Annotated in this window: 51 protein-coding genes and 2 pseudogenes (1 of these 53 running past the window's edge); 52 read left to right on the top strand and 1 reads right to left on the bottom strand. The window is 48.1% G+C overall.

The features are described from left to right. The 32 genes and pseudogenes from dapG to guaB all read left to right on the top strand — a co-directional run. Nucleotides 1-550: the end of an aspartate kinase gene (dapG, locus tag ALO_RS18850; protein WP_004573547.1), read on the top strand. The gene continues 674 nt to the left of window position 1, outside the view; only the last 550 of its 1,224 coding nucleotides appear in the window; its start codon lies off the left edge, out of view; the stop codon is at nucleotides 548-550. Nucleotides 551-585: 35 nt separating this feature from the next. Further along, complete coding sequence (dapA, locus tag ALO_RS18845; protein WP_004573546.1) at nucleotides 586-1,470, top strand: 4-hydroxy-tetrahydrodipicolinate synthase; 885 nt, start codon at nucleotides 586-588, stop codon at nucleotides 1,468-1,470. Between the two features lie 253 nt (nucleotides 1,471-1,723). Further along, a complete protein-coding gene (locus ALO_RS18840) occupies nucleotides 1,724-3,394 on the top strand; it encodes a ribonuclease J (protein ID WP_004573545.1) in 1,671 nt (556 codons plus the stop codon). Nucleotides 3,395-3,521: 127 nt separating this feature from the next. Continuing rightward, the gene (locus tag ALO_RS18835; protein ID WP_004573544.1) at nucleotides 3,522-4,289 is read left to right on the top strand and encodes a ClpP family protease; all 768 of its coding nucleotides are present in this window, start codon (nucleotides 3,522-3,524) and stop codon (nucleotides 4,287-4,289) included. After that, on the top strand, nucleotides 4,286-4,525 hold the full coding sequence (locus ALO_RS18830) for a YlzJ-like family protein (protein WP_004573543.1): 240 nt from the start codon (nucleotides 4,286-4,288) through the stop codon (nucleotides 4,523-4,525). The genes ALO_RS18835 and ALO_RS18830 overlap by 4 nt, the downstream gene beginning before the upstream one ends. A 164-nt stretch (nucleotides 4,526-4,689) precedes the next feature. After that, nucleotides 4,690-6,771 carry an FtsK/SpoIIIE family DNA translocase gene (locus ALO_RS23635; protein ID WP_004573542.1) on the top strand — a complete coding sequence of 694 codons (2,082 nt, stop codon included), beginning with the start codon at nucleotides 4,690-4,692 and terminating at the stop codon, nucleotides 6,769-6,771. Between the two features lie 41 nt (nucleotides 6,772-6,812). After that, nucleotides 6,813-7,886, top strand: coding sequence for a tRNA 2-selenouridine(34) synthase MnmH (mnmH, locus tag ALO_RS18820; protein ID WP_040293918.1), 1,074 nt, complete (start codon nucleotides 6,813-6,815; stop codon nucleotides 7,884-7,886). Beyond that, the gene (locus ALO_RS18815) at nucleotides 7,870-8,643 is read left to right on the top strand and encodes a helix-turn-helix domain-containing protein (protein ID WP_004573540.1); all 774 of its coding nucleotides are present in this window, start codon (nucleotides 7,870-7,872) and stop codon (nucleotides 8,641-8,643) included. The genes mnmH and ALO_RS18815 overlap by 17 nt, the downstream gene beginning before the upstream one ends. Before the next feature lie 517 nt (nucleotides 8,644-9,160). Further along, entirely contained in the window at nucleotides 9,161-11,047 is a 1,887-nt protein-coding gene (locus ALO_RS18805; RefSeq protein ID WP_004573538.1) for a YgiQ family radical SAM protein, read from the top strand. Nucleotides 11,048-11,065: 18 nt separating this feature from the next. Beyond that, a complete protein-coding gene (gene rimO / locus ALO_RS18800) occupies nucleotides 11,066-12,391 on the top strand; it encodes a 30S ribosomal protein S12 methylthiotransferase RimO (protein WP_004573537.1) in 1,326 nt (441 codons plus the stop codon). Between the two features lie 146 nt (nucleotides 12,392-12,537). Next, entirely contained in the window at nucleotides 12,538-13,773 is a 1,236-nt protein-coding gene (locus ALO_RS18795; protein ID WP_004573536.1) for a competence/damage-inducible protein A, read from the top strand. Between the two features lie 18 nt (nucleotides 13,774-13,791). Further along, nucleotides 13,792-15,370, top strand: a pseudogene (locus tag ALO_RS18790) (DEAD/DEAH box helicase). Nucleotides 15,371-15,440: 70 nt separating this feature from the next. Beyond that, the gene (gene recA / locus ALO_RS18785) at nucleotides 15,441-16,487 is read left to right on the top strand and encodes a recombinase RecA (protein WP_004573534.1); all 1,047 of its coding nucleotides are present in this window, start codon (nucleotides 15,441-15,443) and stop codon (nucleotides 16,485-16,487) included. Further along, the gene (locus ALO_RS18780; RefSeq protein ID WP_004573533.1) at nucleotides 16,480-16,914 is read left to right on the top strand and encodes a regulatory protein RecX; all 435 of its coding nucleotides are present in this window, start codon (nucleotides 16,480-16,482) and stop codon (nucleotides 16,912-16,914) included. The genes recA and ALO_RS18780 overlap by 8 nt, the downstream gene beginning before the upstream one ends. A 191-nt stretch (nucleotides 16,915-17,105) precedes the next feature. Further along, complete coding sequence (rny, locus tag ALO_RS18775) at nucleotides 17,106-18,644, top strand: ribonuclease Y (protein ID WP_461781521.1); 1,539 nt, start codon at nucleotides 17,106-17,108, stop codon at nucleotides 18,642-18,644. A gap of 139 nt (nucleotides 18,645-18,783) precedes the next feature. Continuing rightward, nucleotides 18,784-19,305 carry a hypothetical protein gene (locus ALO_RS18770; protein WP_004573531.1) on the top strand — a complete coding sequence of 174 codons (522 nt, stop codon included), beginning with the start codon at nucleotides 18,784-18,786 and terminating at the stop codon, nucleotides 19,303-19,305. 150 nt (nucleotides 19,306-19,455) lie between these two features. Then, the gene (locus ALO_RS18765; protein WP_004573530.1) at nucleotides 19,456-19,716 is read left to right on the top strand and encodes a stage V sporulation protein S; all 261 of its coding nucleotides are present in this window, start codon (nucleotides 19,456-19,458) and stop codon (nucleotides 19,714-19,716) included. A gap of 122 nt (nucleotides 19,717-19,838) precedes the next feature. Next, nucleotides 19,839-21,326 (top strand): leucyl aminopeptidase, encoded by a 1,488-nt coding sequence (locus ALO_RS18760; protein ID WP_004573529.1) that lies wholly within the window; start codon nucleotides 19,839-19,841, stop codon nucleotides 21,324-21,326. Continuing rightward, nucleotides 21,316-22,143 carry a PHP domain-containing protein gene (locus ALO_RS18755; protein ID WP_004573528.1) on the top strand — a complete coding sequence of 276 codons (828 nt, stop codon included), beginning with the start codon at nucleotides 21,316-21,318 and terminating at the stop codon, nucleotides 22,141-22,143. Before ALO_RS18760 ends, ALO_RS18755 begins: the two co-directional genes overlap by 11 nt. Nucleotides 22,144-22,293: 150 nt before the next feature. Then, on the top strand, nucleotides 22,294-23,118 hold the full coding sequence (locus tag ALO_RS18750) for an Asp23/Gls24 family envelope stress response protein (RefSeq protein WP_004573527.1): 825 nt from the start codon (nucleotides 22,294-22,296) through the stop codon (nucleotides 23,116-23,118). A 22-nt stretch (nucleotides 23,119-23,140) separates the two neighbouring features. Beyond that, nucleotides 23,141-23,488 (top strand): DUF3870 domain-containing protein, encoded by a 348-nt coding sequence (locus ALO_RS18745; protein ID WP_004573526.1) that lies wholly within the window; start codon nucleotides 23,141-23,143, stop codon nucleotides 23,486-23,488. Nucleotides 23,489-23,620: 132 nt separating this feature from the next. Next, nucleotides 23,621-24,955 carry a tRNA (N6-isopentenyl adenosine(37)-C2)-methylthiotransferase MiaB gene (gene miaB, locus ALO_RS18740; protein ID WP_004573525.1) on the top strand — a complete coding sequence of 445 codons (1,335 nt, stop codon included), beginning with the start codon at nucleotides 23,621-23,623 and terminating at the stop codon, nucleotides 24,953-24,955. A 72-nt stretch (nucleotides 24,956-25,027) separates the two neighbouring features. Further along, nucleotides 25,028-27,634, top strand: a complete 2,607-nt coding sequence (gene mutS, locus ALO_RS18735) for a DNA mismatch repair protein MutS (protein ID WP_004573524.1) — start codon at nucleotides 25,028-25,030, stop codon at nucleotides 27,632-27,634. Continuing rightward, entirely contained in the window at nucleotides 27,631-29,412 is a 1,782-nt protein-coding gene (gene mutL / locus ALO_RS18730) for a DNA mismatch repair endonuclease MutL (protein ID WP_004573523.1), read from the top strand. The genes mutS and mutL overlap by 4 nt, the downstream gene beginning before the upstream one ends. A gap of 19 nt (nucleotides 29,413-29,431) precedes the next feature. Next, nucleotides 29,432-30,235 (top strand): class I SAM-dependent methyltransferase, encoded by an 804-nt coding sequence (locus ALO_RS18725; RefSeq protein WP_004573522.1) that lies wholly within the window; start codon nucleotides 29,432-29,434, stop codon nucleotides 30,233-30,235. A gap of 2 nt (nucleotides 30,236-30,237) precedes the next feature. Beyond that, nucleotides 30,238-31,173: a tRNA (adenosine(37)-N6)-dimethylallyltransferase MiaA gene (gene miaA / locus ALO_RS18720; RefSeq protein WP_040293930.1), complete on the top strand. Its 936-nt coding sequence runs from the start codon at nucleotides 30,238-30,240 to the stop codon at nucleotides 31,171-31,173. 37 nt (nucleotides 31,174-31,210) lie between these two features. Next, a complete protein-coding gene (gene hfq / locus ALO_RS18715) occupies nucleotides 31,211-31,465 on the top strand; it encodes an RNA chaperone Hfq (protein ID WP_004573520.1) in 255 nt (84 codons plus the stop codon). 164 nt (nucleotides 31,466-31,629) lie between these two features. Further along, nucleotides 31,630-32,557: pseudogene (locus tag ALO_RS23985) on the top strand (AAA family ATPase). After that, a complete protein-coding gene (locus tag ALO_RS18705) occupies nucleotides 32,554-33,171 on the top strand; it encodes a P-loop NTPase family protein (RefSeq protein WP_004099264.1) in 618 nt (205 codons plus the stop codon). The pseudogene ALO_RS23985 and the gene ALO_RS18705 overlap by 4 nt, the downstream one beginning before the upstream one ends. A 95-nt stretch (nucleotides 33,172-33,266) precedes the next feature. Next, a complete protein-coding gene (gene hflX, locus ALO_RS18700) occupies nucleotides 33,267-35,126 on the top strand; it encodes a GTPase HflX (protein ID WP_004099263.1) in 1,860 nt (619 codons plus the stop codon). Continuing rightward, nucleotides 35,092-36,339: a methionine gamma-lyase family protein gene (locus ALO_RS18695; protein ID WP_004099260.1), complete on the top strand. Its 1,248-nt coding sequence runs from the start codon at nucleotides 35,092-35,094 to the stop codon at nucleotides 36,337-36,339. Before hflX ends, ALO_RS18695 begins: the two co-directional genes overlap by 35 nt. 94 nt (nucleotides 36,340-36,433) lie before the next feature. Beyond that, nucleotides 36,434-37,888, top strand: coding sequence for an IMP dehydrogenase (gene guaB / locus ALO_RS18690; protein WP_004099258.1), 1,455 nt, complete (start codon nucleotides 36,434-36,436; stop codon nucleotides 37,886-37,888). A gap of 61 nt (nucleotides 37,889-37,949) precedes the next feature. On the opposite strand, the gene ALO_RS18685 is transcribed toward guaB, so the two are convergent. After that, the gene (locus ALO_RS18685; RefSeq protein WP_004099256.1) at nucleotides 37,950-38,870 is read right to left on the bottom strand and encodes a polysaccharide deacetylase family protein; all 921 of its coding nucleotides are present in this window, start codon (nucleotides 38,868-38,870) and stop codon (nucleotides 37,950-37,952) included. A gap of 148 nt (nucleotides 38,871-39,018) precedes the next feature. Between ALO_RS18685 and ALO_RS18680 the strand changes: the two genes are divergently transcribed. From ALO_RS18680 to ALO_RS18590, 20 genes are all read left to right on the top strand, one after another. After that, entirely contained in the window at nucleotides 39,019-41,007 is a 1,989-nt protein-coding gene (locus tag ALO_RS18680; RefSeq protein ID WP_004099255.1) for a transglycosylase domain-containing protein, read from the top strand. Nucleotides 41,008-41,063: 56 nt separating this feature from the next. Then, nucleotides 41,064-41,792, top strand: coding sequence for a WecB/TagA/CpsF family glycosyltransferase (locus ALO_RS18675; protein ID WP_004099254.1), 729 nt, complete (start codon nucleotides 41,064-41,066; stop codon nucleotides 41,790-41,792). 136 nt (nucleotides 41,793-41,928) lie between these two features. Then, nucleotides 41,929-42,567, top strand: a complete 639-nt coding sequence (locus ALO_RS18670) for a phosphatidylserine decarboxylase family protein (protein WP_004099253.1) — start codon at nucleotides 41,929-41,931, stop codon at nucleotides 42,565-42,567. Then, nucleotides 42,564-43,235 carry a CDP-diacylglycerol--serine O-phosphatidyltransferase gene (pssA, locus tag ALO_RS18665; protein ID WP_004099252.1) on the top strand — a complete coding sequence of 224 codons (672 nt, stop codon included), beginning with the start codon at nucleotides 42,564-42,566 and terminating at the stop codon, nucleotides 43,233-43,235. Before ALO_RS18670 ends, pssA begins: the two co-directional genes overlap by 4 nt. Nucleotides 43,236-43,458: 223 nt before the next feature. After that, nucleotides 43,459-44,739 carry a glycosyltransferase family 2 protein gene (locus tag ALO_RS18660; RefSeq protein WP_004099251.1) on the top strand — a complete coding sequence of 427 codons (1,281 nt, stop codon included), beginning with the start codon at nucleotides 43,459-43,461 and terminating at the stop codon, nucleotides 44,737-44,739. 187 nt (nucleotides 44,740-44,926) lie between these two features. Then, a complete protein-coding gene (gene surE, locus ALO_RS18655) occupies nucleotides 44,927-45,694 on the top strand; it encodes a 5'/3'-nucleotidase SurE (protein ID WP_004099250.1) in 768 nt (255 codons plus the stop codon). 86 nt (nucleotides 45,695-45,780) lie between these two features. Beyond that, nucleotides 45,781-46,200, top strand: coding sequence for a TIGR04086 family membrane protein (locus ALO_RS18650; RefSeq protein WP_004099249.1), 420 nt, complete (start codon nucleotides 45,781-45,783; stop codon nucleotides 46,198-46,200). A 188-nt stretch (nucleotides 46,201-46,388) separates the two neighbouring features. After that, on the top strand, nucleotides 46,389-47,183 hold the full coding sequence (mtnP, locus tag ALO_RS18645; protein ID WP_004099248.1) for an S-methyl-5'-thioadenosine phosphorylase: 795 nt from the start codon (nucleotides 46,389-46,391) through the stop codon (nucleotides 47,181-47,183). Nucleotides 47,184-47,221: 38 nt separating this feature from the next. Further along, nucleotides 47,222-48,256 (top strand): S-methyl-5-thioribose-1-phosphate isomerase, encoded by a 1,035-nt coding sequence (mtnA, locus tag ALO_RS18640; protein WP_004099247.1) that lies wholly within the window; start codon nucleotides 47,222-47,224, stop codon nucleotides 48,254-48,256. A 14-nt stretch (nucleotides 48,257-48,270) separates the two neighbouring features. Next, the gene (locus ALO_RS18635) at nucleotides 48,271-49,509 is read left to right on the top strand and encodes an adenosylhomocysteinase (protein ID WP_004099246.1); all 1,239 of its coding nucleotides are present in this window, start codon (nucleotides 48,271-48,273) and stop codon (nucleotides 49,507-49,509) included. Between the two features lie 28 nt (nucleotides 49,510-49,537). Further along, nucleotides 49,538-50,824 carry an amidohydrolase gene (locus ALO_RS18630; RefSeq protein ID WP_004099245.1) on the top strand — a complete coding sequence of 429 codons (1,287 nt, stop codon included), beginning with the start codon at nucleotides 49,538-49,540 and terminating at the stop codon, nucleotides 50,822-50,824. Nucleotides 50,825-50,849: 25 nt separating this feature from the next. After that, entirely contained in the window at nucleotides 50,850-51,683 is an 834-nt protein-coding gene (locus tag ALO_RS18625) for a sulfide/dihydroorotate dehydrogenase-like FAD/NAD-binding protein (RefSeq protein WP_004099244.1), read from the top strand. After that, nucleotides 51,671-53,071, top strand: coding sequence for an NADPH-dependent glutamate synthase (gltA, locus tag ALO_RS18620; RefSeq protein ID WP_004099243.1), 1,401 nt, complete (start codon nucleotides 51,671-51,673; stop codon nucleotides 53,069-53,071). The genes ALO_RS18625 and gltA overlap by 13 nt, the downstream gene beginning before the upstream one ends. A 34-nt stretch (nucleotides 53,072-53,105) precedes the next feature. Then, the gene (locus ALO_RS18615; RefSeq protein WP_004099242.1) at nucleotides 53,106-53,453 is read left to right on the top strand and encodes an ASCH domain-containing protein; all 348 of its coding nucleotides are present in this window, start codon (nucleotides 53,106-53,108) and stop codon (nucleotides 53,451-53,453) included. Between the two features lie 42 nt (nucleotides 53,454-53,495). Beyond that, the gene (pduL, locus tag ALO_RS18610; RefSeq protein WP_004099240.1) at nucleotides 53,496-54,071 is read left to right on the top strand and encodes a phosphate propanoyltransferase; all 576 of its coding nucleotides are present in this window, start codon (nucleotides 53,496-53,498) and stop codon (nucleotides 54,069-54,071) included. A 184-nt stretch (nucleotides 54,072-54,255) separates the two neighbouring features. Next, nucleotides 54,256-55,038 (top strand): IclR family transcriptional regulator, encoded by a 783-nt coding sequence (locus ALO_RS18605; RefSeq protein ID WP_004099239.1) that lies wholly within the window; start codon nucleotides 54,256-54,258, stop codon nucleotides 55,036-55,038. A gap of 18 nt (nucleotides 55,039-55,056) precedes the next feature. Then, on the top strand, nucleotides 55,057-55,260 hold the full coding sequence (locus tag ALO_RS21580) for a 4Fe-4S dicluster domain-containing protein (RefSeq protein WP_004099237.1): 204 nt from the start codon (nucleotides 55,057-55,059) through the stop codon (nucleotides 55,258-55,260). Nucleotides 55,261-55,275: 15 nt separating this feature from the next. Further along, entirely contained in the window at nucleotides 55,276-56,340 is a 1,065-nt protein-coding gene (locus tag ALO_RS18600; protein ID WP_004099234.1) for a 3-methyl-2-oxobutanoate dehydrogenase subunit VorB, read from the top strand. A 2-nt stretch (nucleotides 56,341-56,342) separates the two neighbouring features. Next, nucleotides 56,343-57,095, top strand: coding sequence for a thiamine pyrophosphate-dependent enzyme (locus ALO_RS18595; RefSeq protein ID WP_004099231.1), 753 nt, complete (start codon nucleotides 56,343-56,345; stop codon nucleotides 57,093-57,095). Beyond that, complete coding sequence (locus ALO_RS18590) at nucleotides 57,095-57,628, top strand: 2-oxoacid:acceptor oxidoreductase family protein (protein ID WP_004099229.1); 534 nt, start codon at nucleotides 57,095-57,097, stop codon at nucleotides 57,626-57,628. Before ALO_RS18595 ends, ALO_RS18590 begins: the two co-directional genes overlap by 1 nt. Nucleotides 57,629-57,671 lie beyond the last annotated feature (43 nt).

The following is a 57,671-nucleotide window of genomic DNA, read 5'->3' as shown; positions in this document are numbered from 1 at the left end:
GCAAAAAAATATACCGCTGATTGTTAAGTCTACTTTCTCCGATATGCCTGGCACCCTTATTACTAATCTCAGTAAAGAAGATACCGATGGCATATACGTGGCAGACCGGGTTGCTACCGGTGTTACCTATATGAATCATATCGCCCAGATTCGGGTGAGTTTAGGGGATAATGTTGCTTGCGACGCCGCTTTCAAGGTTTTCAAAGCCATGTCGGATCATAAAATCAGCGTAGATCTGATCAACGTTCTGCCCGATTGGGTTATGTTCACGATTCCTCAGGACCTGGCGGAAACGGCCACGAAAATCCTGGAGAAAAACGGCTTTCAGGTTGAAGCCGTCTTGAACTGCGCCAAGGTTTCTGTTGTGGGGGGCGGCATGCGGGAGGTTCCCGGCGTGATGGCCAGTTTTGTTGAAGCTCTGGCGCAACACCGCATCCCTATCATGCAAACCGTTGACTCCAATGCCTCGATCTCGGTGTTGGTCAAACAGAGTGATTTAGCTCAAGCGGTCACTGCTCTACATGAACAATTTGGGTTGGCATCTGTTTAGTCGCTTAGTGTACTTTTATGCGAGGTGAAGAAAAAATGAAAAATTTTGGAAGACTTCTCACGGCTATGGTCACTCCCTTTCATGAGGATTTTTCCGTGAATCATCAGGCAGCGGCCCGCCTGGCGCGGCATCTGGTGGCTAATGGCTCGGACGGTTTAGTAGTTGGCGGCAGCACCGGTGAGGCAGCTACTCTCACCGCGACAGAAAAATTAGAATTATTTTCCACAGTGCTGGATGCGGTAGGTGATAAAGCAACAGTAATTGCCGGCACCGGTTCTAATGATACCCAAACTTCGATTCTATTGACCCGGGAAGCGGAAAAACTGGGTGTCCACGGCGCCATGCTAGTAGGACCTTATTATAATAAGCCGCCTCAGGAAGGCATGTATCGTCATTTTCGTGCTATCGCAGAAGCGACGCAGCTGCCGGTTATTTTGTATAATGTACCGGGACGTACTGCCTCCAACATTATGCCGGAGACGATTGCCCGGCTGGCTGCCGTGGAAAATATCGTGGCCGTGAAAGAATCCAGCGGCAACTTGGATCAAATATCGGAGGTTGTCCGGATTACGCCCAAAGATTTTTTCGTGTATAGCGGCGATGACAGCCTGACGCTGCCGATTCTCTCCATTGGCGGTACGGGGATTATCAGTGTGGCGGCTCATGTTGTAGGTGTGCGGATGCAGGAGATGATTCAGGCATTTTTCAGTGGCAAACATGACCTGGCCAAGACAATTCATCTTGAATTGCTGCCATTCTTCAAAGTCATTTTTATTACCACCAACCCAATTCCAATCAAAACCTGCATGCAATTAACCGGCCATGAGGTAGGCCCTCTGAGACTGCCCTTGGTTGCAGCCACCTCTCAGGAAATAGAACAATTTAAAAATGCAATGAATAAGTTGGGAATCCATGCGTAATACTATGTGAGTAAGGGATAATTCTGTCCCGGTCTGATTGGACCGGGACTTTCTTCTGCCTGGGGTTTTTGATTGGGACAAAGGTTCCATTATTTCCAACCTTATGGTTATCTACTTGTTGCCTCAATCGAAATAGGATATAATTTTAGTGAATCAATATGAACGGTCGGATTTAGCTAATGTTGGTATTCATGGGCGGAAATATCATTATTGCTGGTGAAAGATTGTTCGGAATCTGGAGGTGTATCTTTTTTTGGCAAAAACTCCCCCTAAAATTCAAATCATTCCTTTAGGTGGACTGGGTGAAATCGGCAAGAATATGACGGTAATACGCTACGGTGACGATATTATCGTGATAGACTGTGGTTTAATGTTTCCGGAGGACGATATGCCGGGTATTGATTTAGTCATACCGGATATCACCTATTTATTGGAAAACCGTGATTTTGTCAGGGCCATCATTCTTACTCATGGGCACGAGGACCATATCGGGGCCCTTCCCTATGTATTGAAGCAATTAAATGTTCCGGTGTATGGGACACGTTTGACATTGGGAATCCTGGGCGGCAAACTGAAGGAGAATAATGTTGCTAAAGCCGACCTGATTCCGGTTCAACCCGGCGACAGGGTTCAACTGGGTGTTTTCCAGGTCGGATTTATTCGTGTGAATCATAGTATTCCTGATTCCGTGGCCATATCGGTAAAAACTCCCGTCGGAACGATTGTGCATACCGGCGACTTTAAATTTGACCAGACGCCTGTGGACGGAAAGGAAAAAGTGACTGATTTTCACAGACTGGCCGATCTTGGCGATCAAGGGGTTTTAGCTCTTTTGGCCGATAGCACAAACTCTGACCGGACAGGCTTTACCATCAGTGAACGAACGGTTGGAATGCATTTTGATGAAGTTTTTCATCACGCCAGAGACCGTATTATTATTGCTTCTTTCTCATCGAATGTGCACCGCATCCAGCAGGCGATAGATACGGCGCGAAAGTATAAGCGCAAGGTTGCCATTATCGGGCACAGCATGCAAAGCATTGTGAATATTGCATTGGAGTTAGGGTATTTAACGATTGAAGACGGTCTTTTAATCGATATTGACGCAATCGGCAAGTATCCTTCTGCCGCAGTAGTCATACTGACGACTGGCAGCCAAGGTGAGCCTATGGCTTCACTGACCCGGATGGCTATGTCTGATCACAAGAAGGTGGAGATTGTCCCCGGGGATACGGTTATCATTTCCGCCACTCCGATCCCCGGCAATGAGAAGATGGTATCCCGGACGATTGATTTTTTATTTCGGCAGGGCGCCGAAGTGGTGTATGACCGGGAATCCGGCATCCATGTTTCCGGGCATGCCAGCCAGGAAGAACTTAAGCTGATGCACAACCTGATTCGTCCCAAGTTCTTTATTCCGCTGCACGGCGAGTACCGCCACTTAAAAAAGCATGCTAAGCTGGCCCAGGATTTAGGAACGCCCAAAGAAAACATTTTTGTGGCAGAAAACGGACATGTTATCGAACTTAGCCGGGATAAAGGCGCTATTACCTCCAAAGTGACAGCTGGCCGTGTGCTGGTTGACGGTTTAGGAGTGGGCGATGTAGGCAATATCGTGTTGCGGGACCGGAAGCAACTTTCCCAGGACGGAATATTAGTCGTAGTACTAACGATCGATAAAAAGCGAGGATGTCTGGTAGCCGGGCCGGATATTGTATCCCGGGGCTTTGTCTATGTGAGGGAATCGGAACAGCTGATGGAAGAGGCCAAGGAAAAAGTAAATCAGGCACTGGAAAAATGCGAATTGAACAGCGGAACCGAATGGGCCATGATTAAAACTAGTGTCCGGGATATGTTAGGTAAATATCTTTACGAAAAGACCCGCCGTCGGCCTATGATTTTACCGATTATTATGGAAGTATAGCGCTTTTGCGCACAATCTAAAAAACTGGGGAATTTCCCCGGTTTTTTTTGTTAATAATAGAAATTAGAACGACTTGATCATCAGGCCAACGAGAATCAGATGCCATACTTTATTTAGGAGGGTATTCATGCCAGACATCATTAAACCTGTTTTACCTGATACCACGGAAAACCCGGATACGCCCCGCCACATTTCTCCGGAACCAAAACGCCGGCACAGAAAGTCTGAGACTGTGGACAACATCCGGGAAATGGGAAGTACTGAGATTCCAACGGTAAAAAGCAATGTTCATGTTATGACCATCATCGGACAGGTAGAAGGCCATATGGTACTTCCACCACAGAATAAAACGACGAAATACGAACATCTCATGCCGCAATTGGTTGCCATTGAGCAAAATCAGGAAATTGAGGGCTTATTAATGCTTCTGAACACTGTGGGCGGAGATGTGGAAGCAGGATTAGCCATTGCCGAAATGGTATCCAGTATGTCCAAGCCTTCCGTTTCTATTGTGCTGGGAGGAGGGCATAGTATCGGCGTGCCCATCGCGGTTTCAGCCACTCGTTCCTTTATTGTGGAAAGTGCCAGTATGACGATTCATCCAATCCGTTTAACCGGTCTGGTGATTGGAGCCCAAAGTTCATTCGATTATTTGGAGAAAATGCAGGAAAGGGTCAATAAATTTGTCATTAGTCATTCTCATGTGACCGAGGATAAATGGAGAGAACTCTTGTTTAAGACCGGAGAGCTGTCGCGGGATATCGGCACTTCAGTCGTCGGCAGAGACGCTGTAAAAATAGGCCTGGTGGATGAGGTAGGCGGAGTATCCCAAGCATTAAATAAACTCTATGAATTAATTAAGCTGCAAAAAGAAGCCTCGGTGTTAAAACAATGAGTGTATTGTGGACCGTAATGCCTATAGAAACGGTGGTTGCCTCTGCTGCTGACCCGGAGATTCCGGTTTTGGAAGAACTGGAGTATCAGGGCATCCGGCTGCAGGTCAGCAAAGTTTCCGCCGCTGAATATCAAGTCGTCCGAATCCTGACCACCAATCCCGAAGACTATCTGCGCTCTGACTTGCAGCCTGGCAGTATTTTGACATATAGGCCGTCTTTAGAGGTGCTCTCGTAATGAGAGTACTTTTAAATTCCGAACATCCCGGCTAATTGCGTAATAATGAAGGATTTCGCGGCAATATGTAGAACCATTTCTAAGAGGTGGTACATTTGCCAAAGTTCTTCTCAGAACTGTCAGATGAGATAAGATATGAGTTAATAGGGATAGCTCTGACGACAGTGGGTCTGTTGTCTTTGATAAGTTTATTTAGCCCTGATAACGGAACACTGGGAACCTATATTTCAAAAATGTTACAATATTCTCTGGGGATGGGAGCCCCGGTCTTCCCCGTCATGATCATTATTGTCGGTACCCGTTATATTTGGATGCGCTGTGGTATAAGCTATTCAGCGAGGTTTTGGGGTCTTTTCATGCTGTATTTGTGTCTTTTGGCCTTTATCCACATTGTCTGCATCCCTGTCGGCCAGGAGATACTGCCGGAAAGTTTAATTCCCGGCGGAGGTCTGATTGGCGGATTATTTTTGTTTGTGCTGCGCAAACTGGTCGGCAATCATGGTGCTTGGGTATTTTTGCTTTCTTTCTCGGTGTGCGGTATGCTATTAGCCACTATGTGGTCTCTGCGTGAAGGCATTGACACTGCCCGGGAAAAAACAGTGGATCATTGGTTTCTTGCCCGTAAGCAGACAGCCGCATCAGAACAATCTACGAGCGTGACCGATTGGGACAGGGAATCCTTTTTTGATCAAAATCGCCAGATAAGCAGGCAGCATCCGGAGGCACCCCTCTTGCTGCCTGCGGTAACTTCTGATCAGAGTCCTATTTTAACAACAGCGAAAGATACAGAGGAATTTCGTGCGATTGCATCGAATTTGGAGCAAGTTCATGTTTACACGATTCCACCGTTGAGTATTCTCACGAAAAATCAAAAACCCCGCTCCTTAAAAATGCAGAAGGAATTGGTGGATAACGCCAAATTGCTGGAGGAAACTCTGGCTAATTTCGGCGTAGGGGCCAGGATTATCAATACTTGTCAAGGGCCTACCATCACCCGCTATGAACTTGAACCAGCGCCAGGAGTTAAAGTGAGCAAAATTGTCAATTTGGCTGACGATATCGCCCTGAAACTGGCAGCATCCGGAGTTCGCATTGAAGCGCCCATTCCCGGCAAGGCAGCGGTGGGAATTGAAGTACCCAATAAAGAAGTATCCAGTGTCCCGTTGCGGGAGGTGTTGGAAAGCAGTGAGTTTCAACAGTCTGCTTCGCCTCTTACCGTAGCGCTGGGCAAAGATATTGCGGGAAAATCAATTGTGGCAGATCTCTCGAAGATGCCGCATTTATTGGTAGCCGGCTCTACCGGTTCCGGCAAAAGCGTATGCATTAATACGATCATCACCAGTTTGCTATTTAAGGCTCGACCCAATCAGGTAAAATTTATCCTAATTGATCCCAAAATGGTGGAGTTATCTAATTATAATGGTATTCCTCATCTCATGAGTGCGGTTGTCACCGATCCGCAAAAGGCTGCTACCACTCTGCGCTGGGCTGTGCAGGAGATGGAGCGCCGCTATAGTTTGTTCGCCGAAACCGGCGTGAGGGATATCCAGCGGTATAATGAAATGCATCAAGCTGAAGCCATTCCTTGGGTGGTCATTATCATCGACGAATTGGCCGATCTAATGATGGTGGCGCCTGTGGATGTTGAGGATGCGATTTGCCGTTTGGCGCAAAAGGCGAGAGCGGCAGGCCTGCACTTGGTGCTGGCGACCCAAAGACCTTCTGTTGATGTCATTACCGGGACGATAAAAGCCAATATTCCGTCCCGAATTGCTTTCGCCGTATCGTCCCAGGTCGACTCTCGCACGATATTGGACATGGGCGGAGCGGAAAAATTAGTGGGAAAAGGGGACATGTTGTTTAGCCCCATTGGCTCTAATAAGCCCATACGCATCCAGGGGGCATTTATATCCGATCAGGAAGTGGAAGCTTTAATCCATTATGTAAAAATGCAAGGAGAACCAAAATATCTGGAAGAAATTGCTTCTTTTTCACCGGAGGAAGAAAAAAAGCAGGAGTCAGCACCCCAGGATGAGATGCTGGAAGAAGCCGTTCGTGTGGTTATGGAAACAGGTCAGGCTTCAGTTTCCATGTTGCAGCGCAAGTTCAGGATCGGCTATACGCGGGCAGCACGTCTCATTGACGCCATGGAAGAAATGAAAATTGTCGGCCCCAATATTGGGAGTAAACCTCGCGAAATTTTGATGACCAGCGATCAGGTTTACGGCCGTTATTTTAAGAGCTAACAATAGATCAAGATATACTGCAATGATGTTGGTGAACAAAAGTGCCTAAAGTTATTTCACTGGAAGAGTGTGAAAAAATGTTTTCCCCGGATGTCCTCCCGCTATTTATCGACGTGCGCTCGCCATCGGAGTATCGGCACGGTGCCATCGTCGGCGCCGTTAACATCCCGCTGTTCTCCGATGAAGAGAGGGCACGGGTGGGGACCCTTTACAAAACAGTTGGCTCAGATGAAGCGAAGGATGTAGGGTTGGCTATCGCTTCCGGCAAATTATCGGATATCGTCAACCGGGTAAAAGAATTAAATTGCCGGGAACGTCCGATCGTGGTATATTGCTGGCGAGGCGGCATGCGCTCCAAATCCCTGGTAATGATTCTTGATTTGATGGGAATCCAGGCGTACCAACTGTCAGGAGGATATAAAGCATACCGCAATCAGATACTGAATAAACTGCAGAAATTTCCTCTCAAGCCTCGGATCGCTGTTTTGTGCGGCTCTACCGGGGTGGGAAAAACAACCTTATTGGCCAAACTTGCCGCAAGGGGCCAGGCCATGATTGATCTGGAGCAACTGGCAAATCACCGGGGATCGGCTTTTGGCCATTTGGGTCTGGGAAAGCCGGCTACAGCGCAAAATTTTGATGCTCATCTTTTAGGTCAGCTTCAAAGCATGAATACAGAGCCTTATATTGTGGTGGAGTGTGAGAGCAAGCGAATTGGAAATGTGTACTTGCCGGATTTTTTCCATCAGGCCATGCAGCAAGGAATCAGGATATTGGTCACGGCTAGTATCAAAACCCGGACACGTCGTCTGATGGATGAGTATATGGAAACTGGCCCGGACTTGACGGATGCGGTTTTTGCCAGCCTGGAAAGCTTGCGGAAACGGCTTGGTAATCATCTGACGAACACCCTGCGGGATAATTTCCTGCAAGGGCAGATTGCCGATATGGTTGAGCAATTGCTGCTTCACTATTATGATCCACTGTATGGATATGAAACGGCGGGTCTCACTGATTTTGACTATTGTGTTTGCGCTGAGAATTTGGATGAAGCTGCTGATCAGATTATTGCCTATATTAAACAAGGAGGTAACGCTAATGCCATCTTTGGGTGAAATGCTACGCGCCGAACGGGAAAAAAAGGGACTAACATTGAAGGATATTGAAAATGCCACGAACATTCGAGCATTATATTTAGAGGCCATTGAGCAAGGAAATTATTCTGTTTCTCCCGGTGAAGTCTTTTTGAAAGGATTTATACGCAATTATGCTAATTTCTTGGGCTTAAACGGGGCTGAATTCGTCGAACTGTATCGGCAAAGCCGCCAAACGCCGCCTGATCCTGAGCTGCAAGCCACCGGCACCGGCAGTGAAATGGTTACACCTGTTTCTGAGTCTTCTTCTGAGGATGCTATAAAAAAATGGCTGTTTATCGCTGCTTTTATCGTAATTGTTGGCGGAGGGACTACCTGGTGGCTCATGGGCGATTCAACCGGCGGCGAACAGCTGCCGGGACAGCCTGAGCCGCCGGTTCCGCCGCAAGTTCAAACTGCGCCTGTTGCGCCGGTACAGCCTTCCCAAGCAGCGACGCCGACAACGCCTCCGGCAGCGGTTCAACCTAAGCCGGCAGCTAAGCCGATTGTGGTTGTCGCCACGTTCAGCACCCGTTCTTGGACACGGGTAACCGCAGACGGAAAGCTGGTTTTTGAGGGAACGCCGCAACGGGGAGAGATTCTGACCTGGGAAGCACAAAAGGCCATGGAACTGCGCTTTGGTAATGCGGCTGCCGTGGAACTGACCTATAATGGACAATTTTTAGGTGTCCAAGGAAGAAATGGGCAGGTGGTGGTCAAAAACTTCACCGCCCGCTAAGGGACCGTTGAAAAAGGCTCATCTGCGTCGTTGCTCCTGCGGGCGGACTCGTTCGGAAAGCGTCTCTTTTCAGGTTCATAAGCAACAGATAGTTTTGTTGTGATTACGCCGAAAAGCGACCTGCTTTCCTCCTGATCTCACGATGCTCCGCATCTTTCTAGTATCGACGTACCCTGCCAAACGTACAGTCTCACGCCCGTCCTCGTCGCGCTATCAGAATTTGTGACTTTTCGGGAGAGAGGTAGTAGCGGATGTTTTCTCAAAAGCCGAAAAGTCACCTAAATTCTTCAGTATGACAACGCAGGCGTTGCTCTTACCTAGCATCTGAGCCTTTTTGAACGCTCCCAGATTCGAGGCTACAGATGAGGTTGTAACGGGTTTCTTGGGAGAGGGTATAGAAGCCATCGGTTGACACATACTTTGAGTGACAAGAAAGAGCCTGCTTTGCAGAGCCTTTTTCTGCCTAAATAATGCGAAAAAAGCCGGATTGGCTTTTTTCTTTTGGAGAGACAGTGGCATGGAAAACAGGTTTATACCCATCAGCCCGGAGGATATGAAACAGCGGGGATGGGATCAGCTGGATTTTTTGTTTATCAGCGGCGACGCCTATGTGGATCACCCCAGTTTTGGTCCGGCCATCATCTGCCGCTTACTAGAGAAACATGGCTATCGGGTGGGCATCATTGCCCAGCCGGATTGGCGCTCGACCCGCGAATTTTCCCGGCTGGGGAAACCGCGGCTGGGAGTGCTGATTTCCGCCGGCAATATGGATTCGCTGCTTAATAAGTTCACCGCTGCAAAGAAATACCGTAGTCAAGATTCCTACAGCCCCGGCGGCGCTGCCGGCCGGCGCCCAGACCGGACTAGCATTGTCTACAGCAATCGGGTACGGGAACTGTGGAAAAGCGTTCCCATTATCATTGGCGGTATTGAGGCTAGTTTAAGAAGATTTGCGCATTACGACTATTGGTCGGACTCTGTGCGCCGCTCCATTTTGGTGGACAGCCGGGCTGACCTTCTGGTGTACGGCATGGGAGAAAAACAGGTTCTTGATATCGCTTCCCAACTGTCCCAGGGAGTAAAGGCGGCTGATATAGTCTCTGTCCCTGGCACCTGCTATCTGGCTGATTCGCTGGAACATCTTTGGGATTATATCGAAATGCCTGGTTATGAAGCTGTAGCCGAGGATAAGCAAGAGTTTGCCCAGGCCTTTAGGTTGCAATATCTGGACCAGGATCCCATCCGTGGTAAAACTCTTGTGCAAAAACATCAGGATGTTTTCCTGATTCAAAATTCTCCTGCTTTGCCGCTTACCAGCGAGGAGATGGATGAAATATATGACCTTCCTTATCAAAGAACGTTTCACCCATCCTATGATGACATGGGCGGGGTGCCTGCCATCGAAGAGGTGAAATTCAGCATTGTCAGTCATCGCGGCTGCTATGGGGGTTGCTCCTTTTGCGCCATTGTATCGCATCAGGGGCGCATAATTCAAAGTAGAAGCCAGGAATCAATTTTACGTGAGGCCCGGATTTTAACCCAAATGCCGGATTTCAAAGGATATATTCACGATGTTGGCGGCCCTACCGCCAATTTTCGTCATCCATCCTGCGCTTCCCAAGGGGAGAGGGGAACCTGTAAAGAACGCCATTGCCTTTCTCCTTCTCCCTGCAGGCAACTGAATACAGATCATAGCGACTATCTGGAACTTTTACGGGCCTTGCGCCAAGTGCCGGGAGTTAAAAAGGTATTTGTACGCTCCGGCTTGCGCTATGACGCTATTTTAGCCGGTAATAATCGGGAATTTCTCGAGGAGTTGTGCCGGCATCATATCAGCGGGCAGCTCAAGGTAGCCCCTGAGCATGTATCGCCCCAGGTAATCCGGTTGATGGGAAAATCGGACAAACAAGTATACCTGCGATTTGCCTTTCTCTATAAAGAAATCAATGCAAGGCTCAATAAAAAGCAGTACTTGGTGCCCTATTTTATGTCCAGTCATCCGGGGGCTACCGTCAAAGATGCCATTGAACTGGCTGAATTCCTTCGGGACACCGGTTATCATCCGGAGCAGGTGCAGGATTTTATTCCCACACCCGGCAGCCTTTCCACCTGTATGTATTATACCGGTATTCACCCGCTTACCGGGGAAAAGGTCCATGTGGCTAAAAGTCTTACGGAAAAAAAACTGCAGCGTGCTCTCTTGCAATACCGGGATCCCCAAAATTATCAACTGGTGCATCAAGCTTTAACCCAGGCAAAACGTCAGGACCTGATTGGTTATGGCCCCAAATGCCTGATCCGGCCGCCGCGGGATGACAGGCGGGATCAGAATAAGGCCCCCAGACCTAAACAGCGGCGGCTTGCTGCGTCGCGAAATCAAAAGAACAAATTTGTCGGGAAGTAAAATATTGGAGGTTTTGTCTTGCGTGCAGGATTTATCAGTTTAGGATGCGCTAAGAATCTGGTGGACACGGAAATCATGCTGGGCTTGTTAGATAAAGCCGGAATAAATATTACCGATGACCCGGCGGAGGCTGAAATACTTATTGTAAATACCTGCAGTTTCATTGACTCGGCCAAGGAAGAGTCGATTTCGGTTATCTTACAGATGGCGGCGTATAAAAAAACCGGCCATTGCCGCTGTCTGATCGTTGCCGGCTGTCTGGGCCAGCGTTATCAGGGCGAGCTGCTGGACGAACTGCCGGAAGTAGACGCGATTTTAGGTACCGGTGCCTGGCATCGGGTGGTTGAAGCTATTGAAGTGGTTTTGCAAAAAAAGGAAAGGCTTCTTTTGACGGGGGAAGATCCAGCTATCTATGATGAAACTATGCCCCGCATTACTACTACGCCTTCCCATACGGCATATGTAAAAATTGCTGAGGGCTGCAGTAATTGCTGCTCCTTTTGCGTGATACCCATGGTTCGCGGCGCCTTTCGCAGCCGGACTGCGGCATCAGTGGTGAATGAAGTTAAACAGCTTGCGGCGCGGGGTGTAAAGGAAATTAACCTGATCGCCCAGGATACCACCAGCTATGGACGGGATTTATATGACGGACCTAAGCTCACCGGTCTGTTGAAAGAATTAGTCCGCATTGACGGCATCGCCTGGATCCGGATTTTGTATTGTTACCCTAAATATTTTACGGATGATCTGATTGACCTGATCGCCAAAGAACCCAAAATCTGTAAGTATATTGATCTGCCGCTGCAGCACATTGATGACTCGATACTGCAGGTCATGAACCGTCCGGACAACCAAAATGAAATTGAAGTCCTGCTGGCTAAGATCAGAAGCCGTATTCCCGGCGTGGCCGTCCGGACGTCTTTTATTGTCGGTTTTCCCGGTGAAACAGAACAACAATTTCAAAATCTGCGTAACTTTATCAGTGAGCAGCGGTTTGAGCATGTGGGCATCTTTACCTATTCGCAGGAAGAAGGGACGGTTGCCGCCGCCTTGGAGGATCAAATTGCAGACGAAACTAAACAGGAACGGTACCATGAATTAATGGCCATCCAATCCCAAATTTCCGAACAGATCAATCAGAGCATGGAAATGCAGATACTGGATGTTCTGATCGAAGGAGCCACCGAACAAGATCGGGTGATGATGGGCCGTTCTTACCGGGAAGCACCTGATGTTGACGGCCATATTTATATTGAAAGTGCTTCAGCGCTGCCTGCCGGTGAATTCGTCAAGGTAAGGATCGTGCAAGGTTTTGCATATGATTTATTGGGCGAAAAGTTATAGTCTGCTTGTAAAAATAGTAGCGACGGATTTTGTCCTACTATTTTTATATATGCAGGACAAAATCCGCAGATACTTTAGCAAGTTTCGTGCCGAAGGGAGGAAAACTTCCTTTTTATGCGAATTTCTTTATTTAGGAGGTTGACTGTATGATTGTCGAACTGATCAGTACCGGCACTGAGATACTTTTAGGCCAGATATTAAATAAGAATGCCCAATATTTAGCACAGCGGCTTAATGCATTAGGGTTTAGCGTGTTGTTCCAATCCACGGTAGGGGACAACCGGGAGCGCATGACCCAGGTAGTGAATACAGCATTGGGACGGGCTGGTTTGGTGATTACCACCGGAGGCCTGGGTCCCACCCAAGGAGACATTACCAAAGAGGTTTGCGCCTCGGTGCTTGGACTGCCGCTGGTTTTAGATTCCCACAGCGTCGAACGGATAGAAGCATTTTTTGCCCGCCGCAGCCTTTCCATGCCCCAGAGCAATTTAAGGCAGGCGATGATGCCCCAGGGCGCTTTTGTATTGGATAATGAACGGGGTACTGCGCCCGGAGTCATTATGGAACACATGGGAAAAATAATTATCGATTTGCCGGGCCCTCCCCATGAGATGGAATGGATGTTTGAAAATGGTGTGGTTCCTTATCTAAAGAACCGTTTTGGCGAGCAAGGAGCGATTCTCTCGAAGGTATTGCGTACCTTTGGCATCGGCGAATCGGCGCTGGAAGAAAAAATTATGGATCTGATTCGCCGGCAAACCAATCCTACCCTTGCTTTGTTGGCCAGGGACGGAGAGATTCACGTCCGGATTACTGCCAAAGCTTCATCTGACGTTCAGGCAAAGGAACTCATTGCCGGACTGGAGTCTCAAATACGCAGCAGAATTAATGAATTTATCTATGGCTGTGATGATGAAAATTTAGAAGTGGTTGTGGGCAATTTATTAACAGAAACGAATCAGACCCTCAGCCTGGCAGAATCTTGCACCGGTGGTCTGGTTACCAGCCGGCTTACGGATATTCCCGGCAGTTCCGGCTATATTGTTGGTTCTGTCGTGGCCTACAGCAATGAGGTGAAACAGGGGTTTCTGGATATTCCCGACTCGGTGCTGCGGGATTTTGGCGCTGTCAGTCCGGAAACTGCCCTTTATATGGCCAAGCAAATCCGCAGTAAGTTTGCCAGCCATATCGGCATTGGCATTACTGGGATTGCCGGTCCGGGCGGCGGTACCGAACAAAAGCCGGTAGGGTTGGTTTATATTGCGGTAGACGGATCCAAGGGACCGATAGTGCACCGAAATATATTCACCGGCAGCCGGATGAATATTAAACAACGCACCAGTCATGCAGCGTTAGACCATCTACGACGTTATGTACTCTAATTTTTAGGAGGAAAGTCTATGAAAGAACAAGGTTTATTTGGCGATATTGCTTTAAGCAAAAAAATTATAACAGCGATCACAGAAATGGGTTTTGAGGAGCCGTCTCCTATTCAAAGCAAAACCATCCCCACAGTGTTAGAAGGGCATGATGTGATCGGGCAGGCCCAGACCGGCACAGGGAAGACAGCTGCTTTTGGCATTCCCATTATCGAACGGCTCAATGACAGCAGGCATATTCAAGCGCTGGTTCTAACCCCTACCCGTGAGTTGGCCATACAGGTTTCCGAAGAGTTATCAAAAATCGGTAAATTTCGCAAATTGAAAGTCCTGCCAATCTATGGCGGGCAATCGATTGAACGCCAGATCCGGACATTAAAATACGGGGTTCAGGTAGTAATCGGCACCCCTGGAAGAATGCTGGATCACATCCGGCGCAACACGATTCATCTTGATACGGTAAAAACTGTGGTATTAGACGAAGCCGACGAAATGCTGGACATGGGGTTTATTGAGGATGTAGAAAGCATTCTGGATCAGGTACCCGCTGAGGGCCGGCAAACCCTCCTTTTTTCGGCTACCATGCCTTCGGCGATTCTGGCGTTGGCCAATAAATATATGAACAACCCGGTCACGGTCACCATCAGCAAAGAACAAATTACCGTTCCCCTGATTGACCAGAGCTATTATGAGACGCGCGACAAACTGGAAGGTCTTTGCCGTATTCTTGATATTGAAGAAACTGACCGCCTGATTATTTTTTGCCGTACCAAAAAGGGAGTCAATGATCTAGTTTCTTCATTGCAAGCCCGGGGATATATGGCCGACGGCCTGCATGGCGACCTGAGCCAGTCCCAGCGGGACAGAGTCATGAAAAAGTTCCGGGACGGACAGCTGGAGATATTAGTGGCCACCGATGTGGCAGCACGGGGTCTGGATATTGAACATGTGACCCATGTAGTCAACTTTGATATTCCCCAGGATCCTGAGTCCTATGTCCACAGGATTGGCCGGACCGGCCGGGCCGGCAAAAAAAGGACATGCCATTACCTTTATCGAACCTCGGGAATATCGCCAGCTGAAAATCATCGAAAAAGCGGTTAAAACCCGCATTGTTCGAAGAGCCTTGCCTACTTCCGCCGATATTCTGGAGCGGCAAAAAGAAGTTCTGAAAACTCGCCTGCTGCAGGTCCTAATGCAGGGCAATTTCGCCGATTATCATTCCATCGTAGCTGATCTCTCAGCGGAATATGATCCGATGGATGTAGCGGCTGCGGCATTAAAGTTTGCTCAGGAAGGATATAAGGAGAAAGCAGCGGAAGAAAAGAGCAGCTTTGAGAATACCGGTGCTGAGGAAGGCATGGTACGCCTATTTTTCAACGTGGGCAGGGCGCAAAATATCCGGCCTGAGGACATGGTCCGGACCATTGCCGAAGAAACCGGTATTCCGGGTAACACCATCGGTTTGATCAACATTTATGATAAATTTACTTTTGTTGAAGTGCCGGAAGATGTGGCGGAAAAGGTTCTGGCCGTTATGCACCGCAATACGATAAAGGGTTATAGAATTAACGTGGAACCGGCTAAAGGTCGAAATTAAAGAACGGCATCGCGAATGCAAGGATAGAAATAGAAGCTTGTGTTATGATGGCAGGATGGGAGGGGAAGAAATGGATAAAATCAAGGCTTTGGAAAGCGCCATGCGGCAAATTGAAAAAGACTTTGGCAAGGGATCCATTATGAAGCTGGGTGAAGCAGCTGCCAAAATGAACGTGGAAGTAATCCCTACAGGAGCTATTTCATTGGATGTTGCCCTAGGAGTAGGCGGCGTTCCCCGCGGCAGAGTAATCGAAATCTATGGACCGGAATCTTCCGGTAAAACCACCGTGGCCCTGCACGTGATCGCTGAAGCGCAAAAAAAGGGAGGCATTGCCGCTTTTATCGATGCTGAACATGCTCTGGATCCTGTTTATGCAAAAAAGCTGGGGGTAGACATTGATAACCTGCTGATTTCCCAGCCTGATCACGGGGAGCAAGCTCTGGAGATTGCCGATGCTTTAGTGCGTAGCGGGGCCATTGACGTTATCGTCGTAGATTCGGTAGCAGCCTTGGTTCCCAAGGCTGAAATTGAAGGGGAAATGGGGGATTCTCATGTAGGCCTTCAGGCCCGCTTAATGTCTCAAGCCCTGCGCAAACTTACCGGCATCATCAGTAAATCCCGCACTACCGCCATTTTTATCAACCAAATCCGGGAAAAAGTAGGTGTCATGTTTGGCAACCCGGAAACTACGACCGGCGGCCGCGCCCTTAAGTTTTACGCTTCCGTGCGTTTGGAGGTCCGCAGAACTGAAAGCATCAAAGTCGGCAATGATGCCGTCGGCAATCGGACCAAGGTGAAAGTGGTCAAAAATAAAATTGCACCGCCCTTTAAACAAGCGGAATTTGATATTATGTACGGCGAAGGAATTTCCCGCGAGGGATGCCTGGTGGATATAGCCACTGAATTAGAAGTGATTGATAAAAGCGGCGCCTGGTATTCCTATAATAATAATCGTTTGGGCCAGGGCCGGGAAAATGCCAAGGAGTATCTGAAAGCCAATAAAGCTGTCAGCGATGAAATCGAGAGAAGAATCAGAGAAACTTTGCTGCAAGGCAACAGTAATCTGAAGTTGACGGCAGCAACCGAAGCCGGTACGGAGGATCTGGCGGTTGAATGAGGCAGAGGTTCTGGCTTTGGCTATGCGGCTTCTCGGCCGGCGCGATTTAAGCGAGTATGAGCTTCGGCAAAAACTGCGTCTTAAAGCTTTGCCGTCTCAAGTAGACCGGACAGTTTCCTATTTGTTGGAACGGCACTACTTATCAGATGAATTATTATGCCGCCGGTTGATTGAGAAGCATTGCATTCAGGGTGACCTGGGTTCCCTGGGAATTCGCAACAAGCTGCGCAAGCGAGGAATTTCCGATCCGATCATTAGAGAGCAAATGAGTCAAATTGATTTTAGCGAGGAAGACATCTGGGCAAAAGATCTGCTGACAAAGCGCCGCTTGCTGGATGATCTTCCCAAGGCAGCGCGCTTTTTATATTCCAGAGGTTTCTCCCGCCCTGTCATCAACCGAGTTATTTCTCCTTTAATGACAGAATGAGTCGAATAAGCCGGGTAGAAAGCAAGGTTAGCTTGACACTCCTTTGAAAAACATTTACAATGAAATCAATCCATATGTAATGTTATACTACCGACTTGCCGACAACTGTAGGGGAGCATTATAAAGTGCTAAAGCCGAGTTGATACTCGGCTTTACCCGTAATTAAACCTAAAAAGAAGGAGGTGTAAATTATCTTATTTGAAATAATTATTATTGCAATCATTATTGGAGCAATTGGATTTGGTGCAGGCTATCTGACGCGAAGAAATATTGCGGAAGCTAAAATTGCTTTGGCGGAGAATGCCGCTAAAAAAATTTTGGAAGAGGCGGAACGATTCGGCGAGGCGAAAAAGAAAGAATCTCTCCTGGAAGCCAAGGAAGAAATTCATCGTCTAAGAAGTGAGTTAGACCGTGAAGTAAAAGAACGTCGTGCCGAATTGCAGCGTCTTGAACGCCGTCTAGTACAGAAGGAAGAAAATCTGGACCGCAAAATTGATTCCCTGGAAAAAAAGGAAGAGACGCTTGGCCGAAAAGAGGCTGAGTTGGATAAGAGTCAAGAGAAAATTAACGAGTTGTATACTAAACAACTCGCTGAACTTGAACGATTATCAGGTTTGACTTCTGAGCAGGCTAGACAGTTGCTGCTGGCAAATGTAGAAGAGGAAATCAAGCATGAAACGGCGATTTTGATTAAAGATCTCGAACAACAAGCCAGAGAAGAAGCCGATAAAAAGGCGCGAGAAATTATTTCTCTGGCCATTCAACGATGTGCTGCCGACCATGTCGCGGAAACTACCGTGTCGGTTGTGGCGCTGCCGAATGATGAAATGAAGGGACGTATTATTGGGCGTGAAGGTCGCAATATTCGCACCTTAGAGACTTTAACCGGCATTGATTTGATCATTGATGACACGCCCGAAGCCGTCATACTATCCGGATTTGATCCGGTACGGCGGGAAGTGGCGAGAATTGCCCTGGAGAAGCTGATTACCGATGGCCGGATCCATCCTGCTCGTATCGAAGAAATGGTGGAAAAGGCACAAAAAGAAGTCGATCAGAAGATCAAAGAGGCGGGAGAACAGGCTACTTTCGAAACCGGTGTTCACGGACTGCATCCCGAGTTGATTAAACTGCTGGGACGGCTTAAATATCGTACCAGTTATGGTCAAAATGTTTTGAAACACTCAATTGAAGTTGCTCATCTGGCTGGCGTTATGGCTGCCGAATTAGGCGTGGACGTAATGCTGGCGAAACGTTCCGGATTATTGCATGATATTGGCAAAGCGGTTGATCATGAGGTAGAAGGACCTCACGTTACTATTGGAGCCGACTTGGCAAAAAAATACCGTGAATCTGCGGAAGTAATTAACGCAATCGGTGCCCACCACGGGGACGAGGAAGCGAAAACCGTTCAAGCTGTTTTGGTGGCTGCTGCCGATGCTGTTTCCGCCGCCCGTCCCGGCGCTCGCCGGGAAAGCCTGGAAACCTACTTGAAAAGACTGACACGGTTAGAGAATATTGCAGAGTCGTTTGAGGGTGTAGAAAAATCCTATGCAATTCAGGCCGGACGCGAAATCCGCATTATTGTAAAACCTGATAAGGTAGATGACGTATCGTCCGTTCGTATAGCACGCGATATCGTTAAAAAGATTGAAAGTGAACTGGAGTATCCTGGTCAAATAAAGGTTACTGTCATTCGGGAAACTCGAGCGGTTGATTACGCGAAATAAAAAATGGCCTTAGGGCCGTTTTTTATTTCGCGTTGTGTTTTATGCAGGATTTTAGCGAATCGTTAGAGAAACAAAAAGATATGCATTCTTTATTGTCTTATTTTTTGTTCCTAATTTTTTTGCTTGGATGGTGAACTATATGCCCCAATATCAGCAGGGAGATGAACGGATTTCTGACGGAGTCAATTTACTGATTTCAATTCTTGTACGCTATCCGGAAGTTGGGACGATACGATTTGATCCGCTTTCACATTCTTTAAAGTTTACATTTATGTTTTCCGGCATCCCTTCGGAATGTAAAATTGCTACATTGCAAAATCGGCTTTTAGACAGCATTCATACTTATCATTTGTTAAACGGCGAAAAGGCCAATAGCATTGTTCGTGTTCACATCAGTACTTACGAGCAAGTGACTATCTTAACTGTGATCCGGGATGTCTACACTTTTACCAAAGGGGAAATTGCGTTACTGATTGCACTCTTGCGGGAGCAATTAAAAGACCGCTTGATTACCGATCAAAATGAGTTTCTGCTGGAAGAAGATTTGCTTGTTCAGGAAGAACTGATTGAAAACATGCTGGAAAATGTAAAAAAAGATTATGCTGAGCATAGCTTGATCGGCATCAGAGAAGATGGCCGAGTATTGGTTTTTAATAAATAGATGAATGTTTAAAAATTTTTGTTGATTTATTCTTAATACTTTGAATCTTTTTTTCTCTCAACAGAAGCGTATTTACCAGAAAACAACTCATGTTGCAAAACCTTTTGCCGCATCATATATTTTGTTTAATTAGAGGAGGGCACTGATAATATGGACGTCTTGAAAGTATCAGCAAAGTCTAATCCTAATTCTGTTGCAGGGGCTCTGGCCGGAGTCTTGAGGGAACGGGGCTGCGCTGAAATGCAAGCCATCGGAGCCGGCGCACTCAACCAGGCAGTAAAAGCGGTCGCGATTGCGCGAGGCTTTGTGGCTCCCCATGGAGTCGATCTTATTTGCATCCCTGCCTTTACAGATATCATGATTGATGGTGAAGAGCGAACCGCCATCAAATTAATCGTCGAACCGAGGTAGATCCAAGAGGACCTCAAAACCTGTTCTGACGGACAGGTTTTACTATTTTTTATTCGTAGTTTAGTTAGTAATGATTCATTTCAGATATAATATAGATAAATGGTTGAAAAGGGGGATGACAAATGATACTAGAGGTCATTACCGATGCCGTACCCGGCGTCATATGCGATGCTCAGCTCATTGGCATTGACAAGGACGGGAGGGCAAGCAACACTGTAGACGGCACATTACAGGCTTATTTTGATGCCATACGGCAGCAAAACCCGGATTGCGGCAATTATGGCGAAATTACCAGCCTATATATCGCAGATCATCCGATTCAACGCATCGTATTGGTCGGCCTGGGCAGCATCAAGGATTTGACACAGGATAAAATAAGGACTTTGATGGGCTCTGCGGTTAGAAGCATCAATCGGCATCGAGCCGCTGCCCTTCTTTTGGATGTTGGCCACTATATGATTCCTGGTGCCCAGGTTTCTGATATAGCTCAAGCCATAGTGGAAGGTGCCCTGCTAGGAACCTATGAATTTAAATGCTATAAAACCGATAGCAAGCCAAGCAAGTTTCTGGACAAAGTGTTCCTGCAGTGCGAATCCCATTGCCAGTCTGATGTGGAATGGGGCCTCAAACAGGGCAGGATCGTAGCGGATTCCGTCAACTTTTGCCGCGATTTGGTCAATCATCCTTCCCATTATCTAACACCAAGCCGAATGGTGGATTATGCGGCTTTGGTGGAAGAATCCACTGGCTTAGAATTAACTGTATTAGACCAGGAGGCCATGCGGCAGAAAAAAATGAACGCCTTACTGGCAGTGGCCAAAGGCAGTGAAGAACCGCCCCGGCTTATTGTGTTTAAGTATAAGGGGAATCCGGATTCCCAGGAGATGCTGGCGTTCGTCGGCAAAGGAGTCACCTTTGACAGTGGCGGCATTTCATTAAAACCCAGTGAAGGCATGGGAGATATGAAAGACGATATGGCCGGCGCTGCGGCTGTCATGGCCGCTATGAAAGCTATTGGCCAGCTAAAGCCGCGGGTCAATATCCTAGCGGTGCTTCCCTGCGTCGAGAATATGCCCTCCGGTCGAGCTCTGAAACCGGGTGACGTAGTGACATCTATGAGTGGCAAGACCATTGAAATTATTACAACTGATGCCGAAGGCCGGCTGATCCTGGCCGATGCGATTACCTACGCCATTCGGGCAGGAGCTACCCGAATTGTGGATATCGCCACACTGACCGGCGCCTGTGTAGTGGCGCTAGGAAAATCGGTATCCGGGGTCATTACCAACGATTCGGATTGGTGCAAGCAACTTCTAGCAGCAGCTCAGTATTCCGGGGAAAAAATGTGGGAACTGCCTGGGTTTGACGATTATACCGAACAAATTAAAAGTGATATTGCTGACATGAAGAATTCGGGAGGAAGATGGGCCGGTGCGATCACTGCCGGTAAGTTTATTGAAAAATTCGTCGAAAAGCGGCCTTGGGTCCACATCGATATCGCCGGCACGGTTACAGTTGATAAGGATGCCGGGTATAATGTGAAGGGTGCTACCGGGATTGGGGTGCGTACTTTCATTAGGCTGGTGTTGGATAGTTCCTATGTCAATTGAAAAAGCCGATTTACACATTCATACCACAGCTTCGGATGGCTTATATACGCCGCAAGAAATTATTGATAGTGCCTTACAGGCCGGTTTATCACATATTTCTATTACAGATCACGATACACTGGACGGACTGTTATCCTTGAACGCCGATTCCCATGTACAAAAGCTCAAAGTCATCCCTGGCATTGAGTTCAGCACGGATCTTCCTGCTCATGAAGTACATATTTTAGGATATTATATCGATATACGCAGCAAGCCGCTGCGGCAGCAATTAGATGTTCTGACTGAAGACCGCCGGCTACGGGTCAACAAAATCCTAGAAAAATTGGCCCTGCTGGGGTATCCCATCTCTCAGGAACAGGTGCTGAGAACAGCCATGGGGGCGACCTCGGTTGGCCGCCCCCATGTGGCTAAAGTGTTAGTGGAGAGAGGCTACTTTTCATCGGTAGCAGAAGTTTTTTCACAGATATTAAGCGCTGGAAAGCCGGCTTATGTTCCTCATTTTAAATTAACACCGGAGCAGGTAATCCGCTTAATTATTCAAGCAAAGGGCGTGCCAGTGCTGGCTCACCCGGGTCTCATCGGCAATGATGCTTTAGTGTCGGCCATCATTCAAAAGGGAATTCGCGGGCTAGAGGTTTATCATCCTATGCATAGTAAAGGAGAAATAGCAAAATACTTAAGTTTAGCCAGGCAACACAATCTATTGGTGACCGGTGGTTCTGATTTTCATGGCATACCCGCGCGCTATCCTGCATCTTTAGGTCAATTTTATATTCCGGCTGATGTGGTATATCAATTACAAACTTACAGGGAATAGAACATATAAATGTAATTTGGGCATGAAGTTTTTTTATTACTGAACAACACCTGTAAAGGTATTTATTTTTTTTATATAGAATATCAATGTATGATTGGTATATGCCAAAGCCGAGAACGTATAATGATCTCTGGCGCACAGGAGGCTGTCATGGAAGTCATTGCCCTAACAGGGCCCAGTGGAACGGGGAAGAGCCATCGCGCTTTAATTGTCGCCCATGAATATAATGCCGACGCAATTATTGACGATGGCTTATTTATAAAGGACAGTAAAATTATTGCCGGTTACTCAGCCAAAAAAGAGCCCAGCAAAATTAAAGCCGTAAAACGAGCCATTTTTATGGATGAAGAACATGCAAGTTCCGTGCGTGCCGCAGTAAAGGAAACCAACCCGGAACGCATCCTCATTCTTGGAACGTCCGTCAATATGGTGGAAAAAATTGTAGAAATTCTTCAGCTGCCGCCTTTAACAAAGATCATCCGCATTCAGGACATTGCAACCCCGGCCGAAATCGTGCGGGCCAGGGAAAGCAGAATTAAAGAAGGCAAGCACATCATTCCCGTTCCAACTATAGAGTTAAAACCGCATTTTTCCGGTTATTTGATTGACCCTTTGCAAATATTTTTTAAAAAACCCCAGGCCAAGTATCGTAAACTTGGTGAAAAGTCTATTGTGCGACCGACGTTCAGCTATTATGGCAAACTTTTGATTTCTGATGCTGCTCTTGCTGTTATTGTAGATTATGTGGCTACAAGCGACCCGTCCATAACCCGTACGAGTCAAGTGATCATTAGAAATTCCAATGATCGGGAAAAAGGAATTTCCATATCCCTTGAAGTAACAATAAAATATGGCGCTTCGATTTGGAACGTTGTACATCAGGCGCAACACCGCATAAAAGATATGGTGGAGTATATGACGGGTATGATGATTAGAGAAGTAAATATTGAAGTGAAACGATTGAGCATCGAATAAAATAGATAGGGGAGGAAGTCTGTTGGATAAGCCGGAAGATAATATCATCCTGTTTTCTGGATATGCTAAATTGCCAACCGGTATTACAGCTAGTGAAATGTATAAGGTAATCGGTGTGGTTGTATTAATTGACGTGGAGAAGGAAATCATTACAGAAGCCGATTGTACTTTAGCGACTAAACTGGCTAACCGGCATATTTCTTCAGCACTGATCGGCTGCACTATGAAAGATGGTCCGGACCCACTAGTCCGTTTGGTTGACCAAATTTACCAAGGAAGCGCCAAAAAGGCAATTATTACGGCATTGCGGATTATTTACGATAAATATCGCAGCTATAAAGATGGTATGACCCCCAGCGCGCTGGATTAAACAATTGCCATGAAACAAGGGTGATGAGGATTCGCACCCTTGTTTTTTCGTATGGTCCGGATAGCTTGGCAGGGTTTGGTTGTTTAAACTGAATTTGTAGGTTATAATAATTCAAAGGAGATGAAGCACTGAATGGAGCAAATCAAGCCGCCGCATAAATATATTATTCTTTCCTATGGTTGCCAGGGCAATATCTCTGATTCCGAGCAGATGGCTGCAAAGTTACTCCAGGCAGGGTACGAACAGGTCTACCAGTTGGAAAACGCAGATCTTATCATTTTAAATACCTGTTGCGTCCGGGAAAGTGCGGAACAAAAAATTTACGGCAAAATTGGAGAACTCAAAAAGCTGAAGCAGTTAAACCCGGATTTAATAATCGGCATAACCGGATGTCTGGCGCAAAAAGACAAGGAAAACCTCTTTCGCAAAGCACCGCACATTGATTTTGTAACCGGTACCTTTGTGGTGCATCAAATCTTAGCTCATATTCAACAGGTGCTGGAAACCCGGGAAAGGGTACTGGCGGTACAGGAATTGACAGACGACTTCAACCATGTTATTCCTGTTGCGGCGGATGGGCAGGTTTCGGCTTGGGTTCCTATCATGTACGGATGCAATAATTTCTGCACATATTGCATTGTCCCCTATGTAAGGGGCAGAGAGCGCAGCCGGGCCCAAAATGATATTATCAGGGACATTCAGGTCTTGGTGCAAAAAGGAGTCAAAGAGGTTACTCTGTTAGGACAAAACGTAAATTCCTACGGTAAAGATCGACAGGATGATATAGATTTCGCCGATTTATTAAACAGCACTGACGAAATAGAGGGAATCGAGAGGATCCGGTATATGACTTCTCATCCCAGGGACATGAACGCTGAAGTCATTGAAGCTATACGCTCCGGCAAAAAGCTGTGCGAGCATTTTCATCTGCCCATCCAGTCAGGCAGCGATACCATTCTGAAAGAGATGAATCGAGGGTATACCACTGATTATTACCGTAGACTCATCGACGAGGTGCGGCAAAAACTCCCCCATGCCAGTGTCACTACCGATATTATCGTAGGTTTTCCCGGTGAAACAGCCGGGTTATTTGAAGAAACTCTTGATTTTATTAATGAAATGCGCTTTGATGCAGCCTATACCTTTGTTTATTCGCCCCGGTCCGGCACACCTGCGGCCCAAATGCCGAATCAGGTCCCCCTGGCAGAAAGAAAAGAACGGCTGCAGCAGTTGATGAATCTGCAAAATCAAATCAGTCTGGCCATTAACGAAACCTTTACAGGCAAAAACCTGGAGGTTTTAGTCGAAGGACCCAGTAAGAACGATGCGGCTTATTGGACAGGCCGCACCAGAACCAATAAAATCGTGATCTGGAAGAAAGGCGATCAGGAAGAGCCGGGACAGCTTCTGAACGTGAAAATAGACAAGGCTCAGACCTGGCTGTTAAAAGGCCAACTTTGCATTTGAGGAGCCGTGCAAAATTCATGTACGGCATCGAATCTGGGCCTTTTTCAACGGCCCCGTAAGGAGAGAGAGGCAATGACGACCGTATACACTCCCATGCTGGAGCAATATCGGGATATTAAACGACAGCATCAAGAAGAGATTCTTTTCTTTCGTCTAGGGGATTTCTATGAAATGTTTTTTACTGATGCTGAACTCGCCTCGCGGGAATTGGAAATTACCCTGACTTCCCGTGATGGCGGACCGGGGACACGGATTCCCATGTGCGGTGTACCCTATCACGCGGCAGAAAACTATATTGCAAAACTGATCAATAAGGGATATAAAGTTGCTATCTGCGAACAGGTGGAAGACCCTAAACAGGCTCAGGGCATTGTACGGCGTGAAGTGATAAAGATTATTACGCCGGGAACAGTATTGTCCGATGCGTTGCTGCAAGCTAAAACCAATAATTATTTGGTTGCCCTCCATGAAGAGGATCAATCTGTCTGCCTGGCTGCTGTTGATATATCCACCGGTGAATGCCAGTGGACCGCTTTTTCCGGTGTTAACAGGATCGCTTCTACCTGTGACCATTTGTTTACCCTCATGCCGGCAGAGATTCTGTTTGCCGGCGTTTTTAGCGAAGCGGTCCAGATCAGAAATTTTGCCGCGAATCGTATCCCCGGCTGCATGGATTCGACGATCAAACTGGAAGATTCCGAGTTGTTGCGGCAATTGCCGCAACAACACTTTGTCCCGGAGGAATTGCCGGAGGACCAGGGGGCTCTTACCTGTATCAGCTATTTGTTATATTATCTGCACCAGACTGTTAAAAGTGATCTGTCTCATATCAATAAGCTGACACAGTTTATTTTCGGAGAGCATTTGGTGCTGGACGCCATTGCGCTCCGAAATCTGGAAGTGACCAGGAATCTGCGGGACGGGGGAAAAAAGGACACGCTGCTGGCAGTGATCGATTTCACCAAAACAGCCATGGGGGGGCGCCTCCTTAAGAAATGGCTGGAATCTCCCCTGAAAAAAATTTCTGAAATACGGAACCGGCAGGAAGCGGTGGCGGAATTGATCGGCAAACCTTCCCTGCGGACGATTTTACAGGACAATTTGCATCAGATCTATGATTTTGAACGGATTCTTACCCGCATTGAAGTAGGGTCGGCCAACGCCAAGGATCTGGTTGCCCTAAAACAATCCTTGGGAGTATTGCCGGATGTAAAAAAAAGCCTGCAACAGGTGTCTTGCTATAACCTGCATTCCTTGGCGGATACCATGGCTGCCCACACAGATATTACGAACTTGATTCACAGTGCCATAGTGGATGATCCGCCTTTTTCCGTGCGGGAAGGCGGGATGATTAAGCCGGGTTATAATCTGGATCTGGATGAATTACGCGAAATCAGTCATAATAGTAAAAAAATGATACAGGAACTGGAAACGGCAGAACGGGAAAGAACCGGCATAAAATCACTTAAAATCGGCTTTAACAAAGTTTTTGGCTATTATATCGAGGTTACTCATACGAATACGGCCAACGTGCCGGATCACTACACCCGGAAACAGACCTTAGCCAACGCTGAACGCTACATCACGCCGGCATTAAAGGAATTTGAAATCAAGATCCTGGGCTCCCAGGAAAAAATCGTAGCCCTGGAATATCAAATTTTTTGCGATATCCGGGATACTATTAAGAAATATTTACGCCAGATTCAAGAGACAGCTCGCAAGATTGCCGAGCTTGATGTTTATCTCAGCCTGAGTGAAGCTGCGGTGCGTCATAATTATATAAGACCTTCCCTGAACAACAACCGGAACATTCTCATTAAAGAGGGTCGTCATCCGGTTGTGGAGGAGATCCTGACCGGGGAACGGTTTGTACCTAATGACACCGGCCTGAACCATAAAACCTGCGAAACCATGGTGATTACTGGTCCCAATATGGCCGGCAAGTCCACCTATATGCGGCAGGTTGCCTTGCTGGTACTGCTGGCCCAAACCGGCAGTTTTATCCCGGCAAAGGAGGCTTCCATCTCGCCGGTGGACCGTATTTTTACCCGGGTAGGGGCCAATGATGATCTGGCTCAGGGACAGAGCACCTTCATGGTGGAAATGGCGGAAGTGGCTAATATCCTGAAAAACGCCACAGCGGACAGCCTGATTCTACTTGATGAGGTGGGGCGGGGAACCAGTACCTTTGACGGCATGAGCATTGCCCGCGCTGTCATTGAGTATATTCAAGAATCCGTACATGCTAAGACCTTGTTTTCTACCCACTATCACGAACTGGTAGAATTAGAAAAAATGTATCCTACCGTGCAAAATTTCTCTGTCGCGGTAAAAGAGCGGGGAAATGATATCATTTTTCTGCACCGGATAAAAGGCGGCGGCACGGATAGAAGCTATGGAATTCATGTGGCCCGGCTGGCCGGATTACCGAAAAAACTGCTGGAACGGGCCCAAGATCTGCTGAATGAGTTGGAAAGCAGCCAGATGATGGCGGCGGCTACTGTGGAGCAGACTTTCCCGCCAAAAACCGTCGAGGGTCCTGTGCCCATATCCTTATTTGCCAATACGCTTTCAGCCGAAATCCTGGCAGTCGATATTAACAGTCTTACACCCATTGAGGCTTTGAATATCATATACCGGCTGCAAAATCAGGCCAAACAGGAGGCGGGGCTTTTATGATCACGCCGGTCATCAAAATCCTGGAAGATGAGCTGATCAATCAAATTGCCGCCGGAGAAGTGGTGGAAAGACCATCCTCAGTCATCAAGGAACTGGTGGAAAACTCGATTGACGCCCAGGCCAAGGCTGTGGAAATTGAAATTCGTGAGGGTGGCATTCAATTGATCCGGGTCACCGATGACGGTTGCGGCATGAGTGAGCCGGACGCCCGACTGGCAGTTATCCGGCATGCCACCAGCAAACTGCATAACGTAGAAGACCTTTTTCGCCTGGTTTCTTTAGGCTTTCGTGGTGAAGCGCTTCCCAGCATTGCGGCGGTATCCAGGTTTTCCCTGACCACCAGACGCCCTGAGGATGACCTGGGGACACTACTTGAGATCGAAGGCGGGATTCTGTCTGCGGTCAGAGAAACCGGCACTTCTGTCGGTACAACCATTATGGTGCAAGACCTGTTCTTTAATACTCCGGCCCGACGGAAGTTTTTAAAAACTCCACAAGGCGAAAGCTCTCATATCTATAACATGCTTGTCAAACTGGCATTGTCACAGCCCCATATTGCCATTAAACTCATTAACAACAACCGGCTGGTGCTGATGACGCCGGGTACGTCGGACTTGCCGGAAACTATTGGCGCTGTTTACGGCGGTCAGGTGGTTAAGGACTTGCTGCCGGTCAGCTATGAGCAAAACGGAATCTGCGCCTGGGGCTATGTATCTAAGCCCAGCTTGATTAAAAGCAGCCGCCAATGGCAAACGTTTATCGTCAACTCCCGGGTTATCGGCAACCGCATGCTGGCCAAAGCCGTGGATAATGCCTATCATTCCATGCTGCCTCATAATGGCTATCCCTTTGTTCTTTTAAACATTACCTTACCGCCTGATCAGGTGGATGTGAATATTCACCCGCAAAAAAGCGAAATTAAATTTCGTGACGAAAGTTCGGCCTTTCGCTCGGTCTATCAGGCAATTGCCGAGGCCTTGCGGACCAAAACAGAAACTCATGAAGAGGACACATCCCAGCGGCAGTTTGCTCCACTGGCGCCTTTTTCCCCAGTCTTTGCCGCCACCGCTTCTGGCGGCAGGGAGATCTTGCGTCCTGTACCGTCCCAGCCTCTGTTTCATGAACGCCTGGAAAACTTTGCTCCTCCAACATCCTGTTCCCAATGGCAAGAACCGGCTCCTCTGACTGAACCGGCAACCGTTGCCTATAACAGTTTATTGGAGGCAATTTGCCAGATCGAAAGCTGCTACATTGTAGCGCGGGGACCGGAAGGCCTGTATTTAATGGACCAGCATGCCGCCCATGAAAGGATCCTGTTTGATCGTTTATCCAGACAGGCCGGTAACGTTCCCACCCAACAATTGCTGGTACCCTGCGTGCTGGAATTTGACCGGCAGGAAAGTCTTGCCTTGACTGAATCCCTGGATTGCCTGAAAGATTTAGGCTTTACCCTGGAACAAATCGGCCCTCAATTGTTTCGGCTGACCGAGATGCCGGTTGATTTCAAAGAATCGGACATCGACGGATTGCTGCGAGAAATACTAAAGTCGACGGAAACTATGCGTAACCCCGCACCCCATGAACTACGGCAGACGTACTACCAGATTGCGGCCTGCAGAGCCGCCGTCAAAGCCGGCGATGCGCTGAATATCCGGCAGATGCAGGCTTTACTGGACGCACTGATGAATACTGATTTGCCCTATACCTGTCCCCACGGCAGGCCGACTATCCTGCATTTTGGTAAAAATGAACTGGAACGAATGTTCAAACGCTCTTAGACAGGCACAGGAGACCTATATGACAGAAATAGGATGTATGAATTTAATTGTTACAACTGCATTTGATCCGTCGCCGCAAATGGAGATCGCCGCCCAGGATGCGGCGCAAATTCTAGAGGCGCCCTTGATTCAAAGAAAACGAATTTCATTGGCAAAAATAAGACATGATTACGCTCTTCATAACATATTAGTGATAACAAGGGACGGACCGCTGATTCATACACCGAATGGAGAATTTTTTTTTCATGTAAGTATGGGCGAATTGCGTATAAAAAACCTGGCAGATGGTAAACATGACCATATGGTTGCTGCAATGCAGCTGAGATCAGGCATGTCAGTATTGGACTGCACTGCCGGATTGGCCACAGATGCCCTGGTGGCCAGCTATGTCACAGGTGAAACCGGAGCGGTAACTGGGTTAGAGTCATCTCCCATTATTGCTTTTATGATTGGCTGGGGACTGCAAAATTTTTGCCATCCCAGTGAGCAGATTACTCAGGCCGCGCGCCGGGTCCGCCTCAAAAATGCCGATTATGCCGAATTTTTGGCAACAATGCCGAACCGTTGTTTCGACATTGTTTATTTTGATCCCATGTTTCGCCACCCCAATTACAGGAGTTCGCAATTAAATCCCATGCGTGATCTTGCCGATAACAGAAGCATCGACCCGCAAGTACTCCGTGAAGCCTGCCGGATTGCCCGCCAGAGAGTTGTGGTTAAAGAAGGCAGCGGCAGTAAAGAATTCCAACGCTTAGGCATTACGGATATCATCGGCGGAAAATACAGCAGGATCGCATTTGGCGTTATTGAACTGGGGGGTTGATTCTGGACCGCTTAATCGTTGTTATTGGGCCCACGGCAGTCGGCAAGACTCGTTTGGGAATTGACCTGGCTCAGCTACTGCAGACACAAATTATCTCCGGCGATTCCATGCTGATTTATCGCGGCATGGATGTGGGCACTGCCAAACCGGACCTAAAAGAACGGCAGGGCATCACCCATCATATGATTGATATTTTGGAGCCGACGGAAGATTTCAGTGTCGCTCAGTTTCAATCTATGGCCGGCGAAATCATTCATAGCATCAATCAGCAGGGCATGATTCCGATACTGGTAGGAGGCACCGGTCTATATGTAAAGGCTTTGCTCGAAGGCTTCACCTTCAACCAAGCTGTCGGCGACCATGAGTTAAGAAGCCGCCTGGCCAAACTGGCGGAAACCCAAGGCAATCAATATCTGCATGACCTATTATCAGAGGTGGACCCTTATACGGCTCAACGGCTGCACCCCAATGACCTTCGCCGGGTCACCCGTGCTCTTGAGGTGCATTATACCGCCGGAGAGCAACTGTCGGAACAAAAACAAGCGACCGGCAACAAGCATCTCTTTGACTGTATGGTCATTGGTCTAAGCTTGAGGCGAGACGTTTTATATGATAAAATTAACCGACGCGTTGACTTGATGTTGCAAAACGGATTAGTAGAAGAGGTATTCAATCTGCTGGCACGGGGAGTACCGCCCGGGGCTCAGTCGCTGCAGGCTATCGGTTATAAGGAGATTGTCGCCTATTTGGCAGGCCAGACGGATTTGCCCACCGCCATCGGGCAAATTAAGCAATCTACCAGGCATTTTGCCAAGCGGCAAATGACATGGTTTCGAAAAATGCCGTATATAGAATGGTTCTCTTTGGATCAACATGATTATGCTGTGATGTTGACGCGTATTCATAAACGTATTCTGGAAAAATTTCCGGTCGGTTAAAATAAAATTCTAGTATGTGAACATGGAGGTATTATTCATGACAACCAAAGTAATTAATCTCCAGGATAGTTTTTTAAATCAGGTCCGAAAGGAAAATATCCCTGTCGTTATTTATTTAGTCAATGGGTTTCAATTACGGGGCGCGGTAAAAGGCTTTGATAATTTTACCGTTATCATTGAAAATGAGGGGAAACAACAATTGGTGTATAAACATGCCATATCCACCATTACTCCTTTCCGTCCTTTAGCAGGAGGATATGAGAAGCGGGAGGATAAACCGGAGAATAAGTAACATGGCGCATAATGTATAGTACAGATTCTTAAGGACCCCGGGTTGCTTTGGCCCAGGGTCCTTTTGTCACCAAAATGATTTTGATACGTATAATAGTATCACCGATATCCGGGGGGATGTGACAACAGGTGATGTATCTGTATCCTCAAGATGTTTTTAGCGCCATGAAGAATGGTGAAATATCAGCCGCTCAAGCCTGCAAGACTCTTAGAGACCTGGAGGGCAGGCGTAAATCAAGTCCCCGCCAGGACAGCCGCACAGCAGATACTCCACAGCACCGGAATGAACGGATGTTGGCCGAACTGGACGCCTTAATCGGCTTGAAAGAAGTAAAAAAGCTGGTACGGGAGATTTATGCCTTTGTTGAAATCCAAAAGCGCCGGCAAAAGGAGAATCTTGTTGCTGAGCCCTTAGTGCTGCATATGATTTTCAAGGGCAATCCGGGAACCGGAAAGACAACGGTGGCCCGGATTATCGGCAAAATATTCCGGGAAATCGGCGTACTGCCGAAAGGGCACCTGATTGAAATCGAAAGGGCAGATCTTGTCGGCGAATACATTGGCCATACGGCGCAGAAAACCAGGGAACAGATAAAAAAAAGCCTGCGGCGGTATTCTTTTCATTGACGAAGCCTATTCTTTGGCCCGAGGCGGAGAAAAAGATTTCGGCAAGGAAGCTATCGACTGTTTGGTTAAGGGCATTGAGGAACGACGCAATGACTTGATTCTGATCCTGGCTGGTTATCAAAAAGAAATGGAGAATTTCCTGCAAACGAATCCGGGCCTGCGCTCCAGATTCCCTATTCATATAGAATTTCCCGACTATAGCCAGCAAGAGCTGATACAAATTGCGGAACAGATGTGCCAAGCCCGTCAGTACAGGCTGGCTGCTCAGGCCAGACTACTCTTGGCGAGCATTGTTTCGGCAGCGGAAAACGGGCACGGCGACACCCGTGGCAATGCCCGGACTATTCGCAATACCATTGAAAAAGCTATCAGAAGACAGGCGGTGCGTCTGATAGCCCAAAAAAGCATTACCCGAGAAGAACTCATGTTAATAGAACCTGAAGATCTGTCGGAGGGGAAATCATGAAGCAAATCATTTTGATTGGCCGCCCCAACTCGGGTAAGACATTGTTTGCCATTCATTTCGCCGAATATTTGGGGGTTCATAATATCAGGATTGTTTTTAGAGCCCATAACGGTATCGTCACTTCCCGCCGCTTTACACCCGAGGAAGCAAAACGAGAATTGTGTGGACCGGATTTACATAAAACCAAACATCTCCAATCTGTCACTCTGAATATGCCCATAGGCAGAACCAATATTGATTTCTTGCTAAATGACACCTGCGGCATAGCGGAAGAAATCCATCCGGACAAAACCATTCGACGCGGCATGGCGCAAACTTTGAATCTAATGCGTCAGGCCGACTATATTTTTCATATGATTGACGCATCGCAACCTGCTGCCTGCCATGCTGACGGTAAGTCAAACAAGAACACGAATATAGACTCTGAAATATATTATTACGGCATAGTTCGCAGTGCTTATAGTATTCTAGTCAATAAAATCGATATAGTAGACGACAGTCAATGCCTCAAACAGGTCCAGTCCCGCTATCCTCAGGCTGCGATCATTCCCGTTTCCGCATTGCATGGGACAGGATTTCGAGAGGTGAAGGCTTGTGTGGGACATAATATTTAATACGTGTGACTGTTCATAATGTCAAATTTGGGATATAATTTGTTCACGGCTATAAACTTTAAAGGCGATTCATTGCAGCAGCGGAGCGTGAAACCATGTCACAAAACAAAATCATATCCGGTGAATTAGACGGTATCCGGCAAAATGTAATTCAGGAATTGCAAAGGATCTATGATATGCAAGTTCCTGCAAACCAGCCTGTATCTCAGGAAGTCGCAGCAAAAGCGGCCCAGCTTTCCGCGCAGATACGGCGGGAAGTTGTTCTGTATATTAACCGAAGGGGGAAAGTGACCCACATCGCTATCGGCGATATTCAATCCGCCACCCTGCCGGAAATTGATTTGCGCCGCAGCAATACCAAACTGAATGGCTTCCGGTGTATTCATACTCATCCCGGCGGCGACAGCCGGTTAAGCCGGTTGGATATCAGCAGCCTGAAACAACTTCGGTTCGATCTGATAGCAGCTTTAGGCGTGGAAGCGGATGGCGGGATCTCCAGCGTCAGTATGGGCTTTATCAGTAACTTAGCCTCTTCGCCGGGAGACACAGTGGTGCAAAGTATCGAACTGATGGGCTTTAACGAATTTGCGGACTTAAATGTAACGGACTTCATTGCCTTTTTAGAACGGCAATTTTCCGTAACCCAGATGCATGATGTTGCCCAGCGGAAGGAACGGGTCCTATTAGCCGGACTGGAAACTAAAGGCAGCGAATGGGACATCGCCGATTCATTGGCGGAACTGGTCCAATTGGCAGAGACTGCCGGCGGTTGTGTGGTCGGACAGGTAAGCCAAGTCAGGGAAAAACCTGACGCCGCTTTTTTCCTTGGCAAGGGCAAAGTGGATGAGATCCAGCACCTGATTCAAGAAACGGAAGCGGATGTTTTAGTATTGGATGATGAGCTGACGCCCGCCCAGCAGAGAAATTTGGAGCAGTATCTGAAAATTAAAGTAATAGACCGGACAGCGCTGATTCTTGATATATTCGCCCAGCGGGCCCGTTCCTACGAAGGCAAGCTGCAGGTAGAACTGGCCCAGCTTCGCTACAATCTGCCGCGGCTATCCGGACAGGGATTGGTTTTGTCCCGGCTGGGCGGCGGCATCGGTACCCGTGGGCCGGGAGAAACTAAGCTGGAAATGGACAAGCGCAGGATCCGGTCACGAATCCACGATGTAGAAAAAGAAATTGAAACTGTTAAAGCCAATCGCGCTTTACAACGCATACGCCGGAAAAAATCCAGCATACCCAGCGTGGTGCTGATCGGTTACACTAATGCCGGTAAATCCACTTTGTTAAATAGCTTAAGTGAGGCCGGTGTGCTGGCTGAGGATAAGTTGTTCGCCACCCTGGACCCAACCACCCGGAACGTAAAATTGAGCAATGGACAGGAAATCCTTCTGACCGATACAGTCGGATTTATTCAGAAACTGCCGCATCATCTGGTAGCGGCCTTTCGGGCGACACTGGAAGAGGTGAAGCAGGCCGACCTTCTGCTGCATGTGCTGGATATCAGCCATCCTCGGTTTCGCGCCCAAAGTGACGCGGTCTTTCATGTGCTGCGGGAGCTGGAGTCGGATAGCAAAGACATCATCACTGTTTGCAATAAAGTGGACAGACTAGAATCGGGTGATGCTTTGCGGGAGAAACTGCTCAAACAGGAACATGCCGTGGCGATTTCGGCTCTGACCGGTGAAGGAAGCGACGATCTGTTTGCTGCTATTGAACAGGTCCTCAATCAACGGACCCAGATTATAGAGATGCTGATTCCTTATGAGGCAAGCGGCCTGGTATCGAACTTATACGGCTTTGCCGTTGTACAGTCGGTAGACTATCAGGAAAGCGGCATCAGGGTAAAAGTCTCGGTTTCGTCGGAATACATCAAGCGATATCATCAGTTTATTGTGGGGGAAGAAGAAAACAATGATTCAATTTCCGGATACGATTCTCCAGGCTAAAAATACTGCCTTGGAACAAGTAAAAGAACAATTTCTCTTAGTCGATAGCATTGCCTTGAATAATACGTCCAAAGTCCTGTCCGCTTTTCAGCATCACCGGGTTTCTCCCTATCATTTTGGCGGGACTACAGGCTACGGTTATGATGATGCTGGCAGAGATACCCTTGATGCTATCTGGTCGGAAATCTGCCAGACAGAAAAGGCAATTTTCCGACCTCAATTTGTTTCGGGGACTCATGCCCTTGCTACGGTTTTGTTGGGAATACTCCGGACAGGGGACGAGCTGCTGGCAATTACCGGTTCGCCTTACGATACGCTGCAAACAGTAATCGGGTATCCCCAGTCAACCAGAGGGTCCTTAATCGACCGGGGCATCTGCTACGACGAAATTGCCTTACAGGACGGAAAACCTGATTTGCCCCGCATTGCCGCCGCCATCCGCCCTACCACTAAAATGGCTATGATCCAGCGGTCCAGGGGCTACAGTATGCGCAGCGCCCTGACCATTGAGCAAATTAAACAGCTCTGTGCTACGGTTAAAAGCATCAACCCCGCTTGTATCTGTTTTGTCGATAATTGCTACGGCGAATTTGTAGCTGAATCGGAACCAACCCAGGCAGGCGCCGATATCATGGCCGGATCGTTGATCAAGAATCCGGGAGGCGGTCTGGCGCCTACCGGCGGTTATGTGGCTGGAAGGGAAGACTTGGTGGATCTGGCAGCTTATCAACTGACCGCTCCCGGCATCGGGGCCGAAGTCGGCTGCTCGCTGGACGTAAAGCGGCTGATGTATCAGGGATTGTTTTTAGCGCCTCATACGGTTGCTCAGGCTGTGAAAAGCGCCATTTTTGCCGCGCAATTCTTTACGCTGCTTGGCTACAAAACCCATCCTGCTGCTACTGAGCGCCGCAATGACATTATTCAGGCGGTGCAACTCGGCTCTCCCGAAAAAATGGTGGCCTTCTGCCGGGGGCTGCAACACCATTCACCGGTGGATTCTCATGTGTCTCCCGAGCCAAGTGGTATGCCCGGGTACTCTGATGCCGTCATTATGGCCGGAGGAACCTTCGTGCAGGGATCCTCGATTGAACTCAGCGCCGACGGTCCTCTGCGGGAACCCTATGCGGTCTATCTGCAGGGAGCTCTGTCTTTTGAGCATGCAATGCTGGGCATTATGGGCGCTGCCGCCAAAATGGCGGCAGCAGAGGATTAATTAAATTTTTCTATTTTCCTATGTTATTCTGGTGTCAAATATGATATGATAATTGAAATACCCACAAGGGGAAATCGTGGAAGGAGTTTAGACTGTGTTTGAAGACAAATTTGGCCCGGAAGGACTTACCTTTGACGATGTTTTACTTGTTCCCGCCAAGTCGAATGTACTGCCCCGCGAGGTAGAAGTCGGCACCAGATTGACTAAAAACATCGTATTAAATATCCCCATTATCAGTTCAGGAATGGATACCGTCACCGAGACCCGTATGGCCATTGCCATGGCCAGGGAAGGCGGCTTGGGGGTTATCCATAAAAATATGTCCATCGAACGGCAGGCCAATGAAATTGATAAAGTGAAGCGTTCCGAACACGGTATTATTGTTGATCCAATTTTTTTAGCGCCTGACGATACCTTGCAGGCGGCCCATGATTTAATGGAGAAATATCATATTTCGGGAGTGCCGGTTACGCAGAAAGGCAAATTGCTCGGCATTCTGACCAACCGTGATTTGCGGTTTGAAACCGACTTAACCCGTAAAATTCATGAGTGTATGACCTCGGAAAAGCTGATTACCGCACCGGTGGGAACATCACTGGAAGCGGCTAAGGAAATCCTGCGCAAACACCGGATCGAAAAATTGCCTTTGGTGGATGCCAAGGGCAGTCTCAAAGGACTCATTACCATCAAAGACATTGAGAAAAACCAGAAGTATCCGAAATCTGCCAAGGACGGCAAGGGCCGACTCCTGGTAGGAGCAGCTGTTGGCGTAGGAGCGGATATGATGGAGCGTGTGGCTGCGATTGTCGCCGCCAAAGTAGATGTCATTGTGGTGGATACAGCCCATGGCCATTCTCTCGGAGTTCTCGAGGCCGTGAAAAAAATTAAATCCTCCTACCCTCAGGTGGATTTAATCGCCGGCAATGTGGCCACAGCGGAAGCAACCGAAGATTTGATTGCGGCCGGGGCTGACGCCATCAAGGTGGGGATTGGACCGGGATCGATCTGTACTACCCGGGTTGTTGCCGGCATTGGCGTACCGCAGATTACCGCAGTTTATAATTGCGCTGCTGCGGCCCGCAAAAAGGGGATTCCTATTATTGCCGATGGCGGCATTAAATATTCCGGCGATATTTCCAAGGCGATTGCTGCCGGCGCCAATGTAGTGATGATCGGGAATCTGCTTGCCGGCACCGAGGAAAGCCCCGGTGAAACTGTTATCTATCAAGGGAGAAGTTATAAAGTATATAGAGGCATGGGCTCCCTGGGCGCTATGGCTGAAGGCAGCAAAGACCGTTATTTTCAGGAAAACATGGACAAGCTGGTGCCGGAAGGGATTGAAGGGCGGGTCCCCTATAAAGGCTCAGTTGCGGACACGCTGTTTCAGCTGATTGGAGGACTTAGAGCGGGCATGGGGTATTGCGGCGTGCGCACTATTGACGAATTAATTACGAACACCCGCTTTATCCGCATTACCGGCGCCGGACTAAAAGAAAGCCATCCTCATGATGTGATTATTACGAAGGAATCTCCGAACTACAGTTTATAATATGTTACAGAACAGGGTGCCGCAAAACGTTTTTAGAAACGCATGCGACACCCTGTTTGTTTTACCAGGCAGGCGGCGTTCTCAAATCCACCACCCGGAACTGGAACCCTTCTTTTTTTAAATATTGGATGATAACCGGTAATGCCTTGAAGGTTTCGGTCTGACTGGGGCCGTCATGCAGCAGAATGATCGCCCGGTTCCATAAAGCCCGATTTCCCATCTGGTAACAAACGTTGGCGATAATTTGACTGGCAGTGGCCTTGGAAGCGTCGTCGGCATTGATATTCCAGCCAATGTCCACATAACCGTTATCTTTAATGGCTTGCCAGTATTTTTGGTTAAAATGCCCGACTGTGCCGCCCGGGGCCCGGGTGATCCGAGGGCGAACTCCGATGATTTTTTGGATGAGCTCATCAGTCCGCTGCAGTTGATTGAGATAATCTGCCGGCGATTTGTATACTTCACGGTACGCGTGATTATAAGTATGATTGCCGATGGCATGGCCTTCCTCGTAGATTCGCTTCAGGATGGCAGGGTATTTTTCCACCTGTACGCCCAAGACAAAAAAAGTAGCGGGGACATGCTGCTCTTTTAGAATGTCCAAAATAATATCAGTATGCACATAGGGCCCGTCATCCAGGGTCAAATATACCACTTTCTCGCCATAAAACGGAGGTATCTCCGGTAAGGTTAAAGGTAATTTCCTGGCTTTGCGTTCCACAACCGTATATCGGTCAAATACCGGCTTATTTGCATCATCGGGTTGAGTCAGAACAGCATCATCCAATAGATGGGCAGGCGGGTTTAGCCGTAAGAAAGGCAAATGTTTTTTTCCCTGTTCGTGTTCGACGGAGGGGGTTATATCCTGCGTTTGCACCGTCTCCTGAAGAGTAGGTTGTTGGGTGAATATCGCCAAGAGAAAACCTGTACAGACAGCTGCAATCAATCCAATCAGACACCATGTTTTGGCAATTTTCGTCATTTCAATAGCTCCTAACTGCAAATTCACCTGGCAGCGATAATGGTGCATCTTGTACGATAGTAATAATTAGATAAAGTTCCTGGCTATTCCTGCGTGAAAAATATCCAATTCAACCGGACATACTAGAAATAAGGAGGAGGAGATGTTTATGAGACGGAGGGTCCAGGAATATATTTCTACTCTTCTTATTGGTACAATTGCAGTTTCCCTAATTTCTGCCGGTTGCAGCTTTTTGGGAATTCCTTCGGCGAATAATCTGAATGAATTACAATTTGTGGAAGCCACTCAGGTATACGATATTCACGGGAATCTGATTGCCAAATTATTTGAAGAAAACCGGGTTGTAGTCTCGTTGCAGCAAATTTCCCCTTACATCCCTCAGGCACTAATCGCCAATGAAGACAGCCGGTTTTACAGCCATATCGGCATTGATCCTATAGGAATTCTAAGAGCTGTATGGGTCAATATCAGGAGCGGCGGCATCGTAGAGGGAGGCAGCACAATTACCCAGCAGTTGGCCAGAAACATGTTTTTAACTCAGGAGCAGACTTTAACCCGTAAAATAAAAGAAGCAATACTGTCATTAATGATCGAACGCAAATTTACCAAACAGGAAATCATGCAAGCTTATTTGAACCAGGTTTATTTTGGAGAAGGCGCTTATGGAGTAGAGGCAGCCGCTCAAGTTTATTACGGTAAAAGCGCCGGCGATTTATCTCTGGCTGAGGGGGCACTTTTGGCCGGTATTATCCGGGGTCCGAATATCTATTCACCCTATATTGATATGGACGCAGCGCAAAAAAGGCGGTCAGTCGTATTATCCGGCATGGGAAAGGCCGGATTCATCTCCACTGAACAAATGAAAGAAGCGGATGCTGAACCTATTGTCCTGGCAGGGAAAAAAAAGCGGACTGTTCAAGCGTCTTATTTTCTCGACTATATCGCCCAAGACCTGGTGGGAAGATACGGAGCGAATCGGGTTTACAAGGGCGGACTGAAAATCTATACCACCCTGGATATCCAAATGCAGCAGGTGGCAGAAGGTGTACTAGGTCAGTACCAAGGCGCTGTTTTGATCATGGATCCCCGTAACGGGTATATTAAAGCAATGGTTGGCGGGAGAAATTATGCCGAAAGTCAAATCAACCGGGTAGTTTCGGAGGTCCGTCAACCCGGATCGGCATTTAAGCCCTTCGTCTATACCGTAGCGCTGCAGCAAGGCTATGCAGCCAATTCTGTCATGACGGATGAAGCCATTAATATTAACGGATACCAGCCTCAGAATTACGATAAAAAATATATTGGCTCAACCACGCTCAAGAAAGCATTGCGTCTGTCTATTAATGTGATTGCAGTAAAACTGGCGCAGCAGGTGCAAATGTCGAATGTATTGGATCTGGCCAAACGAATGGACATCACTACCTTAGTGCCTCAGGATAATAATCTGGCTTCGGCTTTAGGCGGATTAACCCAGGGAGTCAATTTAATGGAGGTGACAACGGCCTATACGGCTTTTGCTAATTCCGGCATATTATCCAAGCCTATTGCGATTTTGCAAGTTTTGGATGAAAACGGGCAGGTCCTGGAACAGAGTCAGATTATACAAAAACCGGTACTGGAGCCGGCCATTGCCTATATTATTACTGATATGCTTCAATCTGTTCTGCAGAAAGGCACCGGAATGGGGGCCAACCTGGGCCGGCCGGCTGCCGGGAAAACCGGTACCACCGATGACGCCAAAACTGCCTGGTTCATCGGTTATACTCCCGAATTGTTAGCTGGAATCTACATTGGCAACGATGACCGTAAGTCAGTAGGCATAACCGGCAGCCATGTAGCCATCATGTGGGGGCAGATGATGGCTAAGATTGTAGCGGGAACTCCGGTGGAAGATTTCACATTACCTCCGGATGTGATCGCCGGGGTGCCGGTTTGCACCGACTCCGGGCATTTGGCCAGCGGCAAGTGCAAGGAAGTGGAGTACAGCGCTTTTGTAAAAGGCACTGAACCGAAAGCGTTTTCTCCCCCCCGCAAGCGATCATTCAGAGAAGATATCCCCCAGCCGGCGCCACAGCAGCCGCAAGAAAAAAGGAAGCCTGTCTGGCGGCTTCCATGGCTAAGATTGCCGGGATTCTAATCTTGTGCTACAATAATGTTAGAGCCTGTATTTCTATTGAACGCTGAGGGAGAATAATGACTACTGCTGATCCATCTGTTTTGGGAATCAAAATTCATGCAGTCACTAAGGAAGAAGCTCTAGAAAGATTGGAATGGTATATTAAAAGCCGTACACCTCATTTGATTGCCACAGCCAATGCGGAAATGGTTATGTTCGCGCAAAAAGACAGAGACCTGGCCGATATACTGAATGCCGCCGATCTGATTGTTCCTGACGGAGCAGGTGTGGTATGGGCCGCACGGCATCGAGGGTTTCATGTACCGGAGAGGGTTACCGGCTATGATCTGACTCAGTCGCTTTTACATAAGGCCAGTCTTCATGGTTACCGGGTATTTATGCTTGGCGCTGCCCCGGAGGTGATTCTAGCAGCCAAACACAAAGCAGAAAGACTTTATCCCGGCATTCAAATCGTCGGCATCCACCATGGCTTTTTCTCTGCTGCCGATGAAGGTCGGATCATTGATCAAATTTGCAATGCGGTGCCGGATGTGTTGTTGGTTGCGTTAGGAGTGCCCAAACAGGAAAAATGGCTTTACCGCAATCTCCAAAAGTTACAAGTCCCGGTATGCATGGGAGTGGGAGGCTCTTTTGATGTCATGGCCGGGTCTGTACCCAGGGCGCCTGAATGGATGCAGCGGGCAAACCTGGAATGGTTTTTCCGGCTGCTGCGTCAGCCCCAGCGGATTGGAAGAATGATGGCATTACCACGGTTTGCCATCCGGGTTCTCGTCAAAAATCGTTAGACAAAATAAACTGCCTATATTATAATAATTTGAGAAAATATAGGGCTTGGGCAAGTTTTCACTACTTGTCTTTTGTTTTTATTGCTGTTGTAAATTACGTTCTCGTAGCATGCGGTTAGCTTCAGGAGGTGGATGGATGAAACAAGCTCTTATTGTTAAAGAGGGTTATGTATATATTGCGGCCTTGGTTTTTATAACAATTGCCGTCGGAGTGATCATAAATCCGTATTGGAGCATTATTCCCGGCGTCCTGGCAGCTTTTGTAACATTCTTTTTTCGTAACCCTAAACGGTCTGTTCCTGACAAAGATGATTTAATATTGTCGCCTGCTGATGGCAAGGTGATGAGTATATCGGAAGTCTTTGAAGACCAGTTTTTAAATTGCCAGGCCGTTAAAATCAGCATTTTTTTGTCTGTTTTTGATGTACATGTAAATCGCAGTCCGATTGCCGGGGATATAAAATTCCAGCAATACACCTGCGGCCGATTTCGTCCGGCGTACAAAGAATCGGCAGGATGTGAAAACGAGCGGCATTCCATTGGTCTGGACAATGGAACGTTTCGTATTTTGGTTACCCAGGTAGCCGGCATTCTGGCACGACGAATTGTATCATGGGTTACAATTGGCAGTATTTTAAAACAAGGTGAGTGTTATGGATTGATTAAATTTGGCTCTTGCACTGAAGTTGTGGTTCCGACAAACGTAACGATATGTGTACAAAAAGGTGACCGTGTTCGCGGCGGCGAAACTGTCATTGGGAGGGTTGTTAAATGAGAAGCTGGATCCCCAATGGTCTAACTGCTCTTAATTTGGTGTTTGGCGTATTTTCCATTCTATATACTTTTCACGGTGAGTTGCGTCTAGCGGCGATTTTGATTGTGGCAGCCATGGTAGCTGACGGTATGGACGGACGGGTTGCCCGCTATATGAAAATAAGCGGCGACTTCGGTAAAGAACTGGATTCCCTGTGTGATTTGGTTTCTTTTGGCGTTGCTCCTGCCTTCTTAGGTTATGTATTTTTCTTACATAATTTCGGCGGAATGGGTATGCTTGCGGGGGCTGTTTTCGCTACCTGCGGCGCCATGCGGCTGGCTCGGTTCAATGTGAATACCACGACGGTGAAAGGCTATTTTATGGGCCTGCCGATTCCTGCTGCCGGTTGTGTTGTCGCCACCTTGGTGATGACCGGAATACACCCGGAAGGATGGTGGTTTCCGGCCTTGATCTTAATCGTCGCTTATCTGATGGTTAGCACTGTGAAATATCCCGATTTTAAGGGAAAAGACGGTGCAAAGATTCATACGGTACCGGTCGTTATTACAGTAGCATTGTCCGTCTATCTTTTCTATCTTTTCCATTCTGTAAATCTGTTTGTGCCGTTTTTTGCCTATGCCCTATTCGGGATATTAAATACTATATATAGCATCTTCGCCCTTAAATAGATAATGTTGTGATTTCCATACAATAATAGAAAATGTATCCTTGCGAGGCATGGAAGGATACTTATTTTTTTGTGTGGTTATATTAAACATAAAGTTGTTGGGTAAATAATATAAAAAGCAGTTGTCTATCCTAAAAGGTATTCGTATAATATAGGTTGGAAGAATAAGGATTTCTAACCGGGATTCCCCGGTTAGAAAAACAGGAAATAAAGGAGTAGTCCCGATGAATTACATCTTTGACTATATTATGATTCCCATGCAGCTTATTATCGTGTTTTTCACGTTGTACTACTTTACCTTGGCTCTTTTTGGCATCTTTCAAAAGAAAGAGCATAAAACAACGATCCCGGAAAAAAGTTTCGCTGTTATCGTGGCAGCTCATAATGAATCCCGGGTAATAGGCCAGCTTTTGGAAAACTTATTTGTCTTAAACTATCCGCGGCATCTCTACGACGTATTTGTTATTGCCGATAATTGCACGGACAATACGGCGGATATTGCTCGTAAAAACCATGCCATGGTGTACGAGCGGACCAATCTGGAGCAACGCGGCAAAGGCTATGCCTTGGAGTGGGCATTTTCCAAACTGTTCGCTCTGGAGCGAAAGTATGATGCAGTGGTGATCTTTGACGCCGATAATCTGGTTCACCCTAATTTTTTGCTGGAAATGAACAGTAAGCTCTGTAAAGGCGAAAAGGTCATTCAGGGATACCTTGATGCAAAAAATCCGTACGATACCTGGATTGCCGGAACATTTGCCTTGTCTTTCTGGCTGGTGAACCATATTTGGCACTTAGCGAAAAATAATTTGGGATTATCCAGCGCCTTAGGCGGGACAGGCATGTGTATCGCTACCGACGTATTGTATCGATTTGGCTGGGGAGCAACTTGTTTGACTGAGGACCTGGAATTTTCCATGAAGGTATTATTAAAAGGCATCCGGACCACTTGGGCCCACGAAGCAATCGTTTATGACGAAAAACCTCTGACGCTGAAGCAATCCTGGCGGCAGCGCAAACGGTGGGCGCAAGGACATTTTGACGTGGCAGGCCGTTACATTCCCCTTTTGCTGTATGAAGGAATCAGGCAACGCAATATCGTCATCCTCGATGGTGTATTGCACCTTTTACAGCCTCATTTTTTGATACTGTCGACCTTTTTTGTCCTGTTGAGTTATCTATACCATATTGAGCCTTTTTATACGAATATATTGTTTATGGTTCTGCCGATTGAAGTATGGCGGATTATTGCCGTAGGCCAATATGTGTTTCCGCTCCTTATTTTATTGAAAATACGGGCCAAGTTTAAATCATGGCTGTATCTCATCCTGTATCCGTTGTTCGTATATACCTGGATTCCCATTACCTTCATCGGATTTTGGCATAGAAATGACCGTGTCTGGAGCCACACTCAGCATACCAGAAGCCTTAGTTACCGGGATGTAATGTTTGCTCAGGATAATTTCGGCAAAGACGAGATGCTGGGTAAACAAATTATTAAATGAGTTTACTAGTTAATCCTATTGCAGGCCGTCGAGAAAGTCTCAGATGCTAGGCATCCCAAAGAAGTGTGCAGACAGTACGTTCAAAGGTACTATGACAGCGCTCCCTGGGAACACAGCGCCAATGAGGCTTCCGGCGGCCTGGTCCGTTAGAAAACCGTTTGATTATACAGTTAAGGGAGGTACTCTATTGCGCATTCTATTGACGAATGATGATGGGATTCACGCTGCCGGAATCCGATCTCTATGGGCTGAGTTGGCTCAAATTGCTAACGAATTGTTTGTAGTTGCCCCGGATGCGGAACGTAGCGCCTGCAGCCAGTCTATAACCGTTCATCAGCCCATCCGGGTAGACAAATTCCCGGTTGAAAATCAGTCTAATGTGCAGGCTTGGGCCATTGCGGGAACCCCTGCAGATTGTATTAAAATTGCTCTGGAAGCTTTAAACCTGGAACCGGATCTTATTGTATCAGGTATCAATCACGGTCCCAATCTGGCTACTGATGTGCTTTATTCCGGTACGGTGAGCGCTGCGATTGAGGGGGCACTGCATGGTATACCTTCGGTAGCGGTATCGTTGGCTGGCCGCAATCCGTCAGACTTTACTCCTGCGGCGCGATTCATTGCAAAGTTTGTCCCCACTATGGCCGGACATGCTTTACCGCCCAATACATTACTCAATGTGAATGTGCCCGATCTACCTCAGGCAGATATCCAAGGAGTCCGGGTTACCAAACTGGGAAGCATCGCTTATGAAAACGTATTTGAAAAGCGGCAAGACCCCCGGGGGAGAGTTTATTATTGGATGGGCGGCAGCCTGGTTTACGGTGATAACGAATCTGACAGCGATGTGACGGCCGTGCAGTCCGGATATATTTCCGTCACTCCGGTGCATTTTGATTTGACAAACTATACAATCATGAACATGATCAGGGACTGGAAAATAGAGTTGAATTGATGTTCTTTTGAAATACTGTCATAAAATATCATGAATAGGCCATGACTCGCATACATTTAAGTAAAACACCCTGGGGAGTGAGTCGTATGGCCAAACCGGCGAAATATAGAAAAATAAGTCCGCCAGCCGTAAGACCGATTCAGATGATAGGGCTTATTATACGCGGCTTATTGGTTGGTTTATGCATATCCCTGTTCTTTACCCTGCTATTTTCGCTGGTAACACTGGCGAGTGATACAGTATACATAAGTCAGTATACTCATCATATAATGGTCGCAGTCAATATTGTCAGCATCTTTATTGGCAGCGTTTACGCCTCAAGGAAGGCCCAGTCAAAAATACTGCTGGTAGGTATCACGGTTGGCGTTTTGTATGTGTTTTTTTCAATCCTGGTTGGCATGCAGTTGAATGGGGAGACCATAGCATTGTCTGTTTTTCTCAATAAGATTTTTACCGGAATAGCGGCCGGGGCGCTAGGGGGTGTCATTGGTCTTCATCTATCCTAGTAAACCGGCCCGATGCAGGGGAGCGTTCTGTGCTGAATGCTCCCCTGCATGTATGTTTAGTCTGGGCTGAGTCAAACTATTTTTAACGGTATTTCAGACAATTTTATAGCAGCAGCAGGGATATATACCTGGGTTGCGAATAATTTAATTATTATACTTCGTCATTACGACCAGCAAAGGAGGTACCCATGGTTAAAATTGCAATTATTGGCGGCACTGGTGTTTATGACCCCCGGATATTGAACAATGTATACCAAGACGAAATTGTTACCCCTTATGGCACAGTCCAATTGAAGGTAGGAGAATATGTCGGGAGAAAAGTGGCATTCATACCGCGCCACGGCAGTTCCCACTCCATTCCGCCGCATTTAATCAACTACCGGGCTAATATTTGGGCTATGAAACAATTAGGGGTTGAAAATATCATTTCCACCACGGCAGTCGGATCCTTGAACCCGGCGATGAAACCGGGCGATTTTGTGGCGGTGGATCAGTTCATAGACTTTACCAAAGGACGCATCAGCACATTTTACGAAGGCGGCGAACGGGGAGTTGTACACGTAGATGTGACGAACCCGTACTGCCCTTCCGTCCGTCAGGATGTTTTTCAGGCGGCAAAAGCCATAGGTATTAAGGTTCACCAGACGGGAGTGTATGTCTGCACCGAAGGGCCCCGGTTCGAGACTCCTGCCGAGATCTCAATGTTCGCCAAATTAGGAGGGGACCTGGTGGGAATGACCAATGTGCCGGAAGTGGTTCTGGCGCGGGAAGCTGAAATGTGTTACTGCACCATCTCCATGGTGACAAATTTTGCTGCCGGGATATCCGAATCGCCTTTAACTCACGGGGAAGTGCTGGATACCATGCGTTCCAATACCGAAAATATCAAACAGCTGATTTTGGCGACGATTCAGCGGATGGACTTATCCCGGAATTGTACCTGCCGTCAGGCTCTCCGCGAATTCGGCGGGTTTCAGTTATAATTCATCATCTTCATTCAATGAGAGAGTCAGGTGAAAGAGTGCAGTCCATCAAATGGTCTAACGGCCGCTTAACCTTATTAAACCAAACTCTGCTGCCGGGGATAGTAGACTATATCGAATGTGGGGATTATCGCCGGGTAGCAGAAGCTATCCGGCGGCTGGAAGTCCGGGGGGCGCCGGCGATTGGCGCGGCTGCTGCTTTTGGTCTGGTGCTGGGTGCCCGCGAATTGGCCGGTCAATCCCTGGATTTTCGGGAGGCCTTGCGTCAAATCGCAGATGAGTTGCGCCAGACCCGGCCAACTGCCGTGAATTTATTTTGGGCGATTAACCGGATGTTGTCGGCAGCAGACAAGGCTCCTTCAACTGTATCCCCGGTAGAACTGTTGGCCTTACTGGAACAGGAAGCCCTGCGCATTATGGAAGAAGACAGAGAGGTGAACGGCCGGATTGCCCAGCATGGCCTGGTTTTATTCCCCCATGCCGTAGAGGCTGTCTTAACCCACTGCAATGCAGGCGCTCTGGCTACTGTTGATATCGGTACGGCCCTTGGCGTGATCAGGCAAGGATGGCAGGCAGGAAAATTCAAACGGGTTTTTGCCGATGAGACCCGGCCTCTGCTGCAGGGCGCCAGGCTTACAGCCTGGGAATTGAAGGAAGACGGCATTCCGGTGACCCTCATTACCGACAGTATGGCCGGCTGGGTCATGAAACAAAAAAAAGTGGCAGCGGTCATTGTCGGAGCGGACCGGATTGCAACGAACGGCGATGTGGCCAACAAAATCGGCACTTATTCCGTGGCAGTTCTGGCCCGTCAGCATGGGATTCCCTTTTATGTGGCGGCGCCGGTTTCAACCTTTGATTTTTCCATAGCCGGCGGCGATGAGATCCCGATTGAGGAACGCAATCCTCAGGAAGTGACTGCTATAGGCGGAACCTTGATAGCGCCGGACGGGATTGACGTTTTTAACCCGGCCTTTGATGTTACGCCGGCTGAGTTAGTCAGCGCGATTATTACCGAGCGGGGCGTTTTACGTCCGCCCTATGGTCCGGCCATCCGATCATTACGAAAGTGAAAGGTGGAAGAAAATTGGATTCTATAGTTCGCGATATGAAATTAGCCCCTCCGGGACACGATAAAATCAACTGGGTAAAAGAACATATGCCGGTGTTGAACCAGTTGAATGCCGAATTGGGACATTCCAAACCCCTTGCCGGGAAACGCCTGGTTATTACCATGCACCTGGAAGCCAAAACAGCTTATCTGGGTATTGTTTTAAAAAATGCCGGCGCCAATGTGGCTGTGACCGGAAGCAATCCATTATCCACCCAGGACGATGTAGCCGCCGCGCTGGCCGAACATGGCGTCCAGGTTTATGCCTGGCATAACACCACGGCGGAAGAGTATGAGCGTTTCCTGCATAAAGCCCTGGATATCAAACCGGACATCGTCATTGACGACGGGGGAGATCTGGTTTCCTTATTGCACGGCGAACGGTCCGAATTAGCTGCCAATATTCTGGGAGGCTGCGAGGAAACCACCACTGGGGTCATGCGCCTGCGTGCCTTAGCCGGTGAAGGCAAATTAAAATTCCCGATGATGGCTGTCAATGACGCATACTGCAAATATCTGTTCGATAATCGTTATGGCACCGGCCAGTCCACCTGGGACGGCATTATGCGGACCACGAATCTGACTGTGACCGGCAAGACTGTTGTGATTGCCGGCTACGGCTGGTGCGGCAAGGGAGTGGCCATGCGGGCCAAGGGCCTGGGGGCCAACGTGCTGATTACCGAAGTAGACCCGATTAAAGCGATTGAAGCTGCCTTTGACGGTTTCGGGGTGACCGATATGGGCGATGCCGCCAAACGAGGTGATATTTTTATCACTGTGACCGGTTGCAAGGATGTTATCCGTGAAGAACATTTTAAGGTGATGAAATCCGGCGCTATTTTGGCCAATGCCGGACATTTTGATGTGGAAATCAATAAAAACGATTTAAATAAACTGGCTCACTCCCGACGCGTGGTGCGTAAGAATATCGAGGAATTCGCTCTGGCGGACAGGAAACTATATTTATTGGCGGAAGGGCGTCTGGTGAATCTGGCAGCCGGCGACGGACACCCCACTGAAATCATGGATTTGTCATTTGCCGTCCAGGCTTTATCCGTTCTGCACATTCTGGCGAACCATCGCGAAATGTCTGGTCAGGTCTATCGTGTACCCTATGAGATTGACCAGAAAATCGCAGCGCTGAAGCTGGAAGCCATGGGAATTCGCACTGACCAGCTGACCCCGGAGCAAAAACATTATCTGTCTCATGCGTAAATAGATTCCCGGAAAGGAGGAGAATGATTTGACAAAGCTATTATTAAAAGGCGGGGAGGTCCTGCTGCCAAACGGTCAGGTGAAACAAGCCGATGTGGCGATAGAGAATAATGTTATTGCCTATGTTGACGATATTCCGCAAACCTGGCAGCCTGAAAAGACGATTCACTGCAGTGACAAACTGATTGCTCCCGGTTTGGTTAATACCCATACCCATGCGGCCATGACCCTGTTTCGCAGCTATGCCGACGATATGGCCTTAATGGATTGGCTGCAGAAAAAAATTTGGCCGGCTGAGGCCAAACTCGTCGCTCAGGACGTATATTGGGGGACCATGCTGGCCATTGCCGAAATGCTGAAATCAGGCACAACGACCTTTGCCGATATGTATTTTTTCATGGACGAAGTGGCTAAAGCCGTTGACCAAAGCGGCATCAGGGCTGTTTTATCCCGGGGAATGTCAGGAGTCACTCCTACCGCCCAGCAGGCGCTGACCGAAAGTGAAGAATTTTTCCGCACCTTTCATGGTTTTGCCGACGGCCGGATCACAGTCATGTTGGGGCCCCATGCCCCCTATACCTGTCCGCCGGATTATCTGAAAAAGGTGATTAGCTTGGCGGAAAAATTAGGAGCGCAGATTCATATTCATTTATCAGAAACAGAGGGTGAAGTTCTGGACTGTCTGAAAGCATACGGTAAGTCACCGATTGCCCTGATGGAAGAACTGGGCCTCTTGGGGCATGGCGTGCTGGCCGCCCACTGCGTGCATGTTTCCGCCGAGGATATCGCAATCATGCAGCGTCATAAGGTACGCGTAGCCCACAATCCGGGCAGTAATATGAAACTGGCCAGCGGCGTGGCGCCGGTTCCGGCCATGCTGGCTGCAGGACTGCCAGTAGGGTTGGGAACGGACGGGGCTTCCAGCAATAATAATTTGGATATGCTGGAAGAGCTGAGACTAGCTGCCTTATTGCACAAAGTACACGAACTGAATCCACTGCTTGTCCCGGCTAAAACAGCAGTGGACATGGCCACAGCAATGGGAGCGCAAGCAGTTGGCCTGGAAGATGCCATAGGCAGTATCCAGAAAGGGTTTAAAGCCGATCTTGTGATTTGGAATATGCATAACCTACGCTGGTGCCCGCGTCATGATAGAATCTCTTTATTAACATACTCCGCCAGCGCTCAGGATGTTCATACCGTTATTGTCAACGGTCATATTGTAGTTGATAACCAAAAGCTGGTGACCATTGACGAAGAAAAACTCTTATTTGAAGTGCAGCAACGGGGCATGCGGCTGGTGCGTGACCGTTAGTTTGGATGATTGGGAGGGATGAAAATTGTACCCTATACTAGAAAAACGAGAATTGTCGCCCAGTGTAAAACTTTTTGTGGTACAGGCGCCGGCCATCGCGAAAAAATGCCAGCCCGGCCAATTTATCATTTTACGCATGGACGAAGCCGGAGAACGGATTCCCTTGACCATTGCCGATTTTAATCGGCAAAAAGGCACCATCACCCTTATTTTCCAGGAAGTCGGCTGCTCCACCCGCCATCTGGGACGATTAGGCGCCGGCGACTCCATTCTGGACGTAGCTGGTCCCCTGGGACAAGCCACCCACATTGAAAAATTCGGTACCGTCGTCTGTATTGGCGGTGGTATCGGCGTAGCTCCTGTCTATCCAATCGCCCGGGCCTACCATGAGGCCGGCAATAAGGTCATCTCTATTATCGGCGCCCGCAATGCCGAACTGTTAATCATGGAAGACGAAATGCGCCAAGTCAGCGAGAGTCTGCATATTACCACCGACGACGGCTCCAAAGGGCGAAAAGGCCTGGTTATTGACCCTCTGAAAGAACTGATCGCAGCCGGAGAAGACATCCGTCTGGTCATGGCCATCGGCCCGGTCATTATGATGAAAAGCGTGGCGGAAGTAACCCGCCCCCATAGCATTAAAACCCTGGTCAGCTTAAACCCCATCATGGTCGACGGCACCGGAATGTGCGGTGGCTGCCGGGTCAGTGTTGCCAATAAAAATAAATTCGCCTGTGTGGACGGCCCGGAATTTGACGGACATGAAGTCGACTTCGTCGGATTAATGGCCCGGCAGCGTATGTACCATGAAGCAGAGCGGATCGAACGGGAAGCGGGGAGTTGCTCATGCCATCACTAAGACATAAAATGCCGGAACAATCGGCAGAAAAAAGACGCTCCAACTTCAGCGAAGTCGCTTTAGGCTATACCGCCGACACGGCCCAGGCCGAAGCCAGCCGCTGTCTGCAATGCAAAACATCCCCCTGCCGGCAGGGCTGCCCGGTGGAAGTCAACATACCTGCCTTTATCAAACATATCAAAGACGGTCAAATGGACGCCGCCATTCAGGAAATCAAGCACAAAAACAATCTGCCGGCTGTATGCGGCCGGGTCTGTCCTCAGGAAAATCAGTGCGAAAAGCATTGTGTACTGGCGAAAAGAGGACAATCTGTAGCCATTGGCCGGCTGGAACGCTTTGCCGCGGATCATGGCCAAACCCATGACAATGGAGCCCATCCTGCCCTCAAAGAATCCCTGGGCAAAGTAGCCGTCATTGGTGCCGGACCTGCCGGATTAACCGCTGCCGGTGATCTGGCCGGCCTGGGATACCAAGTAACCGTATATGAAGCCCTCCATGCGCCCGGCGGCGTCTTAATCTACGGCATTCCCGAGTTTCGTCTCCCCAAAGACATCGTCCGCAAAGAAATCGACTCCCTGAAACAAAAGGGAGTCACTATAGAAGTTAATGCCATCGCCGGTAAAACCTTCACCATTGACGAACTGATTTCAGAGCAAGGTTTTGACGCCGTATTTATCGGCACCGGAGCAGGATTGCCCCATTTCATGGATATTCCCGGCGAAAACCTGAATGGAGTCTATTCCGCTAATGAATTCTTAACCCGGGTCAACTTAATGAAGGCCTACCAATTCCCTGCCACAGCCACGCCGGTTCATGTCGGTAAAAACGTGGCAGTTGTCGGCGCCGGCAATGTAGCCATGGACGCAGCCCGCACCTCTCTCAGGCTGGGAGCGGAAAATGTCTATATCGTGTATCGGCGGTCGGAAGATGAAATTCCCGCCCGGTCAGAAGAACTGGAACATGCCAAAGAAGAAGGCATTCAGTTTCACCTGTTGACAGCCCCGGTTAAAATCAACGGCAACGACAAAAATTGGGTCACCAGCCTGGAATGTATCAGAATGCAGCTGGGCGAACCGGACCAATCCGGCCGGCGGCGTCCCCTCCCCCTTGAAGGGTCCAATTTCGAACTGCCAGTAGACACCGTAATTATGGCCATCGGTCAAGGTCCCAATCCCTTGGTGCAGCAGACCACCCCCGGTCTGGCGGTCAATAAACATGGCAATATCACAGCCGATGAAGCAGGCTTCACCTCCAAAGAAGGTGTCTTCGCCGGCGGCGACATTGTAACCGGCGCCGCTACCGTCATCCTGGCTATGGGGGCAGGCAAGAAGGCGGCTGCTGCCATTCACGACTATGTGCAAGGCAAGAAAGCCCGAAATCATGGATAAGGCTGTACTATGAAGCTTGGAAGGGGATAATGCCATGCGGGCTTTGAATTTCTATTCTGCTGAATATCACAGTCAATTGGTATGTCGCCGCAAGAAGTGCACAATCCGCTTGGGAGACAAAACCGATAAATATGGTGAAGGAGATATTGTCTGGATTACGGTTGGTCCCAGATTTGGGCCACGACGCAAAATTTACACCGCAGTAATTGACCGGATCCTGTTTAAGCCCATCTCTCAATTAACCCTAGAAGACCTGCAGGGAGAAAACCCCGACATTTCCAAAGTCGACGATGTCATGGCTTTTTTGGAATCCATGTACGAAAAGACTCTTGCATCCAGCGATAAAGTAACAGTAGTATACTTCTCCGAAATCCTGGAATAGCAGGACTAGGTGTGAGTTCATATCTGAAAGGAGACAAATAATATGACAACGAATAAAGTATCTGTAGGAGTTTCCGGCAGACACGTTCATGTTTCGAGGGAACATCTGGATGTGCTGTACGGACAGGGTTACCAGCTCCAGCCGATGAAAGACTTGTCACAGCCAGGACAATATGCTGCCAAGGAATTGGTTGATCTCGTCACGGAAAAGGGCACCTTTAAAAACGTCCGGATTCTGGGACCGGAGCGTAAGCAAACCCAGATTGAGCTTGCTCTGACGGATTCCATTAAACTGGGAATCAACCCGCCGGTCAGAGACTCAGGCGATCTGAAAGGGTCGCCGGGCCTGACCATTAGCGGGCCCAAAGGTCAGGTTACGATCACTGAAGGAGTCATTATCGCCGGCCGCCATATCCATATGACACCTGATGACGCCGCAAAATTTGGTGTGAAGGATAAGGATATTGTAAAAGTAAAAACCGGCGGTCCACGGGCTGTCATTTTCGATCAGGTTCTGGTGCGGGTCAACCCGGCCTATTCCCTGGAACTCCATATTGACACCGACGAAGGTAATGCAGCAATGCTGAAAAACGGTGAAATAGTCGAAGTCATAAAGTAGGCCTTTTACTGTAACATATAAGGAGTCGTATATGGCATGATAATTCTGTAGATTATCATGCCATGTTTTTATTGATATGTTATTTTGTACTCATTCTCTTTGAAAGAGGATTTTATTGGAGGCTGTTGAATAGAATAGTATATATTCAGAACACTGTTCTGTCTATGGAAACGGAGGTGCGTCTTTGATAAAACCTGGATCACCTTATCCTTATATTGTAGCTTCTGTAGACAGAGCACTGGAGCTTCTGCTTATCCTGGGAAGGAATCCTCAGGCTATGGGAGTGACTGAACTCGGCAAATTGCTGAACGTTCAGAAAAGTACTGTCCATAGTTTATTGCAAACCTTATTGGCAAAAGGCTTTGTACAACAGAATGAAGCGGGACGCTATATGCTGGGGTTGCGTTTGATGCACTTGGGAACCCTGTGCTCCGAACGGATTGATATTAAGATGATTGCGCGTCCTCTGATGATTGAGTTAGCGCAGCAAACCCAGGAAATCGCTATGCTGGCCATCCTGTCCAGAGAAGAACTGATCATCATTGAAAAGGTAGAACCGCAGCGGCCTTTTTTCATCATACCTAAGTTTGATTTCTCGATCACCCTGCACAGTACGGCAATGGGGAAGCTGCTGTTGGCTAATGCGGACGAGTCTGTTCAAGCAAGAGTGTTGGAACGGGGAATTGCCCAATATACAGCTTATACCATAACTGACCGGCATGTGTTAGAGCAGGAATTAACCAAAGTACGCTGCCAGGGGTTTGCCATGGGCTGTAATGAAACCATTGAAGGAATTACCTGTATCGCCGTTCCGGTATATAACGCGGGCGGAGAGGTTACAGCCGCCCTTTCGGTCTCCAGCGCCAGTTCCACCATGAATGAGCAAAAACGCAAATCCATCCTGCAAATCCTGCGGGAGAAGGCCCGCTCCATTTCCGAAGGTCAAGGATATCCGGCAGTTGACTAAAAGAAGGAGGAACCCAAAATGCCAAAACCTGTATTTACAGATGAAAGATGTAAAGGATGTGAGCTGTGTACCAGAGTGTGTCCCAAAAAAATTATCGTAATGTCCAATCGTTTCAACAGCAAAGGCTATCGCTGTTCATCCTGCTCAGATGAGTCTCAGTGTATCGGTTGCATGCTTTGCGCCCGAACCTGTCCTGATTTGGTGATCGAAATTCATAAGTAGGGAGGAGTGATTTATATGGCTGAAAAAGTATTGATGAAGGGAAATGAAGCCATAGGGGAGGCGGCTATTGTCGCCGGCTGCCGGCATTACTTCGGCTATCCTATTACGCCGCAAACCGAATTGACTGAATATATGGCGAAGCGCATGCCGCTGGTGAACGGAGTTTTTTTGCAAGCCGAAAGTGAAGTGGCTGCGATTAACATGGTTTACGGAGCGGCAGGCGCCGGGGCCAGAGTGATGACTTCCTCTTCCAGTCCCGGATTCAGTTTGAAGCAGGAGGGTATTTCCTATGCTGCCGGCGCGGAACTTCCCTGTGTCATTGTCAACGTCATGCGGGGAGGCCCGGGATTAGGCAGCATCCAGCCAGGCCAGGCCGACTATTTCCAATCCACCAAAGGCGGTGGTCATGGTGATTATCGCAACATCGTTTTAGCTCCTAACTCAGTGCAGGAACTGGTAGATGTTACGGTCCTGGCGTTTGACCTGGCTGATCAATATCGCAATCCGGTGCTGATTCTCGGCGACGGCGCGTTGGGGCAAATGATGGAACCGGTCGAATTCAAGGCCAGTCAAAGCAAAGCCCCGGAAAAGCCCTGGGCAGCAACCGGAATGAAAAAGCGCAGCCAGCCCAATGTCATTAATTCCCTTTACTTGCAACCGGATGCATTGGAAAAACATAATATCCGTTTGCAGGAAAAATATTCCTTGATCCAAAAAAATGAAATTCGCTATGAACAGTTGATGACCGAAGATGCGGAACTGGTCCTGGTAGCCTATGGCATCACTTCGCGCATTGTTCGTTCCGCCATGGAGAAAGCGCGGAAAAACGGCATGAAAGTAGGCTTGTTCCGACCTATTTCCCTCTGGCCTTTCCCGGAAGAAGCGCTGCAGCGAATTGCTTCACGGGTTAAGATGCTGCTGACGGTTGAGTTAAGCGCCGGTCAAATGGTAGAAGATGTCCGGCTGGCGGCTAATGGACAGTGCCCCGTTTACTTCTTTGGCCGTACCGGCGGCATAATTCCCAGCCCGCAAGCTGTTTATGATCAAATCGTAACTACTTATAAAAAAGGAGGCAAATAAAAATGGCGGAAGTTTTGTTTGCCAGGCCTAAAGCTCTGCTTGATGTGCCATTCCACTACTGTCCGGGCTGCCATCACGGCATTATTCATCGCTTAGTTGCTGAAGTCATCGATGAATTGGGCGTGGGAGAAATAACCATCGGCGTAGCGCCGGTAGGTTGTTCTGTCCTGGCTTATGAGTATTTTAACTGCGATATGCTGGAAGCCGCTCATGGTCGGGCACCGGCAGTAGCCACCGGCGTAAAGAGAGTTCATCCGGACGCAGTGGTCTTTACCTATCAAGGTGACGGAGATTTGGCAGCTATTGGCTGTGCTGAAATCGTTCATGCTGCCGCCAGGGGTGAAAAAATCACCACCGTGTTTGTAAACAACGCCATCTACGGTATGACCGGCGGACAAATGGCGCCCACTACCCTGATTGATCAGGTGACCAACACCTCTCCCTATGGCCGGAAAAGTGCCGAGGCCGGCCTGCCGATCCGTATGTGCGAAATGCTGTCCACCCTGGACGGTGCCAAATACATCACTCGCGTGGCCATCAATAACGCTGTCAATATGGCCAAAGCCAAAGCTGCCATAAAAAAGGCTTTTGAACTGCAATTGTCCGGCGCGGGCTTTTCCATGGTGGAAGTACTGTCCACCTGTCCTACCAACTGGGGAATGACCCCTCTGGAAGCTTCTGATTGGCTGGAAAAAAATATGATCCCTTATTATCCGCTGGGGGTCTATAAGTCGCCGGAAGGAGGTTCTAAATAATGACACACGAAATGATTATCGCCGGCTTCGGCGGCCAGGGTATCATGGTAATGGGACAGTTATTAACCTATGCCGGCATGCTGGAAGAGAAAAATGTTTCATGGATTCCCTCCTACGGTCCGGAAATGCGGGGCGGCACCGCAAACTGCTCAATCATCGTAGCGGACGAACCCATCGGTGCTCCCATTGTTTCGGAATCTTCCGCTGTGGTGGCGATGAACCTGCCTTCCCTGGATAAGTTTGAGTCAACCCTGCGGCCTGGCGGCATTCTGATTATTAATAGCTCTCTGATCGATAAACAAGCCCAAAGGACGGATATTAAGATTTTTCGCGTTCCGGCCAACGACATTGCCAATGAATTGGGCAATGCAAAAGTGGCTAATATGGTGGCTCTAGGTGCCTTAGTAGCTGCCACCAAGGCTGTTGACACTGAATCAGTAGTCAAAGCCTTCGCCAAAATGTTTGCTAAAAAGCCGGAATTGCTGGCTATTAACAAAACAGCGATTAACCGTGGTGTTGAGCAGATTCATTAATTGTGTCAACCAGGCATTGATACAAAAAACTACCCATTTCAGG

Origin of the sequence: Acetonema longum DSM 6540, assembly GCF_000219125.1 — a bacterium.
Lineage (GTDB): Bacteria > Bacillota > Negativicutes > Sporomusales > Acetonemataceae > Acetonema > Acetonema longum.
Note: the sequence above shows the minus strand (reverse complement) of the source record. Positions and strands in the feature narration are given on the sequence as shown.

Bases quoted from the DNA above. Each gene is read 5' to 3' on its own strand.
- ALO_RS18830 (WP_004573543.1), top strand. From the start codon at position 4,286: ATGAGTGTATTGTGGACCGTAATGCCTATAGAAACGGTGGTTGCCTCT.
- dapA (WP_004573546.1), top strand. From the start codon at position 586: ATGAAAAATTTTGGAAGACTTCTCACGGCTATGGTCACTCCCTTTCAT.
- hflX (WP_004099263.1), top strand. From the start codon at position 33,267: ATGTCACAAAACAAAATCATATCCGGTGAATTAGACGGTATCCGGCAA.
- ALO_RS18675 (WP_004099254.1), top strand. From the start codon at position 41,064: ATGACTACTGCTGATCCATCTGTTTTGGGAATCAAAATTCATGCAGTC.
- mutL (WP_004573523.1), top strand. From the start codon at position 27,631: ATGATCACGCCGGTCATCAAAATCCTGGAAGATGAGCTGATCAATCAA.
- ALO_RS21580 (WP_004099237.1), top strand. From the start codon at position 55,057: ATGCCAAAACCTGTATTTACAGATGAAAGATGTAAAGGATGTGAGCTG.
- ALO_RS18650 (WP_004099249.1), top strand. From the start codon at position 45,781: ATGGCCAAACCGGCGAAATATAGAAAAATAAGTCCGCCAGCCGTAAGA.
- ALO_RS18590 (WP_004099229.1), top strand. From the start codon at position 57,095: ATGACACACGAAATGATTATCGCCGGCTTCGGCGGCCAGGGTATCATG.
- ALO_RS18685 (WP_004099256.1), bottom strand. From the start codon at position 38,870: ATGACGAAAATTGCCAAAACATGGTGTCTGATTGGATTGATTGCAGCT.
- gltA (WP_004099243.1), top strand. From the start codon at position 51,671: ATGCCATCACTAAGACATAAAATGCCGGAACAATCGGCAGAAAAAAGA.
- pduL (WP_004099240.1), top strand. From the start codon at position 53,496: ATGACAACGAATAAAGTATCTGTAGGAGTTTCCGGCAGACACGTTCAT.
- ALO_RS18755 (WP_004573528.1), top strand. From the start codon at position 21,316: ATGTCAATTGAAAAAGCCGATTTACACATTCATACCACAGCTTCGGAT.
- pssA (WP_004099252.1), top strand. From the start codon at position 42,564: ATGAGAAGCTGGATCCCCAATGGTCTAACTGCTCTTAATTTGGTGTTT.
- mtnP (WP_004099248.1), top strand. From the start codon at position 46,389: ATGGTTAAAATTGCAATTATTGGCGGCACTGGTGTTTATGACCCCCGG.
- miaB (WP_004573525.1), top strand. From the start codon at position 23,621: ATGGAGCAAATCAAGCCGCCGCATAAATATATTATTCTTTCCTATGGT.
- ALO_RS18670 (WP_004099253.1), top strand. From the start codon at position 41,929: ATGAAACAAGCTCTTATTGTTAAAGAGGGTTATGTATATATTGCGGCC.
- ALO_RS18765 (WP_004573530.1), top strand. From the start codon at position 19,456: ATGGACGTCTTGAAAGTATCAGCAAAGTCTAATCCTAATTCTGTTGCA.
- ALO_RS18615 (WP_004099242.1), top strand. From the start codon at position 53,106: ATGCGGGCTTTGAATTTCTATTCTGCTGAATATCACAGTCAATTGGTA.
- recA (WP_004573534.1), top strand. From the start codon at position 15,441: ATGGATAAAATCAAGGCTTTGGAAAGCGCCATGCGGCAAATTGAAAAA.
- ALO_RS18600 (WP_004099234.1), top strand. From the start codon at position 55,276: ATGGCTGAAAAAGTATTGATGAAGGGAAATGAAGCCATAGGGGAGGCG.
- ALO_RS18680 (WP_004099255.1), top strand. From the start codon at position 39,019: ATGAGACGGAGGGTCCAGGAATATATTTCTACTCTTCTTATTGGTACA.
- hfq (WP_004573520.1), top strand. From the start codon at position 31,211: ATGACAACCAAAGTAATTAATCTCCAGGATAGTTTTTTAAATCAGGTC.
- ALO_RS18835 (WP_004573544.1), top strand. From the start codon at position 3,522: ATGCCAGACATCATTAAACCTGTTTTACCTGATACCACGGAAAACCCG.
- ALO_RS18750 (WP_004573527.1), top strand. From the start codon at position 22,294: ATGGAAGTCATTGCCCTAACAGGGCCCAGTGGAACGGGGAAGAGCCAT.
- ALO_RS18705 (WP_004099264.1), top strand. From the start codon at position 32,554: ATGAAGCAAATCATTTTGATTGGCCGCCCCAACTCGGGTAAGACATTG.
- ALO_RS18725 (WP_004573522.1), top strand. From the start codon at position 29,432: ATGACAGAAATAGGATGTATGAATTTAATTGTTACAACTGCATTTGAT.
- ALO_RS18805 (WP_004573538.1), top strand. From the start codon at position 9,161: ATGGAAAACAGGTTTATACCCATCAGCCCGGAGGATATGAAACAGCGG.
- ALO_RS18760 (WP_004573529.1), top strand. From the start codon at position 19,839: ATGATACTAGAGGTCATTACCGATGCCGTACCCGGCGTCATATGCGAT.
- ALO_RS18795 (WP_004573536.1), top strand. From the start codon at position 12,538: ATGATTGTCGAACTGATCAGTACCGGCACTGAGATACTTTTAGGCCAG.
- ALO_RS18660 (WP_004099251.1), top strand. From the start codon at position 43,459: ATGAATTACATCTTTGACTATATTATGATTCCCATGCAGCTTATTATC.
- mutS (WP_004573524.1), top strand. From the start codon at position 25,028: ATGACGACCGTATACACTCCCATGCTGGAGCAATATCGGGATATTAAA.
- ALO_RS18770 (WP_004573531.1), top strand. From the start codon at position 18,784: ATGCCCCAATATCAGCAGGGAGATGAACGGATTTCTGACGGAGTCAAT.
- ALO_RS18595 (WP_004099231.1), top strand. From the start codon at position 56,343: ATGGCGGAAGTTTTGTTTGCCAGGCCTAAAGCTCTGCTTGATGTGCCA.
- ALO_RS18695 (WP_004099260.1), top strand. From the start codon at position 35,092: ATGATTCAATTTCCGGATACGATTCTCCAGGCTAAAAATACTGCCTTG.
- ALO_RS18815 (WP_004573540.1), top strand. From the start codon at position 7,870: ATGCCATCTTTGGGTGAAATGCTACGCGCCGAACGGGAAAAAAAGGGA.